The sequence below is a fragment of the Aeromonas sp. TS_SC_11 genome (assembly GCF_057318915.1).
Window position 1 is genome coordinate 827735 of record NZ_CM170470.1, and the last position, 55929, is coordinate 883663.

Sequence of the window (55929 nt, forward strand, 5' to 3'; positions counted from 1 at the left end):
TTCTTGCTGGATTGCTCTGCCTGCTGGCGGGAACCCGCCTTCAAGCCCTTACGCTTGGCAGCGCGTTTGCGCTCACGGCCGTCCAGGGCACTGGCATCTGATTCTTTGCGCTTACCGGTTGGCTTGCGATTGGGTTGTTTAGCCGACATGAATGACTGACTCCGACAAATAACTGGATTGAAGCCCGCACCCGGGATGAGAATCATCCGGGGAAGATACAGACACGGGAACAGTGGATTAGAAACAAGAGTGGGATCCCGCACCAATCCGGCCATTGCTGGCCTCTGAACACCGCAGGATCGGTATCCTCTGGGCATGTTGCTGGTATTTTGACACAGAATGGCTAATCGGGTTAATGACCCAAAAGAAAAAAGGCAGCCGAAGCTGCCTTGATATGTTTATGCGAGTCCCATCCCTGGCTGCAAATCACCCTGTCCGTGGTGATACCTCTGCGCATCATATCTTTGTATGTGGTCATCCTGACCTTAATTGGTCGATCCTGAATGTGCGTGTGCTTGCTTTGACCCATGGGGACGACATCCGGTCATCACTCTGGGGTGGTTGCATCCCGCAGCCCGGCTCTTCCTGAGCAGTCACCATCCTGGTATTTCAATCCTTTGCCTGTCATTTGCGTGGTTCTGTGGCATCCCGCCAAATCGACATCCTGTCTTCACAACATCCCGGTCGTGAATGGCCCTGTGGGCCGCTCCATATATCCACTGTATCAACTTAATAAAGCGGCTCAATCCACCGATAACGTTTTCAAACGGAGATAAACCTATCACTCTTATTTAACATATTGAAATTAATGAATTATTAAAAATAATTTTAAAAATGTTTAAGCCTTGACCAGGCCGATGAATGGGGAATCTCTTACAGCAATGCGAGAAAAACTGGCCAAATGGAGTTAAAGGTCAAAAAGAAACGAGGAGCCAGTGGCTCCTCGTTCATATCAATGGGGTACATCATCAGACATGATCAGTGCAAACCGGCCACATATTTGGAAAGCGCTTCGATGTCCTGATCAGTCAGCTTCTTGGCAACATCCTGCATCATGCCATTCGGATCATTATCACGGGCAGCCGCACGAAAGGCGGTGAGCTGAGCCTTGATATACGCAGGATGTTGGCCGGACAGACTTGGATATTTAGCCTGTTCTATACCTGATCCACGCGGACCATGACAGGCAGTGCAGGCAGCCAGACCACGGCTCATGTCTCCACCCATATAGAGCGCTTTACCCGCTGCTACAGCATCATCAGGCACCGCTATCGGTGTTACCTTCTGGCTGGAGAAGTAGGCAGCAAGGTCTTCCATGTCCTGTTCAGACAAGGGGAGAGCCATAGGCCCCATGATAGGTGCGACTCGACCAATTTGGCCAGAAGCTGCAGCCTTCAGTTCAACTAATTGCTTTTTGATATATGATGCGTGCTGACCAGCAATCTTGGGATACATATCAACAAGGCTGTTTCCGTCCGGTCCATGACAAGCCGCACACACGGCAGCCTTGGATTGTCCCGCAGCGGCATCGCCCTTGGCTTGTGCCATCCCCGTTACGCCAACCATCAGAGCAAGAGTAATGACTAGGTTCTTCATGGCGTTCCAACTTCTCGTTATTAGGCTTCCAGATCCCATGCCGCTGAAGGCATGTTAAAATAAACGCGTTTAAGCGACGTCATTTTACACGATTTCACAAAAAAGTAACTCTATAACCCTCTATCTCTATGGGGAATTTACGTTGGATACACAAACTCTGAATTTCAATAAGGTGCATTTTGTGACCAGCGCACCCGACATCCGCCACCTGCCAAATGATGGGGGTGTCGAGATTGCGTTTGCCGGCCGTTCCAATGCCGGTAAGTCATCTGCATTGAACACCTTAACGAAACACAAGAACCTGGCTCGCACCAGTAAAACACCGGGTCGCACCCAGTTGATCAACCTGTTTGAACTGGAGCCGGGCAAGCGTCTGGTCGATTTGCCGGGCTATGGTTATGCGCAAGTTCCGCTGGAAATGAAGCTCAAGTGGCAAAAGTCACTGGCAGAGTACCTGCAGCGCCGCGAGTCATTGAAAGGCCTGGTGATCCTGATGGACATCCGCCACCCGCTCAAAGATACCGACATGAACATGCTGGAGTGGAGCTCACACCGTGAATTGCCGGTCATGCTGCTGCTGACCAAGGCTGACAAGCTGAGCCCTGGTCCCCGCAACAATCAGGTCATCAAGGTACGTCAGGCCATTGCCGACCTGGGCCCACAGATCCAGGTGGAAGCCTTCTCCTCCCTTAACAACATAGGGGTGGAAAAATTGGCCCAGACTCTGTCTGGCTGGTACTTGGCGGGTGCTGATGAAATTGCCGATAACGATGAGCAAGAGCAGGTTGAGGAATAATACATTCCTCCATCTTCCTGCTGCTTCTCTCTTGCAATTAGCGGAGCTGACCCTCCGCTGATTGAAAGACTTTCAGTTCAACTGCTTCCTGCCAACGCTCAATCCCCACCGATATGTCCTTCTAGCAATCCAAGTAAAAACATTATTAATCAATAGGATGTGAGGTTAATTTCAATTAATAATTAACTTCACATCCACATGATAACGGTTTCATATTTTTGCTATCAAACGGCAAGCACATCACGCAAGAAGTACCAAAATGAAATTTAATTACACTTCGAGGTATGGAAGGGATAAAAATGAAGCCAGTACCACTGGTGCAGTACCGGCCTGAAACAATCAGTTCAAAAATTGGGAAGAAGCTAAATCTTGAGAACAAAGACGACTGGTTTTCCTCAAGAAGCCCTTTCATTCTAGCAAATACTTGCCAAAACTAAAGCATTTACTCTAAATTTGGTGCATAAAAAAACACCCCGACGAATACTCATCGGGGCAGCTATTCAGCCACATTCAATTACGTGAAATAAAAGGTCTGAAAGATAGAACATCTTACCTCTGTACCCTACGTCGCTAACTGTATAGCAAAGCAGCAAAAAGTGAAAGTAATTTATGTAATTAAGTTTCACGAAAGAAGAATTGGTAAAAACCACTTACTTTTCATGCAGATAAAAAAATCCCCAGTACGAATACCGGGGAGTTATAAAGGTGACTAGCTAGCACTTCCTCAACTATCTAGTTAGTCAGCGGTATTTCTCACAAGTTCCGCCGCTTTGAGAAAAAACTTGGAACACTCAGAGGTAGATGGATCCATCCTCTGCAAACTCTTGTTCTTCAATGAGTTTCTCAGCAATATCTTCAATGTCAAAACGAACGCTCTCGAAAGCACGCAGTATGTCCTCCTCCTTGACGAGGGAGAGTCCGGTCATTTTTTCCAGGCGCCGACGACTGATGTAGCAATTGATCAATGCCCCCATCTGCTGGGCTGGAAAATGTATCCTCTGTTCATCCGGCTGCCAGGCAGCCAGTTCGGGAAACAGGATGCCTTGATTCATAGAGTCCCCAGATTTCGTTTCAGCTCTCTCAATACCTGTTTAGTTCCTGGGCGGATTCCTCGCCACACGGTGAATGCTTCAGCCGCCTGTTCAACCAGCATACCCAGCCCATCCATGGCCTGACGGGCACCGTACTGTTTGGCCCAGCTGATGAAAGGGGTATCCATGGATCCATACATCATGTCGTAGATGGCAATATCCGCGTGGATCAGTGCAGGGGAGAGGGGCGGCAGCTCCCCTTGCAGGCTGGCGGAGGTGGAGTTGATGATGAGATCAAACGCCCCCCCCAGTTGCTCGTAGGTCAGAGCCGTCACCACCCCCAGATCATGAAACTCGGCCGCCAGTTGCTGCGCTTTTGCGTGCGTTCGGTTGGCAATCACCAGTTCTGTCGGATGCTCGGCCAGCAGCGGAGCCAAAGCACCACGGGCGGCTCCCCCGGCCCCCAGCAGCAAGATCCGGCTTCCGGCCAGAGTCACACCATGAGACTTCAGGTCCGCCACCAGACCAGCACCATCGGTATTGTCTCCCAGCAGTACGCCGTCATCGGTCAGCTTGATTGTGTTGACGGCGCCCGCCCGTTTGGCTCGGGGGCTCAAGCTGTCAACCAACGCAAACGCCTGCTCCTTGAACGGCACTGTGACATTGCACCCCTTGCCCCCTTGGGCAAAGAAGGCTAGCAGGGTCGTAGCAAACTCGTCGACGGCAGGTTCAGCCAGACCATACTCCAGCTCTTGCTGAGTTTGTCTGGCAAACAGGGTATGAATGAAGGGGGACTTGCTGTGGCGCACCGGGTGGCCAAAAACCAGATAACGATCCATCAAAGAGTTCCATCAGAAGGCAATATTCCGATTTAACGGGTTTTCGCACTCGGGAACAAGCCGAATATCGGTCAATAAAAAGGGGCCGTCATGGCCCCTCGGGTCACAGCCACTCTCGCGGCGTGAGGTAGTCTGTGTAGAGCAAGGCCTCCGGGCTGCCCGCTTCCGGCTGCCAGTCATACTCCCAACGTGCCAGTGGCGGCATCGACATCAGAATCGACTCGGTACGTCCACCGGTCTGCAACCCGAACAGGGTGCCCCGGTCGTACACCAGATTGAACTCGACATAACGACCGCGGCGATAGAGCTGGAACTCCCGCTCCCGCTCGCCATAGGGCTGCGCCTTGCGTCGCTCGATGATCGGCAGATAGGCATCGAGATAACCCCGGCCTACCGCCTGCATAAAGGCGAAGCAGTCAGCAAAGGGCCAACGATTCAGGTCGTCGAAGAAGAGGCCACCCACCCCCCGCGTCTCGTTGCGATGCTTGAGGAAGAAGTAGCGATCGCACCAGGATTTGAACTCGGGGTAAATATCTTCGCCAAAGGGTTGGCAGAGATCGCGTGACACTCGATGCCAGTGCTGCACATCCTCGGCAAAGGGATAAAACGGCGTCAAATCGAAACCACCACCAAACCACCAGATAGGCTCCTCGCCCTCTTTCTCGGCAATGAAAAAACGGACATTGGCATGGCTGGTCGGCACATAGGGATTGTGAGGATGGATCACCAGCGACACCCCCATGGCCTCAAACTTGCGACCGGCCAGCTCGGGCCTATGAGCCGTCGCCGAGGCTGGCATGGCATCACCATAGACATGGGAAAAGTTGACCCCACCCTGCTCAATCATGTCGCCGTGGCGCATTACGCGGGTTCGACCACCGCCACCGCCCTCACGGGCCCAGGCATCCTCAACAAAGCGCCCAACGCCGTCGGCCTGCTCCAGGCTTCGGCAGATCTCGTCCTGCAACTGCAACAGGAAGGCCTTGACCTGGGCCACATCCGGTTTGCTCATCTTGTCTCCAGTCAGGCAGGATCTTGAACGCCCTGTCCATTTTATTGTGATGTCACGCCATGAGCTCCACGCCCATCGGCATTACTGCAAAAAAGAGTCTGTCCGCTCAGGAGGGACGAATGACGGCGCCGGTACGGGCGTCCTTGATCTCGGATGGGTTAGCTTGCCCACCCACTTCACCGGGCAGGATATAGGCAAGCTTGCTTGCCAGCAGCTCACCGATATCGGCGACCCGACGGGCGGGCTCTTCACCGGTCAGGTTGGCGCTGGTAGAAACCAGGGGCTTGCCGAAGGCGCGGCACAAGGCCTGCACCTGTGGGTGTGCGGTGACTCGCACAGCCAGCGTATCAAACTGGCCGGTTAGCCAGGTGGGTGTCGTGGCGCGAGCGGGCATGATCCAGGTAAAAGGACCGGGCCAACTGGCTTCAACCCGAGCCAGTTGTTCACCGCTAAGTTGGCTCAGATCGATGTAATCCTGCAATTGCGCCACGTCGGCAGCAATCAGGATCAACCCCTTCTCTACCGGACGCTGTTTGATGGCCAACAATCGCTGCACCGCCACTTCGGAGTCGGGATCACAACCCAGACCAAACACGGCCTCGGTTGCATACGCGATCACCCCTTTGCCGTGAAGGGCGGCAACCGCTTGTTCAAATTCAGTAGACATAGGAAAAATGCGGCAGCCTGGCTGCCACCTCATTACTTGGTTGAGTTAAGCCTGCAAGGCGACAACCGCACCATATACAGCGGGCTGTCACCTCATCACTTACTTGAGTTGGGCCTGCAGGGCGGCATCCTTGGCCATCACCTCTTCGGCATTCTTCTGGCGTTCGGCACGTACTTTGGCTGCCAGTTCATCATCAGCCACCGCCAGCATCTGGGCTGCTAGGTAACCTGCGTTCTTGGCACCGGCCTTGCCGATCGCTACGGTTGCCACTGGCACGCCACCCGGCATCTGCACGGTGGAGAGCAGTGCATCCAGCCCCTTGAGCGGACCACCGTCGATGGGCACCCCGATCACGGGACGGGTGGTGATGCCGGCAACGGCACCCGCCAGGTGAGCCGCCAAACCGGCAGCACAGATAAAGACCTTGCAACCACGGGACTCGGCATCGGTCACATACTGATGGGTCGCAGCCGGAGTACGGTGCGCAGAGGTTACTTTCACTTCCACTGCGATATCAAACGACTTGAGGATCTCAAGGGTGGATTGCATCACGGGAAAATCAGAGTCAGAGCCCATCAATACGGCAACAAAAGGTTTATTCATGGTGGGAATTTCCTTACTCCAAGTGGGGGGTTGAAGTGCGCCGAAAACGTTTCAATTTGGTTACGGCGGCGGGATTATACCTGCTCACTTTGATGGCCGCATTTCTTTTGCGGACAGATCCACTTCAGATTTCCCCTCACTTTTTTCTCCACCATGATGCCCCAGCCACATTCGGGACAAGGCATAGGGATCGGCTTGTCATTCACCACATATTTACAATGGGGATACCCATCACAGGAGTAAAACTGCTTGCCGTAACGGGAGGTGCGGCTCACCAGATGACCCTTGCCACACTCGGGGCAGAGGATCTGGGTATCATCGCTCTCCTGCAGGGACTCGATATGCTGACAGGCCGGATACTGGGTACACCCCACAAACAAACCGTAACGACCCTTCTTGATTGCCAACGGCTGGCCACAATCCGGGCAAGCTGACCCCTCAAGCACTTTCTCGATGTCACGACCGGACGGTGTCAGAGAACGGATGTAATCACAGGAGGGGTAGGCGGAGCAGCCAAGAAAAGGGCCATGCTTGCCCTGGCGGATCACCAGCTCGGCACCACACTGCGGGCACGGCTCTCGCTCGAACCCATGCTCGTGAGCGGAAAAGAGATGATGATCGATTTTTGACATGTGCCGCGCCTTGAAATTCAGATGGCCTGAATTCTACCAGCGCGACACCAGACTGTCAGTGAATGACGCCGTCGGACTCATCAAACACCAGCTCTTCCATCTGCTGGTAGGCATTTTCACTGCCCGGCACATTGAACAGCACCATCATGACAACCCACTTCAGGTCATCCAGCTCGATATCCGGTTTATCCAGCTCGAGCAGTCGCTCGATACAGATTTCGCGGGTTTCGGCATTCAGCACCTGGGCTTGTTCCAGAAAGAGCAGGAAACCGCGGCACTCGGTACCAAGGCGGGCCAGCTCCTGCGGGGCATAGATACGCATCGAGCCTTGCGCGCTGGCGGCGACATACACCTCCCGCTCGCTATCATGCAGATTGGCCAGCCTTTCCAGCCAGTTGAGCGCCTTCTCGATCTCGTCCTTGTCGAAACCGGCCCGGCTCAGTTCGTCGGTGAGTTCATTTTGTTCGACCATCACATCTGCATCGCTGTGGATGTAGGTCTCGAAAAGGTACATCAGTACATCAAACATGATTCGCCCTCCTCGCTCTGACGTATCCACCGGCTACCGCTATCACTGCGCCTGCCAGTTCCAGCTCTACCAACCTGCCCAATACCACTTCGACAGGAAGCTGGGACCGTTCGGCGACGGTATCCACGCTCGTGGTCTCATAATCTACGTTATCCAACAAATCGGCATAAGGCAATTCGCTATTATGCTCTTGCTCAAGCAATCCAGCCTCTTTGCGCACCAGACTGACCAATCCGGGAAGCTCTTCCACTATATCGGCCGCACTCAACACAAGTTTGGCCCCCTGCTGGATTAATTTATTGCAACCCAGCGCCTGCCCATTTTGTGGCGCTCCCGGCACGGCAAACACTTCGCGCCCCTGTTCCAGTGCGTAACGCGCCGTGATGAGTGACCCGCTCTGCTCGGCAGCCTCCACCACCAGGGTACCCAGCGACAGGCCACTGATGATGCGGTTGCGACGGGGAAAATGTTCGGCCAGCGGCCCCTTGTCCGGCGCCAACTCTGAGATGAGCAAGCCGCCGCTCTCCAGGATCTGGCCAGCCAGCCCCTGATGACGCTTGGGATAGAGACAATCCAGGCCGGAGCCCAACACCGCAAGCGTGATACCGCCCGCCGCCAGCGCCTGCTGATGGCAGACACCATCTATGCCGAGCGCCAGCCCCGAGGTAATCGCCAGTCCACACCCTACCAGCTCGCTACACAAACGCGCGGCATTGTCCTTGCCGGCATAAGTGGGATGCCGCGTCCCTACCATAGCCAATTGCGGCAACGACAAGGCTGCGACATTTCCGCGACAATAGAGCAGCAAGGGGGCGGCAGGGATCTCTTTCAGCAGGTCGGGATAGGCGGGATCATCGGGACAAATCAGGTGATTGCCGGGCATGGCAGCCCAGTTCAGCCCCAGCTCTACCACCGGCAGCGGCCATCTGAGCTGCCGTATCTGGGACGAGTGCAGACCCAGCGCCCGCAAACTGCCATCATCGCACTCAAACAGGGCTTTTATGTCACCATCGAAGGAGGCAAGTAGGCGGGAGGCAGTGACCGGGCCTATACCAGTAACGGCATCCAGCATCAGCCACAGTGAAAGCCGCCAGGATGGAAATGGCACGTTAGAAGTTACTGACCTGATAGCCGGAGCTGACCATGCCCTGGCTCTGCATGATGAGGCCGTAGCTCAGCTTGTCGTACACCTTGAACAGCATGACGCGCGCCACCGCCTCCGACGGCAGGGAAGGCTTGCCGGCAGAATAGAACGCCTTGTCATAGACGGAAGAGTACTCTTTGTAAGAGACCTTGCCGTTCTTGCTCACCAACTGGGCGCCAGGTCGCCGCACCTCCAGCACATCCCCGGGGGAAACCTGATCGCGCAGCCCCTTATTGATGAGCACAACGTCAAACTTGCCGCCACCACGAGCCTTGCTCGGCAGATCTATGATGTAACCCGGCGAAATAACGGGCGCGGCTTTAGGAGTGAATACGGCAAAGAGACTCTCTTGCGGCGGGAAGGGCATCACCTTGTCTCCCTGATATACCTCCCGCTGGCTGTGGCTGAGCGTGACTCGGGTACGATCATCCGCCAGCCGCTCCTCGGCTCTGGCCGTGCCGACAAACACCGCTTCCTGCCCCAGCAACTCACCTGTCTCCTTGTCCTTGTACAAGCTCCCCGGGTGGTAGATGCCGTAGTCCTGACCCGGGGTCAGCGATCCCTGCACATACAGTGTGTCTCCCTCCAGCATGCCGATATGCGCCTCATCGTTGCCGAGCACATAAGGCAGCTGTTTCGCCTGCTGGCTATCGGCCAGGATATGGTCGGTACGCAGGAAGGGACCTATCTCGCTGAGCGGCAATGTCGGGATCGGATTGGCCTTGTTCTCGTAACGGCTCTTGGGAGAAAGGTGAACCACTGGCTTGCCCCCCTGCATCGCTTTGCCGAGGCGAGGCTCGCCATTGACCCAGCTCAGATGCAGCACGTCACCGGGATAGATCCAGTGCGGGTTGGCAATCTGGGGATTGATGTTCCAGAGACGGGGCCAGAGCCAGGGTTGTGCCAGATATCGGCCTGAAATATCCCAGAGGGTGTCACCCCTTTGCACGACATAGCGCTCGGGATAACCCGCTTTCAGTGTCAACTGGTCGGCCATGGCAGCCTGGCTCAGAGTGGCCAGCAGGCAAGCGAGGATGGTTTGCTTCAGATACATAACACTCCCTGTTACTTCTGCGCGCAAAGTGTTGCTGTTTTTTGTCGGCGTAAATGACTAGAATTACGCCAATATTGACTGCATTTATACGAAACTAAAGAAAAAACTATGGCCATTCTAGATGTATTGCGTTTTCCCGATGAACGTCTGCGCACAGTTGCAGCCCCTGTCGAGACCTTTACACCCGAGTTACAACACATTGTAGATGATATGTTCGAAACCATGTACGCGGAGGAAGGCATAGGCCTGGCCGCCACTCAGGTCGACATTCATCAGCGCATCATAGTGATCGATGTCTCCGAGAACCGTGAAGATCCTCTGGTATTGATCAACCCCGAGATCCTCGAGCAAGCGGGCAGCACAGGCATCGAAGAGGGCTGCCTCTCGGTGCCCGACCACAGAGCTCTGGTGCCACGCGCCGAGTGGGTCAAGGTACGTGCGCTGGATCGCAACGGCCAGCCGTTCGAGCTGGAAGCGGACGATCTGCTCGCTATCTGCATACAGCATGAGATGGATCATCTGATCGGCAAGCTGTTTGTGGATTACTTGTCCCCGCTCAAGCGCCAGCGCATTCGCCAAAAGCTGGAAAAGATGGCCCGTGAAGATCGCAAAGCCCTCTGAGGATCTGCCCCATTGAATAAGCTGAAACTGATTTTTGCCGGTACGCCCGACTTCGCCGCCCGTCACTTGGCGGCGTTGTTGTCTTCCGACCACGAGGTCGTTGCCGTTTATACCCAGCCGGACAAGCCTGCTGGCCGTGGTCAGAAGCTCACCGCCAGCCCGGTCAAGGAGCTGGCTCTGACCCACAATCTGCCGGTTTACCAACCAGCTTCCCTGCGCAAGGAAGAGGCGCAAGCCGAGCTGGCGTCTCTGGGCGCCGACTTGATGGTGGTAGTGGCCTACGGCTTGATCCTGCCCAAGGTGGTGCTCGATACCCCGCGTCTGGGCTGTATAAACGTGCATGGATCTTTGCTGCCGCGCTGGCGCGGTGCAGCCCCGATCCAGCGCTCCATCTGGGCGGGTGATACCGAAACCGGCGTGACCATAATGCAGATGGATGTAGGGCTGGATACTGGCGCCATGATCAGAAAAGTGACCTGCCCCATCGCCGCCGACGAAACCTCCACCAGCCTGTATGACAAGCTGGCCGAGCTGGGCCCGCAGGCACTGGTCGAGACTCTCAATGCCATGGCCGCCGGTGAAACCGCAGCCGAGGCGCAAGACGATGCGCTGGCCAACTATGCCGAGAAGCTCTCCAAAGAGGAGGCCCGCATCGACTGGTCGATGGAAGCCGTCGCCATAGAGCGCTGCATCCGCGCCTTCAATCCCTGGCCCATCAGCTGGTTTGAGGTGGCGGGACAGACTATCAAGGTGTGGCAGGCCGAGGTCATCAACAGCGACCATGGCCAACCTACCGGCACCCTGCTCAAGGCCGACAAGCAGGGGATCGATATCGCTACCGGCCTGGGTGTCCTGCGCCTGCTGACCCTGCAACCACCCGGCAAGAAGGCCATGTCCGTTTCGGATCTGCTCAACTCTCGCCGCGACTGGTTTGAACCCGGCACGCAATTGAATTGAAACAAGCGGGGCCCAGGCCCCGACTTGCGCATCTAAGGTAACACTATGAAAACACGTGCACAGGCCGCTCTCGTTATTCAACAGGTGCTGGATCAGGGTCAATCCCTCTCCGCTGTTCTGCCTGCTGCCCAGGAGAAGGTTGCGCCCCGCGATCGCGCCCTCCTGCAAGAACTCTGCTATGGCACCCTGCGCTGGCTGCCCCGCCTCGACGCGGCGGTGGGCGAGATGATGGACAAGCCGCTCAAGAACAAGAGCCGCATCTTCCACTATCTGATCCTGGTCGGTCTCTATCAGCTCATCTATACCCGCATTCCGGCTCACGCCGCTGTGGCCGAGACAGTCAACGCCGTCAAGCTGCTCAAGGGTACCTCCTTGCGCGGCCTCATCAACGGTGTGCTGCGCAACTTCCAGCGCAGCGCCGAAGTCATATTGCTGCGCATCGACCGAGTCCCCAGTATTCGCCTCGGTCACCCGGAGTGGCTAACCAAGCGCCTGCGTCAGGCCTATCCCGAAGATTGGGAATTCATCATGGAGGCCAACAATCAGCGCCCCCCCATGTGGATCCGCAACAATAGCCAGCGTCAGGGCCGCGAGCAGATGCTGGCTCGCATGGCCGAAGTTGGCATCAATGCGGTTGCCGGTCAGGAGGGCGAAGATTGCATTCTGCTGGAACGTCCCTGCGACGTGACCAAGCTGCCCGGTTTCGAGACAGGTGACTGCTCGGTGCAAGACGGTGCTGCCCAACAGGCCGCCCGACTGCTCGATCCGCAGCCGGGTGAGTGGGTGCTGGATGCCTGTGCCGCTCCCGGTGGCAAGACGGCCCACCTGCTTGAGCATCAACCCGCACTGGCTGGCGTAGTGGCCGTGGATGCCGACGAGAACCGCCTCAAGCGTGTGCAGGAGAACCTGGATCGTATCGGCCTCCAGGCCCGGGTGATCCATGGTGATGCCAGCACCCCTGAGCTGTGGTGGCCACAAGGCCAGTTCGATCGCATCCTGCTGGACGCCCCCTGCTCCGCCACCGGTGTCATCCGTCGTCACCCCGACATCAAGTGGTTGCGCCGGGATCAGGACATCCGCGAGCTGGCCGAGTTGCAGCGCCGTATTCTGATCGCCCTCTGGTCGAAACTGAAAAGCGGCGGTACTCTGCTCTACGCTACCTGCTCAGTGCTGCCGGAAGAGAACCGCGAACAGATCCGCGCCTTCCTGGCCGCTACGCCAGATGCAACCCTGGTGCCGCTGCACGCGCAGGACACACCAGATTGCCCGGGCCGCCAGTTCCTGCCAGGCGAAGCCGAGATGGATGGCTTCTACTACGCCAAGCTGATCAAGCGATAGGCAGAGCAGTGACCATGATCATGAGGGGTGCTGGCTGACAGCCCCCATTACTGCGCAACATCGAGCACGTTTTCCCTATGAAGATCACCATGTTGATGACTGATCCCTGCCATATTGTCAGCGGTAACAACCCATCCTCGTCCCATGAGGGGTCCCTATGAAGATCATCATTCTGGGCGCAGGTCAGGTCGGTGGCACCCTGGCCGAGAACCTGGCCGGAGAGAACAACGACATCACCATAGTCGATACCGACAGCGACCGTCTGCGGGAGCTGCAGGACAAGTTCGACCTGCGGGTGGTGAATGGTCACGGCGCCCACCCCAGGGTACTGCGCGAGGCGGGTGCACAGGATGCGGACATGCTGGTGGCGGTCACCAACAGCGACGAAACCAACATGATCGCCTGCCAGGTGGCCTACTCCCTGTTCAATACCCCGAACAAAGTGGCGCGCATTCGCTCCCCGGCTTATCTGACCGAGCGGGACCGGCTGTTTTTACCGGAATCCGTGCCGGTGGATCACCTGATAGCGCCAGAACAGCTGGTCACCGACTATGTTCGCCGACTGATCGAATATCCCGGCGCCTTGCAAGTTGTGGACTTTGCCGGTGGCAAGGTGGGTCTGGTGGCAGTCAAGGCCTACTATGGTGGCCCCCTGGTGGGCAATGCTCTCTCCACTCTGCGGGATCACATGCCCAACATAGAGACCCGGGTAGCGGCCATCTTCCGCCAGGGCCGCTCCATCCGTCCGCAAGGCACCACCATCATAGAAGCGGATGACGAAGTGTTCTTCGTCGCTGCCGCCGGTCATATTCGGGCCGTCATGTCGGAGCTCCAGCGGCTCGAGAGCCCTTATCGCCGCATCATGATAGTCGGGGGTGGCAACATAGGGGCCGGTCTCGCCCGTCAGCTGGAGAAGCGCTACAGCGTCAAGCTCATAGAGCGCAACCAGAAGCGGGCCGAGCAACTCTCGGAACAGTTGGAGAACACCATCGTCTTCTGTGGTGATGCAGCGGATCAGGAGTTGCTGGCCGAGGAGCACATCGATCAGATCGATGTCTTCATCGCGGTCACCAACGAGGATGAGGCCAACATAATGTCGGCCCTGCTTGCCAAGAAGATGGGTGCCAAGAAGACAATGGTGCTTATCCAGCGCAGCGCCTACGTGGACCTGGTGCAGGGCGGCTCCATCGACATCGCCATCTCGCCACAGCAGGCCACCATTTCGGCCCTGCTGACCCACGTGCGCCGGGCCGATATTGCCAACGTCTACAGCCTGCGACGCGGGGCGGCCGAAGCCATAGAGGCCATAGCCCACGGTGACGAGAACACCTCCAAGGTGGTGGGCAAGACGGTGGGCGAGCTCAAGCTGCCGCCCGGCACCACCATAGGCGCCGTTGTCCGTGGTGATGAGGTGCTGATCGCCCACGATCGCACCCAGATCCAGCAGGATGACCATGTGGTGATGTTCCTGGTGGACAAGAAGTACATACCGGAAGTGGAACGGCTGTTCCAGCCAAGTCCCTTCTTCCTGTAATCTGCCATGCATCCAGCCAGCACAACCCAGACCCGGCACTGCCTCCCAATCGAGGTATCCGGGTCTCTTGTCACTCAACGACCAGGTTATCCTGCATGATCAAGCTGCGTCCTATCATCTTCACTCTGGGGCTGGTGCTCTCCAAGCTGGCCCTGTTTATGTGGTTGCCCACCCTGCTTGCCCTGTTCACCGGCTCGGAGGGATTTGTCGAGTTCCTCAAATCCGTGCTGATCACCCATGGTGCTGCTTTGCTCTGCCTCCACTACGGCCGCAAGGCGGCGTTTCACCTCGGCGTGCGTGAGATGTTCCTGCTCACCACCTCTGTCTGGGTCGTTGCCTGCATCTTCGGGGCATTGCCCTTCGTCTTCATCACCCACATCGGCTTTGCCGATGCCTATTTCGAGACAATGTCAGGGGTCACCACCACGGGATCCACAGTGCTCTCGGGGCTGGACGGCATGGCACACAGCATACTGCTGTGGCGTTCTACCCTGCAGTGGCTGGGGGGCGTGGGCTTTATCGTGATGGCGGTGGCGGTACTACCCTACCTCAACGTGGGCGGCATGAAATTGTTCCAGACCGAGAGCTCGGATTGGTCTGACAAGAGTGCCCCCCGCGCCAAGACGGTGGCCAACAACATAGTGGTGGTCTATCTGGTGCTCTCCATGTGTTGCTTCCTCGCCTACTGGGTGAGCGGCATGACGCTGTTCGAGGCGGTCAACCACGCCATGACCACGCTCAGTACCGGGGGGTATTCCACCTCGGACCAATCCATGTCCCACTTTTCCCATTCGGCGCACTGGATAGGTACCCTCTTCATGTTTCTGGGCGGTCTGCCCTTCCTGCTCTATGTGCAGAGTTTGAGTCGCCGTGACAACAGCTTGCTCAAGGATGCTCAGGTGCAGGGCTTCTTCTGGCTGGTAGTCTGGGTCACAGTCGTCGTCACATTTTATCTGTGGGTCAGAGATATCTACGGCTTTATGGATGCCCTGCGCATCAGCAGCTTCAATATCGTCTCCGTGCTCACCACTACGGGGTATGGCCTCGGCGACTTCGGTACCTGGGGACCCCTCACCAGCATCATCTTCATCATCTTGCTGGCACTGGGCGCCTGTTCCGGCTCCACTGCCGGCGGTCTCAAGATTTTCCGGGTGCAGGTAGCATTCGCCCTGTTCAAAAAGCAGATGCGCCAGCTGATGCATCCCTCCGCTGTCTTCCCGCAGAAGTACAACGGCCGCCCAGTCAGCGATGCCATCATTCGATCCATGATCTCCTTCGTGCTGGCCTACTTCGCCATCATATTGCTGATCGCCGCCCTGCTCGCCGCCATCGGCCTGGACCCCCTGACCGCCATCTCGGGTTCCATCACTGCGGTTGCAAACGTGGGCCCCGGCATGGGCCCCGTCATAGGACCCAGCACCAACTTCGCCACCCTGCCGGACTCTGCCAAGTGGATATTGTCGTTCGGCATGCTGCTGGGGCGCCTCGAGATCCTGACCGTGGCCGTGATCTTCTTCCCCTCGTTCTGGAAGCAGTAATTCCTGCCAGGATAGCGAGAACACAGAAAACAGAAGGGCAGCCCTGCGGCTGCCCTTCTCCATCTCATGATGCTGACAAGACTCGGTGCTATTCGGCCGGGTCTTCCCGTTCCAGCGCGCGATTGACCAGCGTCTCTGGCAGGGGCTTGGCTACCTCCACCCCCAGCTCGCGGAAACGCTCGACCTGGGCGATCAGGTTGCCACGGCCGTTGACCAGCCGCCCCATCGCCTTGTCATAGCTCTCCTGCGCCTTGTGAAGGCTGCCCCCCATCTGCTGCATCTCTTCCACAAACAGCCGCAGCTTCTCGTAGAGGCGCCCGGCACGCTCGGCAATCTGGCGGGCATTCTGGTTCTGCCGCTCGTAGCGCCACAGGTTCTCTATGGTCCGCAGCGCCACCATCAGGTTGGTGGGACTTACCAGCAAGATGTTGTTGTCGAGGCCGTAGCGTACCAGGGAAGGGTCCGCCTCCAGTGCGGTAAGGAAGGCGGGCTCCACCGCCACAAACATCAACACGTAGTCGAGGGTACGCACCCCGGGCAGCTGCTGGTAATCCTTGCGGCCCAGCTCGCGGATATGGTTGCGCACCGAGGCGACGTGCTCCTTGAGCGCTACCGCTTTTTCCAGCGCGTCATCGGCGTTGTACCAGCGCTCGTAGGCGGTCAGCGACACCTTGGCGTCTATGATGATGTCTTTCTCTTGCGGCAGATGGACGATCACGTCGGGCTGATAGCGCTTGCCCTTGTCCAGCTCGATATTGACCTGGGTGTGGTACTCGTGGCCCTCACGCAGACCGCATTCACTGAGGATGCGGGCCAGCACCACCTCCCCCCAGTTACCCTGCTGCTTGCTGTCCCCCTTGAGGGCGCGGGTCAGGGCTGCCGCCTCTTCGGTCATGCGGGCGTTGAGCTCGGCCAGACGCTCCAGTTCGAACTTGAGGCTGTGGCGCTGGGCCGTCTCCTGAGCGTGGGTTTCTCCCACCTGGCGACGGAAGCCTTCCAGCTGCTCTTTCAGCGGTGTCAGCAGCAGATCCAGACTGTTCTGGTTCAGGTCGCGAAAGTTACCCGAGTTCTGCTCGAAAATACGATTGGCGAGGTTTTCAAACTGCTGGCTGAGACGCTGTTCCCCATCCCGCTGCAGTTGCAGCTTCTCGGCGGCAGCCAGTCGCTCGCTGCGCAGGGTAGCTTCGGCATCCTTGAGGCGGGCAGTGAGCTTGATGAGCAGGGTCTGCTGCTGATCCAGCTTCTGCTGACCCTGCATCCGCTCATCCTGCAATTCGTCGAAGCGATCCTGCAGCGCCTGATGGCGCTCCTGGGTCAGCAGCAACTCCTGCTCCTGGGCGCTTGCAAAGCGGCGCCCTGCCAACCAGCCGACACAGAGGGCGAGCAGGGCTGCCAGCAGCGCCGGCCCCCAGGTCGCCAGCTCGATCATTTGCGGCTCCGCTGACGCAGGAAGAGCTCAAGGTAACGGTTGAGCAGCAGCCAGAGCAGCACGTAGAAGAGGTAGGCGGCCAGCACCACCCACTTGTGACTGTTAACCCCGGTATCGAGCTCGGCGAATTCGATACCCTTGATGCGACAGTAAGCCCACATCAGCAGAGGGAAGATATACAACAGAGAAGCACGCCACAAAAATAACCACATGAGTTCATTCAATCCCGCAAAAAGACCCGCCTAGCTTACACAAGGGCAACCCGGCTTGCGATCCTGACCGCCGCTATTCTCTGGCTTGCCAGCAGAAACTTGGATAAAATTAACCCCTAATAGGTATCAGGGGTGAGCATGACTCATTTTTTCTGTCGATGGCTGACGCACGCACTGGGGGGCACCCGCAAACCGGACGTGGTCTGTCACGAGGCTCGCCCGCCATGGGCGATCGAAGAGTCCCAGTACCTCTCCCTCTGCACCCGTTGCGGTGAGTGCTTCAAGGCCTGCCCCAACGGCCTGCTCAAACCGGCCAGTCAACCCGAATACGAAGGTACCGCCATCGCCGGCACCCCTGTGCTGGATCTCGCCTGCGGCCAGTGCAGCTATTGTGGCAGCTGTGCCAGAGCCTGCCCGACCGGCGCTCTCGATCTGCAATGGGGGCGCCAGGTGCAGACCCGGGTTCAGATTGAAGCGAGCTGTCAGGCACGGCAGGGCTTCTACTGCCTGCTGTGTGAAGATGCCTGTCCCCAGCAGGCGATCAAGGCTACCAGCGATGGAGTGAGCGTCAACATGGCGGCGTGTGATGGCTGCGGTGCCTGCGGTCTCGCCTGCTTGCACGGCGCCATCACCCTGATCCCACAGCTTTGACCCCCCAGAACCCCGTCTTCAGCACTGAAGCCATATTCCACTGCTACCAGACGCCAGAAAACACAAAGGGGCCCGTGGGCCCCTCATGGTCTGACGCTGGCTCTATGCCATGGCCAGAATGGAGTCGTGCTCAATGCCGAGCAGGTGGCAGAGGCGAGTGGGATCCCGCACCGCATCGGCCAATGTGTATTCCCCCAGCACCTCGAGGAAGGCGTTCATGGCGCGGCGCAGAATACCCTGAATGCGACAGCCACCGGAGAGGCGGCAGTTCTCGCGCTTGCAATCCACAGGGCAGAGCACGTGTTCCATGTCCATCACCACATCACGCAGGTTGATGGAGACGGCGGAGCGACCGAGGCGGATGCCGCCATGCTTGCCGCGTACCGTCTCTATGTACCCCTTGATGCCAAGCTGATGCACTATCTTGACCACGTGGTTGCGGGAGATGGCAAAGGTATCGGCCACCTCAGTGATGGTCGACAGGCGATCTCCCGGCTGAACCGCCAAAAAAGTCAGGGTACGCAGGGCATAGTCGGTAAATCGTGTCAGTTGCATGGTCGCACTTGCCTCTTACTACAAGCTGGAAATCAGGACGACAACCTAAAGCTAAGAGGCGGGACAGCTCTTGCGCCCGCGCAGAGTCCGCATCTTAATCCGAGTCGTGGAGTGACAAGGTTAAGAGCAGCTCAGGCGGGTGTCGATGAAGATGCACATAAATCGACACTTTCTTTGATTGATCGCAAACTTGCAGGCTGGCTCCCGGGTTTGAGGGGTTTTGGGCGGCTAACTTCGCCACGCCATCCCCAAGGCCGGCGCGGATCGGCGTGCACCACACGACTCCTGCTGTGTGGATTCAATGGGGCTGCTTGAGCCAGTTTTTCAGAGCTGTGGAGGGAATTGAGCTCTCGGAGGCAACCGCGAAGGCGCCCCAGTCCACCGCGCACTGCAAGGCATCCTGGATCGCCATGCCTCGCGCCAGTCCGTGGATCAGGCCACCGGCGAACGCATCCCCCGCTCCCGTGGTATCCACAACTGACACGGGCCGCGCCGCGACCCGGATCTGCTCCTCACCATGGATGGCCACGGCCCCCGCCTTGCCTTCGGTCAGCACCAGCCACTCCAGCTGATCCCCGGCCAGTTGACGAGCATGCAGCCAGGGGTCGCTCACCTCGCCGAGATCGGAGCGGGAGGCCACCAGCACGTGACAGGGACGGCGAGCCTGCCCGCCCTTGGGATACTGGGCAACCACGAAACTCTTGCCGAGCATCTGGCGCATATAGCCTGTGATGGCGGTGCCGGGATAGTTCACGTAGAGACAGTCCACCCCCTCCACCGGCAAGTCGCCAGGCAGGTCGGGGCGACGCGGCCGCCTGAGGATGGTGCGCTCGCCGGTGGAGTCCACCAGGATCAGCAGTTCCCCTGTTTCGCCCCCGAAGCGCTCCACATGAGAGCAGTCCAGCCCGTATCCCGCCGCCTGCTCCAGCAGCCAGTCGCCGGCCTCATCCAGCCCGATGCGGGAGGCGATGGTCACCTCGTGGCCCGCCCATACCAGCCCTATGCCGGTGTTGGCGGCACCGCCCCCCAGCCTGCGGCCCTGATCCACGTATTGCAGACGGGCACCGGCCACCAGGGGTTCGGAGAGGGAGAGCACATGATCACAGTTGAGATTGGCAAGCAGCAGAATGCGGGACATGGAGAAGCCTCACTGACAAGGGACCCCAGTATATGAGAAAGGGCCCTGACGGCCCTCCCTGAAATCACGGGGTTTGTGAACCAGCTCGACGTTTGCCAGCCGGATCCACACCGACTGCGTCACGCCAGCACGGATTCGGCGCTGACGTACTCGTAGCCAAGCGCCTGGGCCACTGCCGCCTGGGTGACCTTGCCCTTGAACACGTTCAGGCCGGCCCGCAGATGTTTGTCATCCTTGAGCGCCTGGGCGTAGCCCTTGTCTGCCAGCGCCAGCACGAACGGCAAGGTGGCATTGGTCAGCGCGAAGGTGGAGGTGCGTGCGACACCGCCCGGCATGTTGGCCACGCAGTAGTGAATGATGCCATCCACCACATAGGTGGGCTCCTCGTGGGTGGTGGGGTGGGAGGTTTCAAAGCAGCCGCCCTGATCAATGGCCACGTCCACCAGCACTGAGCCCTTGCGCATCAGCTTGAGCATGTCGCGGGTCAGTAGCCTGGGCGCCGCCGCTCCCGGGATCAGCACGGCGCCGATCACCAGATCCGCCTGGGCGATGCAGGCTTCGATATTGGTGCGGGTGGAGTAAAGCGTCTTGAGGGCCGGGCCATAGAGGCTGTCCAGCTCCCGTAGGCGCGGCAGGGAACGGTCCAGAATGGTGACATCAGCCCCCAATCCCAGCGCCATGCGCGCCGAGTTGACGCCCACCACGCCGCCCCCTAGCACCACTACCTTGGCAGGGGCCACTGCAGGCACGCCACCGAGCAGGGTGCCATTGCCCCCCTGCGCCTTCTCCAGACTGTGTGCGCCGGCCTGGATCGCCATCCGTCCCGCCACCTCGGACATGGGTGCCAGCAGCGGCAGACCGCCACGCTCGTCGGTCACCGTCTCGTAGGCGATGGCCACCGCCCCCGAGTGGACCAGCAGCTGGGTCTGCACCGGATCCGGCGCCAGGTGCAGATAGGTAAAGAGCAGCTGACCGGGGCGCAGCAGTTCACACTCCTCCGGCTGGGGCTCCTTCACCTTCACTATCATCTCGGCCCGGGCGAATATCTCAGCCGCACTCGCCACCAGCTCAGCACCGGCAGCCTGGTACTCGGCATCGGACAGCCCGATCGCCTCGCCTCCCTGCTGTTGCACCAGTACCTTGTGTCCCCGGGCCGCCAGCTCCTGCACTCCGGCGGGAGTCATGCCGACCCGGTATTCATGGTTTTTGATTTCCTTGGGTACGCCAATAATCATGCTCGCTCTCCTGCTGTGATCCCGCCGGTCGCCCTTTCGCTACCGGGCAGGATGCCCAAAAATTGTAACAACCACTGCATCATGGTGGCCGAATCCACCTCCCCCTCCAGCGAGGAGAGGCTGCTCTGATAACGATCATCGGACAAGAAGTCCCGCCGCCGCTCGATCAGCGCCCGGTTGTACTCCACCGAAAACTCCGGATGCCCCTGAATGGCGACTATGTGGTCCCCCTGCAAGAACATGAAGTTGGGGCAAAAATCGTTGCCCGCCAGACGAGTCGCACCGGGTGGCAACAGGGCCACCTGATCCTGATGGCTGGCCAGGATCCGGATCTGATCCAGCCCGGGCTGCATCCAGGATCCAGTCGCCAGCATGGGGTGAACCGAGACCCCCAGCCCCCACCCCTTGGTGGATTTCACCACCTCGCCCCCCAACGCCTGCGCAATCACCTGATGGCCGAAGCAGACCCCGGCCAGCTTGACGTCGGCATCGTGGGCCAGCCGGATCCAGGCGCGCAGTGCCTGGATCCAGGGCAGATCGCTGTAGGCATCGTGCCGCGAACCCGTGATGAGCCAGGCATCACACTCTTGCAGATCGTCCGGCAGCTCGCCATCGAGCGCCGACCAGATCCTGAACTCCAGCTCGGGGGCCAACGCCCGAAAGCCCTTGATAAACATCTCGGAGTAAACGGGGCCAAAATGATCCGCCAAATCGGGATCCAGCCGGTCACAATCGAGAATTCCCAGTCGCATCTGTTACTCCTTCAACAGGGATAGCGGGGCACTCCGGCAGCGTTTCACCACCGGGCCATGCCTGGACTAGCTGCTGCATGGTTGCTTACTTCATGGTCGGCATGGAGAACTCGGCACCGGCCCGCAGGCTCTGTGGCCAGCGCGCCGTTACCGTCTTCATCCGGGTATAGAAGCGCACCCCATCCGGCCCGTGCATGTTGAGCGGCCCGAAGATGGACCGTTTCCAACCCCCAAAGCTGTGAAACGCCATGGGCACGGGAATGGGGACGTTCACCCCTACCATACCGACCTGAACCCTGGCAGTGAAGTCCCGCGCAGTATCGCCGTCGCAAGTAAAGATGGCAGTGCCATTGCCATACTCGTGCTGGTTGATGAGCCCGAGCGCCGTCTCGTAATCCGGGGCCCGCACTATGACGAGCACGGGGCCGAAAATCTCCTCCCGATAGATACGCATCTCGGGGGTTACCTCGTCAAACAAGCTGCCACCGATAAAGTAGCCTTCCCCGTGACTCACGCCGCGACCATCCACTCGCAGCAGGGCGCCCTCGGCCACCCCCTGAACCACATAACTCCGCACCTTGGCCAGATGCTCACGGCTGATGAGAGGCCCCATCTCGTTCTCCGGTACCTGACCCAGGCCAGGCCCGATCCGTAGCGCTTCCACCAGCGGCGCCAGCTTGGCAACCAGTGCATCGGCGGTCTCATCCCCCACCACCACAGCGACCGAAATGGCCATACAGCGCTCGCCCGCCGCCCCATAAGCCGCCCCCATCAGGGCGGAGACCGCCTGATCGAGATCCGCATCCGGCATCACCAGCATGTGGTTCTTGGCGCCGCCCAACGCCTGCACCCGCTTGCCGTGGGCCGAGGCGGTGGCATAGATATATTCGGCGATGGGAGTGGAGCCCACGAAAGAGACGGCGCCGACCCGCGGGTCGGTCAGCAGCACATCCACCACCTCCTTGTCGCCGTTGACCACGTTGAGCACACCATCTGGCAAACCGGCCTGCTTGAGCAGCTCGGCCATGCGCAGGGAGAGGGAGGGATCCTTCTCGGAGGGCTTGAGAATAAAGGTATTGCCGCAGGCAATGGCCACCGGGAACATCCAGAGCGGCACCATGGCCGGAAAGTTGAACGGCGTGATACCGGCGCACACCCCCACCGGCTGCATCATGGAATGGCTGTCTACCCCCCGGCCCACATTGAGGGAGTGCTCCCCCTTGAGCAGATGGGGAATGCCGCAGGCAAACTCCACCACTTCCAGCCCCCGGGTCAGCTCACCCTGGGCATCGGAGAAGACCTTGCCATGCTCGCGGCTGATGAGCTCCGCCAGCTCATCCCTGTGCCGCTCCATCAGCTCTTTGAAGCGAAACAGCACTCGCGCACGCACCAGCGGCGGTGTCTGGGACCAGTCGGTGAAAGCACGCTCCGCCACGGCGATGGCCTCGCCACATTCGGCGGCGGTGGCGAGTGCCACACTCCCCTGCTGCTGGCCGGTGGCCGGGTTGAAGATTGCACCAAACCGCTCGCTGTGACTCTGTTGCAGCTGGCCGTCGATAAAGTTGCTGACCCTGTATGTCATATATCCTCCATGATGAGTAATCCGCATTCCCCTGCGGGCCTACGGGCCGGGCACAGGGAGATGGCGCCCGACAAGCCGCGGGCGCCATGAAACAAGGTGAAAAAGGTCAGTCCTGGGTCTGCAACACATCCTGCAACAGGGTGAAGAGGTCGTCGATCTGGCTGCGCTCGATAATGAGCGGCGGCGACAGGGCTATGATGTCCCCTGTCACGCGAACCAGGGCCCCCTTTTCGAAACAGCGCACGAACACCTCATAGGCACGCTTGCCAGGGGCATCGGGCATGGATTCCAGCTCGATACCCGCCACCAGACCGTAGTTGCGCACATCCTTCACATGCTTGCAGCCCTTGAGGGAGTGGGCCGCCTCCTCCCAGTAGCCCGCCAGATCGGCGGCGCGGGTGAGCAGGTTCTCGTTGCGATAGATGTCGAGGGTCGCCAGCGCGGCGGCGGCGGCCACCGGATGACCTGAGTAGGTGTAGCCGTGGAACAGCTCGATGGCGCCCTTGCCGGCGGCCATCATGTCGTCATAGATGCCATTGCGCACCAGCACGGCGCCCATGGGGATGGCGCCATTGGTGAGCCCCTTGGCACAGGTGATCATGTCGGGGATGACATCGAACTCCTGTGCCGCGAAGGGGGAACCGAGGCGACCGAAGCCAGTGATCACCTCGTCGAAGATCAGCAGAATGCCGTGTTTGGTGCAGATCTCCCGCAACCGCTTGAGGTAACCCTTGGGTGGCATGATGACACCGGTGCTGCCGGCTATGGGTTCGACGATGACAGCCGCTATGTTGCTGGCATCGTGCAGGAAGACGATCTTCTCCAGCTCGTCGGCCAGGGTCAGGTCTTCGTCGGGCAATCCCCTGGTGAAGGCATGCTTGGCAATATTGAGGGTGTGGGGCAGATGATCCACTCCGGTCAGCAGGGAGCCGAACCACTTGCGGTTGCCGGGGATCCCCCCCACAGAGATGCCGCCAAAGCCGACTCCATGATAGCCACGCTCGCGGCCAATCAGCCGGGTACGGGTGCCCTGCCCCCGCGCCCGCTGCCAAGCCAGCGCTATTTTCAGCGCCGTATCCACAGATTCAGAACCCGAGTTGGTATAGAAGACGTGACCGAACCCTTTGGGGGCTATCTCCACCAGCTGGTTGGCCAGCTCGAACGGCAAGGGGTGCCCCATCTGGAAGGTAGGAGCAAAATCGAGGTGGGAAATCTGCTGGGAAACCGCCTCGGCGATCTCGCGGCGACCATGGCCCGCGTTGCAACACCAGAGCCCGGCAGTGCCATCCAGTATCTTGCGGCCATCCTCTGAGTGATAATACATCCCCTCTGCCGACTTCAGGATGCGCGGCGCCGCCTTGAATTGCTGATTGGCGGTGAACGGCATCCAGAAGGCGGACATGTCGGAGGGCGTATTGATGTCGCTGATCGGTTTCATGGTCACCTCATCCTTAAGGTGTTTAGTAACTATCGGCTTATGCCTATTAAATTAAACACCTGAATCCATAAAAAAGGGCTCAATGTTGCCCTGCTTGGTGTCACCCCGACCGGGGTGGTATAAGATATTTAACACAATTTTAATAATAGTAAACAGTCAAGGAGTGTCTATTGATGGATATCGGTCACCGCCTCAAGGCGGTTCGCACCAAGGCGGCCCTCTCCCAGCGCGAGCTGGCCAAACGCTCCGGTGTGACCAACGGTTTTATCTCCCAGATCGAGAAAAATCAGGTGAGCCCCTCAGTGTCCTCACTGCGCAAGGTACTCGAAGGCATTCCCATGTCCCTGGCCAGCTTCTTCACCGAAGAGACAGAGATGGGGACAGAGGTGATCTTCCGCGCCAGCGACATGCCGGATCTTGGCACCCATCCCATCAGCTACCGACTGGTGGGCCACAGCCGCGCCAACCGTGCCATCGGCATGATGCAGGAGATACTCCCGCCAGGCGCAGACACGGGTGACGACATGCTGAGCCACGAAGGGGAAGAGTGCGGCATTGTCATTCAGGGGACGGTCGAGGTGACCATTGGCGAGCAGATCCACCAGCTGGCACCGGGTGATGGCTACTACTTCGACAGCCGCACGCCGCACCGTTTTCGCAACGTGGGCGAGCAGGAGTGCGTGCTGATCTCTGCCAACACGCCGGCCAGTTTCTAAGTCGCCATTTGACAGGGTTCGGGCTGATCTCGAAGGCCACACAGAGTCGCAAGGCAGCATCATTGAACAGTGTTCGAGCTGCTCTCAGGCAAAGCATCCCGGCCAGTTTCTGACGGGAGCAGCCTCAACTGTTTAACAAAATGTTACAGGATGGATTTACAAGCGGCAGTATGTTTAGCATATTGATACGCGGATACCAATTCTTTGCCGGTTCAAGGAGTGAACATGAGTGACCTGACCCTGGCCCAGTGGCAACACAAGGCCGCCCATCTGACCCTGCCCTCCCAAGCCTTCATCGACGGCAGCTACCGGGATGCCATCAATGGCGCCACCTTCGACTGCATCAACCCGGCCAACGGCAAGCTGCTGACCAAGGTCGCCGCCTGCGATGCCGCCGATGCCGAGCTGGCGGTGCAGGCCGCCCGCGCCGCCTTCAATGACAAACGCTGGAGCGGGTTGGCCCCGAAACAGCGCAAGCTGATCATGCAGCGCTTCGCCGACCTGATGCGTCTCAACAAGGTGGAGCTGGCACTGCTTGAGTCGCTGGACATGGGCAAGCCCATCGGTGATGCCATGGGGTATGACGCCCCCGCCGCTGCCAACTGCATCGCCTGGAACGCCGAGGCCATCGACAAGATCTACGATCAGGTCGCGCCGGTGGAAGAGTCCGCTCTGGCGCTGGTGACCCGAGAGGCCCTCGGCGTGGTCGCCGCCATAGTCCCCTGGAACTTCCCGCTGGTGATGGCCTGCTGGAAGCTGGGCCCGGCGCTGGCCACCGGCAACTCCGTCATCCTCAAGCCCTCCGAGAAATCTCCCCTCACCGCCCTGCGCATCGCCGGGATCGCGAAAGAGGCGGGCATTCCTGACGGTGTTTTCAACGTGTTGCCGGGCTTTGGCCATACGGTGGGCGAGGCGCTGGCCATGCACATGGATGTGGACTGCATCACCTTCACCGGCTCCACCAAGATCGGCAAACATCTGGTGGAGTGCTCCGGCAAGTCCAACCTCAAGCGCGCCTTTATGGAGTGTGGTGGCAAGAGCCCCAACATCATACTGGCGGATGCGCCGGATCTGGACGCCGCCGCCAAGAGTGCCGCCGGCGCCATCTTCTACAACCAGGGTGAGGTGTGTACCGCCGCCTCCCGCCTGCTGGTGCAAAACAGCATCAAGCCGCAATTTATGGAACGGCTGCTGGCCCATGCGCGTGAGTGGATTGCGGCCAACCCCCTCGATCCCGCCACCCGCATCGGCGCCATGGTCGATGGCATCCAGATGGAGCAGGTGCTGCGCTACATCGATATCGGTCAGCAGGAAGGAGCCAAGCTGTTGCTGGGGGGCAAACGCACCAATATGGAGAGCGGTGGCTTCTACATCGAGCCCACCATCTTCGACGAGGTGACGCCCGAGATGCGTATCTTCCGCGAGGAGATCTTCGGCCCTGTGCTGGCGGTAACCGGCTTCGATACCTTGGAAGAGGCGATAGCACTCGGCAACGACACCGACTACGGCCTGGCGGCGGCTATCTGGACGGCGGATCTCAACAAGGCGATCAAGGGCTCCCGCGCCCTGCGTGCCGGCACCGTCTTCGTCAACAACTGGGATGGCGGCGACATGACGATGCCGTTTGGCGGCTTCAAGCAATCCGGCAACGGCCGCGACAAGTCACTGCACGCCCTGGAGAAGTACACCGAGCTGAAAAGCACCTGGATCCAGCTCGAATAGCATCAGAAATGACGCTCATTCGTGAAATAGGGGGAGAAATCCTCCTTTTTCATTTTTGCCCTTTCATCGCCCGCCTCAATCGATATAATCGTCAACTAGACAAGCCCTTAAATATAAAGATAAAAATGCTATTTTTTCTGGGAAGTGTACTGTTTCTGGTGATAGGACTGCCCCTGCTGTTCTACCTCTTGGGGCAGGGTGAGGCCTATGTGACCTGGGGTCCGTGGATCTCCGCCATCGCACTCATGCTGTGGTTGCTGCTGGACGTCGAGAAGATCCGTCGTGGCGGGGGCCGCTGAGCAGAGAAATGTACCGCTAAAATCCGCCGATCACCATTTATTCACTTCTTTCCCTCCAAAAGGATCGCTACACTGATTTTTTGCGATGTTTTCCAACGTCCGACTCTCCAGTGAAGGTTATCCGCATGCAGCAACAAGCTCAGCGTCAGGGCATCATCTATGCCTTGTGCGCCTATACCCTTTGGGGTCTCGCCCCCATCTATTTCAAAACCCTCTCCGCCGTACCGGCTGCCGAAATCCTGACCCACCGCATGATCTGGTCCTGCGTTCTGCTGATGGTGCTGACCCTGCTCGGGCGCCAGTGGCACAAGGTGCAGGCCGTGCTGCGCCAGCCAAAAGTGCTGCTGACCCTGGCCTTCACTTCGGTCACCGTCGGCGGCAACTGGCTGCTCTTTATCTGGGCCATCAACAACGGCCACATGCTGGATGCGAGCCTCGGCTACTACATCAATCCGCTGTTCAACGTGCTGCTCGGCATGCTGTTCCTGAGCGAACAGCTGCGTCGCCTGCAGTGGTGGGCCGTGGGACTGGCGGTGATCGGTGTCGCCGTCCAGCTCATCGCCTTCGGCTCCCTGCCCTGGATAGCCCTGGTACTGGCCTCGAGCTTTGCCATCTACGGCCTCATTCGCAAGAAGCTGGCCCTCGATGCCCTCACCGGCCTGCTGATCGAAACCATGATCATGCTGCCGCCGGCCGCCATCTATCTGTGGGGATTTGCCGACAGCCCCACCAGCCATATGACAGAGAACGACTGGCACCTCAATCTGTTGCTGATCGCCGCCGGTGCGGTCACCACGGCGCCCCTGCTCTGCTTCACCGCAGCCGCCACCCGTCTCAAGCTCTCCACCCTGGGTTTCTTCCAGTACATAGGCCCCAGCCTGATGTTCATACTGGCGGTGACCTTGTACGGGGAAGCGCTGACACCGGACAAGCTGATCACCTTCGGCTGCATCTGGAGTGCGCTTGTGCTGTTCAGCCTGGACGGACTGCGCAGCGGCAAGCGGCGCCGGGCTGCCCGTCAGGGTTGACGGCATGGCCGCGTCGACACTGCAATAATCTACAAGCCAATATTCGGGTTTCAGGTTATCAATAGCCGATGAGCGCTCCCCAATCCCGCATCCACTACTGGCAATCCCGGCTGCTGCCGGGGGTTGAACTCTCCCACTCCCACCACAGGGAGTTCAGCTATGGCCGCCACGTTCACCTGGACTATCACATAGGTCTGGTGCAGCAGGGCGGCCAGAAATTCATCCACAAGGGCAGCAGCCACAATCTGGTGCGCGGCGAGCTCTCCACCGTCAACCCGGACGAGATGCACGACGGCCTCAGCCTGCTGCCGGAAGGGTACGAGGTGCGGGTGTTTGCCATTGCCCCCGAACAGCTGGCGCGCTGGCTGCCGGACAGCCCCGAACCTTTCTTCGACAAGGGCTTGCAGAGCCGTCCCGACCTCTATCAGGGCTTCGCCCGGCTGCACATGTACCTGGACACGCCCCAGGCGGACGGCCTGCTGGCGGAAAGCCAGCTGCTGGGCCTGCTCGGCGAGCTGCTGCACATAGCGCCGGAGCGCCACGCCCTGGCGGATCCCCAGCTCAGATACCTGCGCGACTATCTGCTGGCCCGACTGGATGAGCGCCACAGCCTGGAGGATCTGGCCGCCCTGTTCGGGCTGGATCGCTTCGCCTTCCTGCGTCAGTTCAAGAAAAAGACTGGCATGACCCCCTATGCCTGGCTCAAGCGACTGAGACTGGAGCAGGGCAAACGCCTGCTCGGCAGCGGCCTGCCGGTGAGCGAGGTGGCGCTGGCGGTCGGCTTCTTCGATCAGAGCCACTTCCACCACGGTTTCCGGCAGGCATTCGGGCTGACCCCCGCCGATTACCGCCAGCAGATGCAGTCTTTTACGGGCCAGCCCGGCTAGCCAGGGCCATGACAGCCCAGCCCGGTCGATGACCGGCAGCAGATGCAATCTTTTACAATCGCCTCCCCGCCCTGATCCTCCATGCTGTCACCTCATACCGTCATCGAGGTTTCACCATGTTCACCAGCCTGTTTCTGACCATAGGTCTCATCCATCTGATCGCCCTAGCGAGCCCTGGGCCGGACTTCGCGCTGATCTTGCGTACCAGCCTGCACAGGCCAACGGCACTGGGGGCGGCGCTCGGCATAGCACTCGCCATCTTGCTGCACGCCACCCTCAGCCTGACCGGCATCAGCCTGCTGATCGCCGAACATCCCTGGCTCTTCATGGCGGTGAAGGTGGTCGGCGCCCTCTATCTGGGCTGGCTCGGCTGGGGGGCGCTCAAGGCCGCCTGGCACAGCTCGGCAACACTGGCCCTAAAGGCTGGCGGAGAGCAGCAGGGCTGGCGCAAGGGGATAGGGAGCGGGCTTGCCACCAATCTGCTCAATCCCAAGGCACTGCTGTTCTTCATGGGACTGCTGGCGGCCATGGTGACGCCGCAGGTGGACGGCCTGACGCGCGGCCTGCTGGTGCTGGAGCTGTTCCTGCTCTCTCTGGTCTGGTTCGGCGTGCTGGCCTGGAGCCTCTCCACCCCGCGGGCCCAACGCCTGCTTGGCCGGATCCAGCGCCCGCTCAATCTGGTCACGGGCCTGCTGTTCGGCGCCGTCAGCCTCTCCATCCTGACCGGCATGGCTGGCGAGGCCTATGCCCTGGTCCCGCACTGATCTCCTCCCGCCCCCCATGAAAAAGAGGGATGGCCTGAGCCATCCCTCTTTGCATTCACTCGGATAAAGACCCGCGTGGCAATCTGTTTCACACCGGGCACCACCGACTGTGGTGCTCGATGACCAGGCTTATCCCGTCAGAACCACTGACCGTGGCGCTTGATGTAGATGGTCTTGATCGCCTGGGTCAGCCCCATGTAGGCCAGCATGGTGATCACCAGCCACATGAAGTACCTGGGCGCTTCCAGGGTAATGAAGCCGAAGTGCTCCGCCACTGGCGAGAACGGCAGGTAGCAGCCGATGGCGATGGCGATGGAGGTCGACAACAGCACCGGCAAAGTGGCCGTGCTCTGCAGGAAGGGGATCTTGCGGGTCCGCAGCATGTGGACCACCAGGGTCTGGGAGACCAGCCCCTCGATGAACCAGCCCGAGTTCATGATAGCCTGACCGTTGACCAGGGGATCCATGCTGCCGTTGGCGGTGGCATACATGGCGCCGGCACCGAACACGAACCACATCAGGCAGAAGGTGCTGATGTCGAACACCGAGGAGGTCGGGCCGAGCCACAGCATGAAGCGCTTGATGTTGCTCGCCTCCCACTTGCGCGGTCGCTTGAGGAACTCGGGATCCATCTTGTCCCAGGGCAGCAGCATCTGGGAGACGTCATACACCAGGTTCTGGATCAGCATCTGCATCGCCAGCATGGGCGCCCAGGGCAGCCAGGCGGAGGCGACCAGCACAGAGAAGACATTGCCGAAGTTGGAACTGGCAGTCATGTTGAGGTACTTGAGGATGTTGCCGAAGGTCTCGCGTCCCTTTATCACCCCCTCTTCCAGCACCATCAGGCTTTTCTCCAGCAAGATGATGTCGGCCGTCTCCTTGGCGATGTCGGCGCCGCTGTCCACCGAGATCCCCACGTCCGCATCCCGCAGCGCCGGGGCGTCGTTGATGCCGTCACCGAGGAAACCGACCGTGTTGCCGTTGGCCTGCAACGCCTTCACCACCCGCGACTTCTGCAGCGGGGTGAGCTTGGCGAAGATGGTGGTGTGCTTGACGACTGTGCACAGGGCCACGTCGTCCATCACCTCTATGTCCTTGCCGAGCAGCGGCACCCCCGGGTTCAGCCCCACATCGCGACACACCTTGCTGGTGATGATGGGGTTGTCGCCGGTCAGCACCTTGACCGCCACACCGTAGTCATTCAGCGCACGGATGGCCGGGGCGGCCGAATCCTTGGGCGGATCGAAGAAAGTGAGGAAGCCGCGCACCACCAGTCCGGCCTCGTCACTGTTCCGGTAGCTCTGCTTGCACTCGGCAGCCGGGATATCGCGGGTCGCCACTATCAACACCCGATAACCGTCGGCGTTGTACTCCTCACTGCGGCGCAGCAGGGCACGGCGCTCAATCTCATCCAGCTCGCGGATCTGCTTGCCGTCGTCGATGTGGCTGGAGACGGAGAGCATCTCCTCGACCGCCCCCTTGGAAACCATCAGCTGCTGGCCCAGATCGTCCTGCACTATTACCGACAGGCGACGACGCACGAAGTCGAACGGCAGCTCATCCACCTTGCTGTAGTTGCCCGGCTTGCAGCTGTCACCCAGCACATCGGCGTGCTCGATCACGGCTATGTCCATCAGGTTCTTCATGCCGCTCTGATGATGACTGTTGAGCCAGGCCAGCTGCAGGATCCGGTCGTCACGGCTGCCGCACACGTCGTAGTGGTGCTCCAGGATGATCTTGTCCTGAGTCAGGGTGCCTGTCTTGTCGGTGCAGAGCACGTCCATGGCACCAAAGTTCTGCACCGAGTTGAGCCGCTTGACCACCACTTTGCGTTTGGCCATGGCCACGGCGCCCCGCGCCAGGTTGGCGGAGACTATCATGGGCAGCATCTCCGGGGTCAGCCCCACCGCCACCGCCAGCGCGAAGGTCAGCGCCGACATCCAGTCACCGCTGCTGACGCCGCTCAGCATGAAGACCACGGGCACCATCACCAGCATGAAGCGGATCAGCAGCCGGGTGACACTGTTCACACCCCGATCGAAGCTGGTTTCGATGCGCTTGTGGCTCACCACGTTGCGGGCCAGCGAACCGAAGTAGGTGTCGCAGCCGGTCGCCACCACCACCGCCTTGGCGGTGCCGCTCACCACGTTGGTGCCCATGAAGCAGATGTTGGGCAGGTCGAGCAGACCCACCTCCCCCGTGCTGCTGCCGTCCGCCGACTTCTCGGCCACGGCTCCCAGGGTGTCGTACTTCTCCACCGGCAGGGCCTCGCCGGTCAGCACCGCCTGGCTGATGAAGAGATCACGGGATTCGATCAGCTTGATGTCGGCCGGGATCATGTCCCCCGCCTGCAGGTGCACTATGTCACCGGCCACCAGCTCGACCATCGCCACCTCCTTGCGCAGGGAGGGGGCTCCCGGCGAAGGGCGACGCTGCACGGTGGCGGTGTTGCGCACCAGCGACTTGAGGGTTTCGGCCGCCTTGGCCGAGCGGTACTCCTGCCAGAAGCGGAGCAGGCCGCTCAGGCTGACCATGACGCCGAGGATGATCACCTTGACCCAATCCTCGTCACCCGGCTCGGCCATCAGCACGTCCATCACGTAGCTGACCAGCCCGAGCACGATCAGCACCATCACGAAGGGGTTTTTGAACGCCTGCATCAGCTGGATCAGCGGATGGGGCGGCTTGTCGTGGGTCACCTCGTTGGGGCCGAACTGGACCAGACGGTTGGCCGCCTCGGTCGAGGTCAGGCCGTCGATATTGCCGCGCACGGCGGTGAGGGTGTATTCGAGGGACTTGTCGGCTTCGTCGAGCACCCGTGAGGAGAGCTTCTCATTGGCACGGCCCGGGGAGACGAATCCCTTTTGCTTGTGCCGGCTGGCGGTATGTTGTTGCTTCATAACTCTTTATCCTGATTTTCGCTTGCAGCAAGGCCCTGTCGCGGGCCAGGCCAGGCGTCAGTTCTAATGTGAGACAGGCAATGGGCCCCCGGTTGGCGCAGGCGCAGCATGGCGCCGCCAGACGGTATGTCTGTCGGGCAAGCTTGCCAGCAGGTAGGGGGCTATCAGGGATCAGGACTCCGCATCCTGTTACCCGCAGGGGATCAGGCGTGGGGAGGCGTGGACCCCGAGGGTCGAGGCTTGGGCTCTTCGGTCATACGATATCCTCCGAGTGGGGTGGAGAGAGGGCCGGGCGCGGCCACTGACAGCCAGATACACTGTCGTTGGCGAGCATGACCCACGGGTCTGTATTATCGGCGGACGAGTCCGGTGATCCCGCCACCAGAGCGGCATACACCCATAAAGGAAATAAGGATAACGACAGTTTGAAATAACTGGATGCCGGGCAGGTAATAATGTCAGCGATGCCGGGCGGGTGAAGATAACGGAGAAAACCACACCCCATGGAAATATTACGGCGCAACCTTTGCCACGACCGAAATATATTGAGCAATCACGTCAATTATTTTATTTCGCAACCTGTCCTATCGAAAACGAATCTGTTTTCAATATGGTATTGTCCATCTTGTTATTTTACGCTCGATCACTTCACGGCCACGGAACGGATGCACGGTTCCGACGCTGTGGCGGCCCTGACGGGCAGCACCCGGGGCGCATGATGAAGCGTTCAATTGCAGGGTCGCGAGGCGGCATGGCTCGCAGGTGAGCGGAACAATCCAGATTTACAACGACAATCCCTGATGAAGGCCGGGATGAAGCGGTTGTGAGAGTCGAAGGTGACTCATATAGATGCTGCACTCTATGCTGCACTCTGAGCAATCAGAGTGAGGGGGAAGAAAGGATATCAACCTCAGCTCTGGCAAGCCCACATCGCGATTTGCAATCGGCTACAACTGTCGCTTTCCATAATATCCTTCCATCTGTTGATAACACGCCGAGATTCTACCCAAAAGCATTCGAGGGCGCAAAATTTAAATTCATCTTTTTCCATTTAATTAGTTTCACACTCGTCACACCATTATTTCCCGCCCCTGAAATAGATTCATACTCATTTCGCCATGTGCCCTTGCCAGGAATTGATCTGGATGGGGTTTTGCTTTCATTTTCCGCCACAGGCACGGATCCGCGCTGGAATCGGACTCAATGTGGGAATAGGATGCACGGCTTCCACTCACACATGACGCACAGGAAACAACAAGATGAATCGAAAATGGTCGCTCCCCATCGTGGTACTCGCGGGGGGAGCGTTACTCTGGCTCGGCAACACCTTTGGTATGAAATGGGCCCTGATGGCCCTGTTAGGATTCGGCTTCGGCTTCACCCTCTCCTTCAGCCGCTTCGGCATCGTCTTCGGTTGGCGCGAAATGCTGACCAAGCGCAACAGCTACTATGTGCGGGTTCACCTGCTCACCATCGCCATCGAAATTCTGCTGTTCACCTGCTTCCTCTCCTTTAGCCACGCCCTGTTTGGCGACGCCATGGTGGGCAACGTGATGGCCATCGGCATTCCCTTCATCGTCGGCGCCTTCCTGTTCGGCATCGGCATGCAGCTGGCGGGCGTCTGCGCCACCGGCACCCTCTACTGCTGCGGCGAGGGGCAACCCCGCTTCTGGCTGGTGTTGATTTGCTACGGCATCGGCACCCTGATCAGCAACCAGTTCCGCCCCGAGCTGGAGGCTACCTTCTCCAGTCATGTGGTGCTGGCCAAGGATCTGACCGGCAATCTCTGGAGCGGCATGCTGCTCAACCTGGCGCTGGTCGCCGTGCTCTTCCTGCTGTTTCGCAACAGCGAACTCAAACGCACCGGCGAGCTCAAGCCCCTCTTCAGCGGTGGCAACCTGTTCTGGCGCGACGGCCGCTTCACCGTGCTGACCGGCGGCATCCTCATCGCCCTGCTCAACTCCTCCGTGGTCGCCCTGCACGGCTCGGCCTGGACCATCACGGGCGCCGTCTATGACATGGCGCTGCGCGGCGCCTCCCTGTTCGGCCTGTTCGAGGGGAACCCGAAACTGGCCCAGCCGCTCTTTATCAACCCCATGGTCGGCATGTTCTGGCTGGGGATCCTGGGGGCCATGCTGGCGCGCTGCATCAGCGGTGGCGGCAACTTCGCCCCGATGCGGCTCGGCAACAGCCTGGCATCCATCTTGGGCGGCCTGCTGATGGGAATGGGCGCTATGTACAGCGCCTGCAACCTGGGTGGCTTCTTCGACGGTACGGCGTCGGGCAGCCTGCACGGCTGGGTCTGGATGCTGATGGCCCTGGCCGGCAGCCTGATCGGCATTCGCCTGCGGCCGCTGTTCAAGCTCTGATCTACTTTCCATCCATATCAACAACAACGGGGGCCAAGCCCCCGTTGTTGTTTTGGCAAACGCCCCATTCAAGGCAACTCTGGCATGGGGCGTCAGGCCGGCGCCATGCTCTCGATACGGTGGCAATGCAATCGCACCGAGGGATCACCAAAGTCCAGGTGATAGACAGAGTGACCAGCGTGCAAGGTTACCTCGGTTGCCCGAGTGGCGTGAAAGTACGGCGAGCGTTCGGCGAGCAGGGCCAGCCCCTGCTCGAAAAATTGCAGCATGGAGAGCCCCATGCCGTGATCCATGTTGCGAATGAAGTTGCCATCAATGCTGGACTCATCGAACAGGACCAACTCGGCGTTGAAGCCCCGAGCCAGCATGGCTCGCGCCATGGCCAGTTTGGCCTCGGTGGGGGCGATGGGATCATGGATGGCGTGCACCATAAGACAGAAGGTGGCCGTCCCTCCTTGCGCCGCCATCTGATCGAGCTGGGAGGCACTGAAGGAGCGGATGATGAAGGCATCCACGTCAAACTCATGAGGGTGCCCGGCCACCATCCGCCAGGGAGAACACACGCACAACGCCAGCTCCACACCTCCTTGCAAAGTACACTGGTACTCCACCGCCCCTATATCCCGCCCTACCACATACGCCAGATTGGGCTCGGCCCAGGAGGAGTTGTCGAACAGGGCACGGGCATAGCCGGGGCGAAACTTGTTGACCATTTGCGCCAGATAGCCGCCATAGGAGGATCCCACCAATATCAGGTTGTCGCGATTGCCATTGTAACGGCACATGGCATCTTCAATGGCGTTGAGGATATCGAGCGCCGCCATCACACCGAAGTTCTGGTAGGCACCGTCGGGGGGCGTGAGCAAACCATGAAAACGCAGCGACTCGCGCGGCCGGAAACAGTCCAGCGCCCGCAGCAGGTCACTGTCTACCGTCTCTGGTGACAATCCCAGCAAGGTGAGGGCTCGTGCCCGCTCGTCCGGCAGCAACGAGATACTTGCTCCTACTGACGGTCGCGACCGCATGCAAAAATAGTCGACGCAGATGGCAGCCATGCCGTGGTGTCCGGCCACCTTCTCGCAAAATACCTCGCTATAAGCACCCAAATCACCGCCAAATCCCGGTATATAGACCACGATCCCCGCGCTGGCCATATCGGAGCCATGGATCCGGTAGCGCACCTTGCGCTCGCCGCAGAGCCCCAGCTCGGCATCGGGGTGACCAGCCACGCTGTGTTCGTAATAGGACACTATGTCTACCTCATAGACGGCGATGCAACCCGCATCGCCTCGACCATTCCAGACTGGGTCTTGGCTATCGCCATGCAATTCCCCTAAAAGAACGGAGCATGCTGCATTACAAGCGTCAATGGAATCTGATTTTCACTATTCCTACGTCTGGGAGGATAGAAGGGAACCCAGGCTAGCCCAGCCGTTCTTTATCAACTCCATGTCGGCATATTCTGGCTGGGGAGCCTGTGGGCTAGGCTGGCATCGGCAGCCGCCTGCGGCCGCTGTTCAAGCTCTAATGAAGTAACGGGATGGCGCACAAGTGCGCCATCCCGTTGAAATACCTTTACTTCAGCCCAGCGCCCTCATCAGTAGCAGGATTGCGAAGCCGGTGAACATCACGGCCGACAACCGGTTGATACCTCTGGCGAAACGCTCGCCATACCCCTGCATGCCTACCCAGCGAAACACCAGACAGTAGCCGCCGTGTACCACCAGCACAACGGCGCTGAAGGTCAGCGCCAGCAGCATGCACTGGCCCAGCGCCCCCTGACGAAAATCGATGAACTGGGGAAACAGGCTGGTGAAGAAGATGATCGCCTTGGGATTGAGCAGGCTGATGAGCGCTCCCTTGGCGAAACTGTGGCCGCAATCCCGATCGGTCGAGGCCCCGACGACCGGGCCGACCGCGCGCTGACGCCAGGAGTTCACTCCCAGATAGAGCAGATAGAGGGCGCCCCCCAGGGTCAGGATCTGCTGTCCCTCGGCCAGCCAGCCGGTAAACCAGAGCACCGCCAGCGAGGCCAGGGTCGCCACCAGCAGGATCCCCACTGCCACCCCGACAAAACCGGCGATGGCGTGGCGGGTCCCCCGGGTCAGGGTGTTGCCGATGGTGTAGATCACCGCAGGCCCGGGGCTGAGCACAGTCCCCACGGCGAGCAGCAGGTAGAGGGCGTAATATTCGAGACTCATCACAGGGCATTCCATGGTCGGTGTGGTGCCGCCCAGTATATTGACAGCCGCTTCGCCAGCCAGACATAGTGGCGCTCGGCTTTATAAACCAGGAGTTTAGAGTGGACCGTCTGACCGCCATCGAGATCTTCGTCGAGGTCGCCCGCGCGGGCAGCTTCAGTGCCGTCGCGGAGAGATTCGAGATGACGCCGGCCATGATAGGCAAGTACATCAAGTGGCTGGAGGCCAGGGTCGGATCCCGTCTGCTCAATCGCAACACCCGCCGCCAGAGCCTGACCGAGGCGGGCAGAGAGTACCTCGGCGGTTGCCAGAACCTGTTGCAGCACTATCGGGAACTGGAGCAGAACACCCGGGCCCACACAGGTCAGGCTGCGGGCAAGATCCGCATCAATGCCCCCATCACCTTCGGCAGCTATCGGCTGACCCCCTTGCTGTGCCGCTTCATGGCGCAGTATCCACAGATCCGCATCGAGCTGGATCTCTGCGATCGGCTGGTCGATGTGATTGGCGACGGTTTTGACCTCATCTTTCGGGTCGGCACCCCCAAGGATGCCGCCTATATCGCTCGCCCACTGACCAGCTCAACCTCTGTGTTCTGCGCCTCGCCGCGCTATTTGCAACGCCACGGCACCCCCATGGCACTGGCTGACCTGGCCCGCCATCAGTGCCTGGGTTTCACCCCCTGGCTGACACAATCGAGCCTGGCCGAGGAGTTTCCCCTCGAACACCTGCACCTGTGGGACAGCCAGTTCATCAGCAACCATGGCAGCGCCCTCAAGGTAGCCGCGATCAACCATGCGGGCATAGTGCTGCAACCCAGGGCCCTGCTGACTCAGGAGCTGGAAAGCGGCGTCCTGCTGGAAATACTGCCGGATGCTCTGCCTGCCCCTCGCCCTGTCAACATGCTCTATCCCGCCCGAGAACCCATGCCGCTGCGGCTTCGGCTGCTGATCGACTACCTCAGCGAACAGCGTCATGAACTGGATCAACCCGCTCAAGAGGGAGACCAGGCCGGCTACTCCCCGCGCTGCTTCACCTTGCGCAGATAGACATAACCCTCCCCCGGGCTGCCCCAGCGCTGATGGGCCTCGTTGTCGTAGGCGCGATCCAGCAATCTGACGCTGTCGGGACCGACCCAGAGATATTGCACCAGTGTGCTGGCCCCGCCGAAGTTGGTGGCGCAGCTGCCGACCTTGCTGTGGCCTGCATACTCCCCCGAGGGTTGACGGCTCAGCCAGACCTCGCAGCCCTGGCGCAGGGAGAGCTGTTGCGGGGTAAGGGAGTCAAGCAGTCCGGGGTCGCGCCAGGCACCGGCAAAGTCGACGGCTCTGGGCATGGTCAGTTCGGCCATCAGGATGCGGCCGTCGGGCACGGGAGAAAAACGGTAGATACGCTGACGGAACGGGCGCACCGAGCGCTCGGTCAGGAACTGCTCGGCATAGACCCAGCGAAAGCCTTGATAACCGGGCCAAATCTCCACCAGCCGCAGCTCGGCGCTGGTGAAACGAGTGTCATAGCCGGCCTGCTCGCGACTGGAAAACTCACCGGTAAACCAGGAGAGCAGCGGCTCCATGCCGGCCCGGGTCGTTGTCGCACTGGCCGCTGACGGGCCGGTCGGAATGGCGACAAAAGGTGTGGGTGCCGCCCATACCAGACTGGTGCAGAGCAGCCCGCACAGGGCCGCCATCAGCGTGACCATCGAATCCATCCGAATCATTTTCATGGCGGCGATTATATGAGCGAATGGCCGCAATAACCTCAACCTTGATCAAATCCTTACTAATCCACTGAAAAATCACAGTGTTAGCGAAAGAAGCTGACGGCGGATACGCAACAAGGATGAGAGCGGCAACCAGTGAGCAGGATCGAGGAATAGACGATCTCCTGCATCTGCCGGGTCGAGGTAGTCGCCGCCAGAAAAGCAGAGTCACAGGTTTGCCATAACCAGAGCGCAGCAAAGCTGCGACAGCAGCAGGCGAGGCGTCAGCAGAAACAGTGGCCAGAGGACGCAAACAAGTCAGATACCCCCCGGCATGGGCAGGGCCAGCTCGGCAAAGGTGTGTCCCTGAAGCAAACCTCCCCAGACCAGGAGATCATTCTCTGTGAGCATTGACCACCAGGAGGCGTACGGGAACAGAGGAAAGGAGATCGTAAACAACAGGCCGCTGAGCAACGCCAGTAATATCCGCAACCATAGCCATCGCAGTATGAACGTCCATCACGACATCAGTTACTCCCCTCAAGTGATGGAGCAGCATGCGAAGAGAGTGGCCACTTTTGAAACCCTTTGGCCCCACCTGATTTGAACGATTTCCAGCAAAATGCTTATACGAGGCCACTCATTTGGTTTATCCAAGAAAAACAAACGCCACGCTCAGGAAGTATCTTGCCACTCCCCTACGGCCTGACGTCGGTGACGGAAGCAGGAAAGGCGTACTGGATCGCGGGTCAAACAAGGGGGAGCTCTTTTCCACAGACCCGGACTGATTTACTGCTGTGTATTGGTGTGGTGTGTATCTATTCGGCCTGTCGCTGAACCGCGCCGGCCTTGATGGGATATGTCAGTGAAGCGCGCAGTCACCGGGGGGTGCGGCCAGATGAGAGAATCATCATCCCAGCTTTCGCGGGAATGATGATTTTATGCCTGATTTTCGCAACTGGACCAGATCGGCCCAAAGGCCTAAAACGCAGTGCTTACTTGAATTTCGACTGGGCTTCGGCCAGACCAGTCTTCAGGTCGCTCCACATCTTGTCAGCGGTCAACTTGACCTGCTCCCAGGATTCACCGCTTGCCTTGCCGAGCTCATCCATCTTGTCGGAGGCAGCGTGCTGTTTGGCACGCAAAGCCTGGATCTCTTTCGCCCGTTTGACTTTCAGGTCGGCCGAGATGTTTTCCATTTTGGCTTCCAGCAGATTGATCTGACTGCTCCACTCATTGAGCTGAGCATTCAACTTTTCCTTGTATGCCTTTTGCACTTCCATGGTGTTCTCCTTGGGTGCTGATGAGCGATGGCGTTATTGGACAGCCGTGACAACGAGCTGGTTAACGACACCCTTGACGCCGCTGATGGCCATCGCACGGGCACTGGCCTTGTCGCTGTTGATTCGCGAATCGACGGTACCGGTCAGAGTGACCATACCCTGGACAGTGTTGACACTGATGTCCATTGACTTCAAACCTGGCTCGCTGAGGAACTCGGCTTTGACCTTGGCCGTCACTTCGGTGTCATTCCAGGACTGGGCACTTTTGGCAGTTTGCTCAGTCATCTTGTCTTCATACTTGTCGACGGTTGCATCGACTTTCTCGCCAGTCTCGCTGGCAGCGTCATCAATTTTCTTGCCGGCCTGTTCGGCCGACCCTGGCTGGTCGCATCCGCTCACCCCGAGTGTGAGGAGCAGCGAGAAGGCGATGAGGATAGCTTTGCTTTGTATCATGTGGTGGTTTCTCCGGTGCTAGGTTGCCTAGATCTTGCCGAGCAAGACCAGGATGAGCAGTATGGTCAGCACCAGTCCAATGGCGCCGCTTGGGCCGTAACCCCAGCCTCGGCTGTGCGGCCAGCTTGGAATGACGCCGATCAACAACAAGACAAGAACGATCAGCAGAATGGTTCCCATGGTCATTTCTTTCTCCTAAATGTTGCATATTGGATGACATAAACGACCCATGCCGTGGTGATGGTGCTCCGGATACGGGGTCTGGTCTGTTCTCCAACGCACAGACAACCCCTTCGATATGGCGGAGCGAGAGCGGTTCGCTGATGAAATCGGCCGCCTGGATGCTGCAAAGCCAGCCCGACATCTGACGTTCGTCGGCCACGATCCTGCGGGCTCAGCTGACAATCCGTCTTCTTGGTCAGTGCATTGGCACCCCTGCAGCCCGCGTCGCGGCTGCATCAGCAAGGTTATTGACCCGGTGCAACACCAAGCGACCGGAGGCGACGGGCTCATTCTGCAAGGGGGTCTGCAAACGCATTTCCTTGATGGACCATCCCGCTTCTGTCACCCACAACATCTTCTGCATCCGCCCACACTCACAGCGTCAAACCATGACACTGCACCGGACAGGGATCCGGGCTGGGTGATGGATGCCCGCGAAAGCCCTGACAGCACCCACAAGGATGAGCCCATCACCGCCGAGGAGATGGAGAAGATGATCGACCAGTGGGCTCCCAGCCGCGCCAAACAGCTGGCGGACAATATCGGAAAATAACAGCGGCAAATAAGCATCCGCACCGCTGCCTTTGACATGGCTGCACAGCCCTTGCTGGACGGGCGCGCGACACGTAGCCGAGTCCGCCGTCTCGCCATCGGTAGTGAAACCGGCTGCCGATTTCTGCTTTTCTCCCCCGCATTCTGGCAGTTAGGATGACCCTCCCGTGACTGCATCCTCATAGAAAAGGAACCACTATGAATCGCCACCCCTGCATCAAACACTGGCGCGAGCTGCAAGAGCAGACCCCGCGCTACTACTCCGGCAGCCAGGAGCCCCTTTCTCGCGGCTGCGCCCTCGGCAAACACTTCGGCTTTAGCCGGATTGGCATTCACCACGAGATCGTCGAGCCCGGCCATCGCACCAGCTGGCCCCATGCCGAAAAGACCGAGGACGAGTTTGTTCACGTGCTGGAAGGGACGCCGGATGTCTGGCTCGACGGCGTACTCTATCGGCTGCAACCGGGCGACTCGGTTGGCTTCAAGGCCGGTGACGGGCTGTCCCACGCCTTTATCAACAACACCGGAGAGACTGTTCGGCTGCTCTGTATCGGTGACACGGATCGGGAGGACAACCGTATCCACTACGCCGTGCATCCCGAGCGCAATATCACCCTCGGCAAGCTGCACTGGGACGATGTCCCCGAGCGCGAGCTGGGTGATCATGACGGCCTGCCCGACAAGCTGCGCGAAAGTAACGGTCCTTTCTGATCCGGCGCTCATACCGGAATGACCCAGTGCTGGCGACTATCCTTGATGCGGATCTCAATCAGGAGGAGTTGATCATGACGACGGGAACAGTACGACTGCACAGGGTGCTCAAGGCTCCGCCGATGCGGGTCTATCGGGCCTTTATCGAGGCAGATGCGCTGGCCAAGTGGCTGCCGCCCCACGGCTTTACCTGCCAGGTAGCGCAGCTGGAGGCCAGGGTTGGCGGCTCGTTTCGGATGTCATTCTGCAATTTTGCCAGCGGGCATGCCCACGCCTTTGGCGGCGAGTACCTCGAACTGGAGCCGGGCAAGCGCATCCGCTACACCGACAGCTTCGACGACCCCAACCTGCCAGGGGTGATGCACGTGACCATCAGCCTGACCGGAGTGCTTTGCGGTACCGAACTTGCCATCGAGCAGGCCGGGATCCCCGAGGTCATACCGGTGGAGATGTGCTATCTCGGCTGGCAGGAGTCCCTGACCCAGCTGGCCGCCCTGGTCGAACCCGAGATCTCGGGGGAGTAACCGGGCACAGGCCCGAGCGGGTTGCGCGCGTCAGCCCGCCCAAAAAAGAGAGCCTGCCACATGGCAGGCTCTCTGCATTCCGGCAACCCTGAGACTTATTGCAGGTTCAACCCACCTAGGTAGTCCCGCTTGCCGAGATCGACCCCGGCCCGGCGCAACAGGGCATAGGTCATGGTGAGGTGGAAATAGAAGTTGGGGATGGCGTACTCGTGCACGCAGGTATGGCCATCCATCCCCTTGCCGCCCGCCCAGTGGGGGACGTAGCGACCGCTCTCGAACTGGCTGAAATCGGCATCCAGCTTGCTCTGCAAAAAGGCGATGGTCTTGGCGATATGGGCGCGCAGATCCGCCATCGTCTTCGGCTCATCCCCCATCACGGGCTGCTCGCCATGGCTGGCGGTGGCGACACAGGTACGGGCCGAATCGCAGCAGATCAGCACCTGTTTGCTGAGGGGCAGCATGTCGACGATCAGCCGATCGCCGAAGAAGTTCTCCACATTGAACTGCTTCGCCTCGGCATGGGCGGCGGCCTTGGCCAGGCACAGGTCGAGGTTGGTCAGCATCTTGATAAACTGGGCAGTAATATCACGGTTCATGGTGCGTTCTCGGTTGGTTGAAGGCAGTTAAACGAGCGGCACCACTATAGCGCATCCCCCTGCAGTATCACCCCCACCCCACGACCGCCGCGACAAGGTATGCCTATCGACAGGAAGCTGCATATTGGGACACCCATCTTTTACCTCTCACCAACCTGGCTACGGCTTGCTTAGAAAGATGGGTGTCCCAGATTTAGCCCTCGAGGTTGCCGACACCCTGAGTCCTTCTTTGGCTCTTTTTTGATCTGTAACATGCATCACGCTTTTTCAGGGGCGTAGGCTGATCCCGCAGCCTGGGCATCCAACCGGGTACAACACAAGAAAAGGAGAGTGCCATGAAAATCTATGACCGAAACCGCAATGCGCTGAAGCTGGGTCAGCGCGTCATGATTGCCGCCACCGGCGCAGTCGACGTTCTGAAAGAGGCCCACACCGACCACATGACCCCTTACCAAGCGGAGCATGAGAAGTGCGTGCTGCTGGCAAACACTCAAGAGCGTTACGCGCCCATCGAGTTGATTAGACTAGGCTGATCCCTTTCCCTGTCACCCTACTCTTTACAATTCACCCGGCTGCCGCCCCCCATCTGGCGGCCGGGTTTCTGATTTCCCCTCACTGTTTTACCCACCTCTTTTGCGTTGAGTCGTCGAGTCGGTTCGATTGGCGAAGCGTCATCAAGTGATCCTGTTGGTCACGGCTTGTCTGCAAGAAGGCGTATCTCCGAGTGTGCTGTTGGTGTCGTGGCAAATAGCCGTTTACCGAGATGGCGAATCAGCAGCAGAGACGGCAGCAGCGTGAGCAGCAACCAGTGGGTATAGGGCAGGATAAATGACCAGATGATTTCGTGAGGCAGCCAGGTCGAAGCGGTCGCCGTCATAAAGGCGAGGTCATAGGTTTGCCACAACCAGAGACCGACAAAGAGCGGTGGCAGCAGCAGGCGCGGGGTCAGCAGAAACAGCGGCCAGAAGGCAGCCCCCAGCAAGGCACCGAACTCCAGCATGGGCAGAGCCAGCCTGGCAAAGGTGTGCCCCTGAAAGATGCCACCCCATACCAGAGAGGGATCCTCGGTCAGTGCAGGCCACCAGGATGCGTATTGAAACAGGGTGAACGAGATCATAAACAGCAGGCTGGTCAGCAGCGCCAGCGCCGTTTTTCGCAAAAACCACCGCCCCGACCTACGCAGTATCGGCATCCACTTAGACATTAATGACTCCCATCAAGCGACGGGACAGTATGCCGGTGCCTGGGCCGCCTTGAAAGCATGCGGCCCGGGGTGGGGCCTCCTTTCTCTCATGCCCCCTCCCGCTGTCTGCCTAAGCCGTGGGCACAGTGCCCCCGTCAATCACATATTCAGCACCGCTGATCGAGGCGGCCAGAGGCGACGCCAGAAACGCGATGAGATTCGCGACTTCCTGCGGCCTGGCGGGGCGGCCGAGGGGGATCCCCCCCAGGGAATCCATGATGATCTGCTTGCCTCCCTCGTAATCCGTGCCGGCCTGGGTCGCAAGCCGCTCAGCCAGCGCAACGGATGCCTCTGTCTCTATCCAGCCGGGAGAGACCCGCACCACCCGCACGCCTTTTGGCGTCACCTCTTTCGACAGACTCTTGCTGTAGGTTGACAGCGCGGCCTTGGCGGCGGCATAGGCCGTGGTCGACTCCGGCAAAGGCAGCTCACGCTGGATGGAGGTGACATGGATGATCACCCCCTCCCCCTGTGCCAGCATGGCGGGCAACAGCGCCCTGTCCAGACGCACCGCAGGCATCAGGTTCAGGTTCAGCTCCCGCTGCCACTCATCCTCCCCCAGTGCCGCGAAGCCGCCACCCGGCGCCGATGAGCCGCCCAGCACGTGGACTATGATGTCCACGCCGCCCAGCCTGGCGTTGACGGCATCCACCACCGTATTGCAGCCTTGCACAGTGGTCAGATCGGCGGCGACAAACAGCGCCTCGGGCAAGTCCGCCGGGCGGCTGCGCGCCGTGGTCAGCACCCGGGCGCCATTGTCACGAAACAGGGCGAGCACGGCTTTCCCCACCCCCTTGGTGCCTGCGGTGATCAGTACACGCCGGCCTTGCAGTGCCAAATCCATCGCCATCACAGTATCTCCAGAGATTGAATATCATTGCCCGACATCAGAAACCGGTGTTCAAGCATCACCGGGCTGCCGGGGAAGTTGCCCGCCACCTCGGCAACCACTGTCACCCGCGCCCCTGCCTGCGTCACCGTCACCGGCTCCACCCTGTACTCGACGGCTTTTCGGGTCCCTGCCATCCAGGCCTGGATGGCGCTATGCCCCTGATGGGTATGGCTTTCGTCCCGCACGAGCGCATCTGCGGTGAAGCACCCGGCAAGGCGGGCTGGATCCGCCCCATTGCTGACCTCGAAATAGGTGGCAATGGATGGAAAGTGTAGAGAGGTCATCGTCATCCTCGCTGAGAGACAGTTGCTGTACATCCACTTTCCACATAGGCTTACGTTTAATCAAGAACGCACAAAAAAGTAAGTGACTCACCCATGACCAGGATCTATACCCCTTCGACTGCGGCGATCGGTGTCGAAGACGTGCTCAAATTGCTGGAAGGCCGCTGGAAACTGGTCATCCTGTTTCACCTGTTCGATGGCAAAGTGCAGCGTTATTCGGACTTTGAACGGCTGATCCCGGCCATTTCCCAGAAGATGCTGGCCCAGCAGCTGCGACAGCTGGAAGCGGACGGCATAGTAGTGCGCAAGGTCTACCCGCAGGTGCCGCCCAAGGTGGAATATCGCCTGACCGACTGGGGACAGGCCCTGTGCCCGGCATTGGATGCCTTGTTGAAATGGGCGGAGCAGAAAGAGGCGCTCCAGCCCCAGAACCCAGCCGAGCAGGAAACCTCCGACTGACCCTCAGTCAATACAGGAGCCGCAGGCCCGCTCCGTCACGGGGCCCATGACCGGTCGGGGGCTCCCGGCTCAGACATCGGCTCCCGGATGCCCCTCTTCCTCGTGATTCATTACCATGAGTGAATTTTGATATCAGTCGAGTGCCATTTCAGTGAACACTTCACCGCCCTAGACTGCTTCTCGAACCTTAACGAGGAGTCTCACATGAAATTCACCAACGTCGCTCTCCTAGCCGGCGCCATCGCCTCTGCCATGTCTTTCAACACCTTCGCCGGTGACCTTGTCTCGGTGCAGTTCAGCGATGGCCGCCCCGCCGTGACCGGAGTCGAGGCGGTCAACAAAGCGCTCAACCCCATCGGCGTCAACGTGGTCACTGTCGACATCCCCGAGGCCGCCAGACCCCTGCTCGAAGCCTCCCACCGCCGCGCGTTGACCAAAGCTGAGCACGGCGCCCTGATTGCGGCCTTCAACCTGAGTCAGGGGGAGCTGCTGGAGCAGGCCAGGCTCGCAGGACGCGAGCCTGCGGTGAAAGGGGGCGGCGTGGCGACCGAAGAGACCGGCGTCGGCCCCTACCCCAAGGTCTATGACCTGATGGCGCTGGACGATCGCACCCGCAGCGCCGTGCTGGGCAAATATGGCCGCATGCACGTCAACTCAGCAGAAGATGGCACCGACATCGACGAGGTGATGACGGTGGTCAGCGGCGGCCCCTTCCGCTGGGGCTTTACCCTGAAAGACGGCAGCATCGCCCGCTTCCAGATCGACAAGGTGGGCCTTGAAGACAAGGCCGTGCGAATCAGCTATCACGGGCTCGGCATGCACGCCGGGCTGATGGACGCCAGACAGGGGCTGCTGGTGGCCTTCGCCCATGGCCCCGAGGCATTCACCATGCGCTACCAGGCCGAGGTGCCCCACGCGCAGTTGCTCGGCACCAACCCCTGGGCGGATGTCGGCATCAGCCTGCCCCCCGCGCCAGGCAAGACGCAATAAGCATCCTCCATGCTCCGGACGGTCGGGCTGCAGCCCGGCCGCCCTTGTCATGCCTCTCTTTTCCATCACGGCTGGCCGGGGATGGGGGATGGACAGCCCCGGGATCCGCACTATTGTGATAAAAGTGCGCAATGATGGCGCCATCATTTACCAGTAGTGAATTAACGGGGGCAGGATGAACAAGATCACGGCGCTGAACGTCTTTCGCCGGGTGGTGGAGATGGGTACCTTCAGGGCGGCGGCGGACGACCTGCACCTCTCTCAGGCGGCGGTCAGCAAGAACATCAACGAGCTGGAAGCCTTTCTCGGCATCGCCCTCATCAACCGCACCACCAGGCGGCTGAGCGTCACCGAATCCGGCATGGCCTATTACGGCCAGATATGCGCCGTGCTGGACAGCCTGGAGGCCGCCGACCAGTCCATCATGGCCGCCTCCTTCACCCCCAGGGGCAGGCTGAGGATCGGCATGCCCATGTCCTACGGGCTGATCCGCCTCAACCCCCTCGTCTGCGAGTTCCAGCGCCGCTACCCGGAGATCGGCATCGAGGTGATCCTGAGCGACGCCTACATGGATCTGGTGGATCAGGGGCTGGATCTGGTGATCCGGGGGGCAGGCACCCTGGAGGATTCCACCCTGCGCGCCAAACCCCTGTGCGAGGTGCAGCGGGTGCTCTGCGCCGCCCCCGACTACCTTGAGGAGGCGGGCCAGCCCGCCCACCCGGCGGATCTCAAGGCCCACAACTGCCTGCGCTACAGCTTCTCCTCCTCCCCCAACAAGTGGTTCTTTAGCCGGGACGCGGAGAGCCTGGCGGTGGAGCTGCCCCCCGCCAGCTTCTGCGCCAACAACGGCATCGCCCTGAAACAGGCTGCGGTGCAGGGGCTTGGGGTGATCCTGGTACCGGATGAGTTCGTGTCGAACGAACTGGCGGACGGCACCCTGGTGACCCTGCTCCCCGACTGGCAACCCGACCCCCACGCCCTGTTCGCCGTCTACCCCTTCCACAAGGAGCAGTCCCGCAACGTGCGGCTCTTTATCGAATTTATCGTCAAGGCGTTTCAGCTGCGGTGAGCCAGACAGGCGGGATCTTGGAGTTTGTGCCTCTCGGGCGAAACGCCGATAACCCACCTCTATGCGACGTGTAGGTTCGATTAGCGAAGCGTAATCGGACGATCGCGTCATCGATCGATCCCTCTGGCTACCGCCCATCGTCCAGGATGACGGCACCCGCCGGTGTTGCCGATGTATCAGCAAATAGTTGCCTGCCGAGCTGGCGGATCAGCAGCAACGCCGCCAGCAGGGTGAGCAGCAGCCAGTGGGTGTGAGGCAGGATAAAGGTCAGGATGATTTCGTGGGGCAGCCAGGTAGAGGCAGTTGCCGTCATAAAGGCAAGGTCATAGATCTGCCACAACCAGAGCCCGGCAAAGAGCGGCAGCAACAGCGGCCGGGGCGTCAGCAAAAACAGGGGCCAGAAGAGTGTGCCCAGAAGGGTACCCAGCTTCAGCATGGGCAGAGCCAGCTCGGCAAAGGTATTTCCTTGATAGGAGCCGCCCCACACAAGGAATGCATTGTCTGTTAGCGTTGGCCACCAGGAAGCGTACTGGAACAGAGTGAACGAGAGGGCAAACAGCAGGCTGGTCAGCAGCGCCAGCGCCGCTTTTCGCAACAACCACAACCCCAGCCGTCGCAGTGTCGGCATCCACTTAGACATCAATGACTCCCATCTTGTGACGGGGCGGTATGCCGTGGCATGGGCCGCCTTTAAAGTGTGCAGCCCAGAAAGGTGGGTGCCTCAGTATTCATACTCTAACGCTCTATTCCAAATTGCCGAATCATCCGCTCAAAAAAAAGGTAGTCAGTCGACACCACTAAATGACATAATCATCCACTATATAGAGGGTGATTTATGAAATTTGTTATCAAGTTAACAGCCATAGCACTACTACTTTATCTCCCCAACACGTCATTTGCCGAGGACAGCCTGCAGCAAGCCAGGCAATTGGCTAATGCAGGTATAGATAAACAAGATACCGAGCTAATAATAAGAGCCATAGATATATATAAGCATTATGCTGATGGCGGCAATGTAAAAGCAAAGCACCTACTTGGCTTATTGTATCTAAACTGGTTTAACCCACTACAGGATAAGAATAAAGGAGTCTCATACCTTGTAGATGCAGGTAATCAAGGAAGTATAGATGCACAGTATACATTGGGCATAGTTTATTCCGGATCAGAAGAAGGGTCCAAATTCATATCTATCCAGAGTAATAACAGCGAAGCCGAAAAATGGTTTCTACTCGCAGCCAAACAAGGACACTCTTCTGCTCAATATTATCTTGGAACAAGATATGAAAATGGCTATTCGAATGATAAAGATACCGTAAAAGCCTTAATGTGGTACCGCCACTCAGCAGAAGGTGGCAACGTATACTCGCAAGAGAGAATCGGTGCAGCCTATCTTGACGCAACATTGGACTTACAACGTAGCTTACCAGAATCGAAAAAATGGTTCCTGCAAGCACAAGAAAAAGGTTCAATGGTAGCGCCAAAAGCATTGAAAACCATCTCCTGCATGGAGCAACTCTCTGTAAGTAAAGAGCTTGAACCAGACGCATATTTTCTCTGTAAACGGGCGAGTGAAAAAGAAGATTTATTTGAGTTATGGTTTGGTATGCGCTGCCCAGGGATGCCATATCAAACTAAAAAAGAGCAGGACATCTGCTTTGACAAACACACAGCTCCTGAGCCAGAAATGCTATTCATCAAGGGACTTACTTATGCATTTGGCTATGGTAGGGGGCGTGATTTGCATCAAGCCTATAGCCTACTATCACTTGCCGAAAGATACGGTAGAGAGAGTGACATGATCAATGATTACAAAAAAATAATTCAGCCATTAATCTCTACCAACAAGTCAGATGAAATAACAAAATGAACACTATAAAAAACCATTATTCCAATACTAGGAGAATGGAATGATATCAACAAAAAACGTCCTATTTGTCACCACATTGTTTATCCCATTTACTACGGTGAGTGATGAGTATCATGGATCACTAGGTAATCTTAATATATCCATGTCGTTCACCAACGTAGAGGAGCCTGCTATTTATATGTATGATAAACACAGGACTCCTATTCCATTGCATTTCGCATCAAAAGATGACAATGGCGTTATTAAGTACATTGAGAAAAACAATGACATATCTGTAGCTGAACTTCGTTTAACACAAAAAAATAACACTTTCTATGGTTACTGGAAAAATATAAAAACAGGCCAGCGCCACCCTATATCATTAACCTTGAGTGATGATTTGAGAGGTAATATACAATCAGCCTCATTTGACGATACCTATGTCAGAATACGCTGTGATGATACAGGGAAAAAGACTCATATTATCAACAAGCAGACAGATAAAACAGTGTTTACTCTAACATCAGAGGGCACGTGCAACAATGATGAATTAGAGATAGATGACTATAACTTCGATGACTATCCAGACTTTTCAGTCTTCGAAAGCTATTATGCTGGACCAAACACATCTCGAACATATTATTTATATGACTCAACGACTCGGCGCTATAATGAAACAGATCAACTATCACTAACCTCTCTCTATTTTGATAAAAAAACGAAAACTGTTACATCAACTAACCAATGCTGTGCAGGGGCTCAAATTATTATTGAGAACTACAAGTGGATTGGTAAGAAATTGAAAATGATTGATGGTGTGTGCTTGGTACGTGATGACAGCGGTGAGCAAATAGAAAAACCCAGAAAATATTGTAACTGACCTAGTACTGATACATTCACAACGATCACCATTAAGTTGCTAACGTCCCACTACCACTTTAACAGCCCGGAACAATGATGATCCGGGCTGGTTGATGAAGGGAAGTTACAGCGCTTCCAATCTGGCATACGCCGTCACCAGCCACTTGGCGCCGACGTCGTCGAACTGGATCTGTACCCGGCTCTGCTGGCCGACCCCTTCGAAGTTGAGCACTATACCCTCCCCGAATTTCGGATGGAGCACCCGCTGGCCGAGCTTGATGCCGCTGGCATCGAAGCTCTGCTGCACCTCGTTCTGGCTGAAGCGGCCGTACTGGGTGGGGCGGCTCACCTGGGTGCGCAGCCGGATCTCTTCCAGACACTCGGCGGGCATTTCGCGGATAAAGCGGCTCGGTTTGTGGAACATCTCGCGGCCATAGATACGGCGGCTCTCGGCATAACAGATGTAGAGCTTTTCCATGGCGCGGGTCATGCCGACATAACAGAGGCGGCGCTCCTCCTCCAGGCGGCCCGACTCCTCGGTCGATTGCTGGCTGGGGAACATGCCCTCTTCCACGCCCACCAGCAGCACCAGCGGGAATTCCAGCCCCTTGGCGCTGTGCAGTGTCATCAGCTGCACAGCGTCGGCGTATTCGTCCGCCTGATTTTCGCCGGATTCCAGCGCCGCGTGGGCGAGGAAAGCGGAGAGATCGCTCATCTCTTCCAGCTCGTCCGGGCGCTGGTATTGACGGCAGGCAGTGACCAGTTCCTCCAGGTTCTCTACCCGTGCCTGGGATTTCTCGCCCTTTTCCGCCAGATACATGGCCTTGAGGCCGGAATTCTGGATGGCGATATCCGCCTGCTGGTGCAGCGGCAGCATGCCGACCTGTTCCTCCAGCGCATCGATCAGATCGACAAAGCCGCGCACAGCATTGCCGGCGCGACCGGTCAGCACCTTGTCGTTGAGCAGTCCCTTGGCCGATTGCCAGAGGTTCTGCCCCTGATCCCGGGCGTTGGTGCGCAGTATCTCGAGAGTGCGATCACCGATGCCACGGGTCGGGGTGTTGACCACCCGCTCGAAGCTGGCGTCGTCGCCGCGGTTGTTGAGCAGCCGCAGGTAGGCCATGGCGTCCTTGATCTCTTGCCGTTCGAAGAAGCGCAGGCCACCGTAGATGCGGTAGGGCATGGCGTCCTGCATCAGCGCCTCTTCCAGCACCCGCGACTGGGCGTTGGAGCGATACAGAATGGCGCAGTCGGCCAAGAGGCCGCCCTTCTCTTTCCAATCCTTGAGGCGGCCGACCACGAAGCGGGCTTCGTCCACCTCGTTGAAGGCGGCATAGAGGGAAATAGGGTCGCCCTCGGCCCCCTCGGTCCACAGCTCCTTGCCAAGCCGCTCAGAGTTGTTGGCAATGACGCAGTTGGCGGCTTTGAGGATATTGGCGGTGGAGCGGTAGTTCTGCTCGAGGCGAATGGTTTCGGCCCCCTGATAGTCGGTCAGGAAGCGCTGGATGTTCTCTATCTTGGCGCCGCGCCAGCCGTAGATGGACTGGTCATCGTCGCCGACGATCATCACCTTGCCGGTGTCCCCTGCCAGCATCCGCAGCCAGGCGTACTGGATGCCGTTGGTATCCTGAAACTCGTCCACCAGTATGTTCTGGAAGCGATCCCGGTAGTGCTCGAGGATGTGGGGCTTGTTGAGCCATAGCTCGTGGGCGCGCAGCAAGAGTTCTGCGAAATCCACCAGCCCGGAACGATCACAGGTCTCCTGATAGGTCTTGTAGATCTGCTGATAGGTGCGGGTGACGGGGTCGCCGTAGAGGTCGATGTCGCCGGGGCGCAAGCCCTCGTCCTTCTTGCCGTTGATGTAGCTCATCACGGCGCGGGGGGCCCAGTGCTTCTCGTCTAGGTTGAGCGCCTTGATGACGCGGCGGATCAACCGGTACTGGTCGTCGGAGTCGAGGATCTGGAAATCCTGCGGCAGGCCCGCGTCCAGATGATGGGCCCGCAGCAAGCGGTGAGCGATGCCGTGGAAGGTGCCGATCCACATGCCACGCTGCATGCTGCCCAACACCTTCTCGACCCGGCCGCGCATTTCGGCCGCTGCCTTGTTGGTAAAGGTCACGGCTATGATGGAGAAGGGTGAGCAACGCTCCACCTGCATCAGCCAGGCAATACGGTGCACCAGCACCCGGGTCTTGCCCGAGCCGGCGCCCGCCAGCACCAGCAGATTGCTGCGAGTGGCCGCCACCGCGTCTCTTTGCTTGTCGTTGAGCCCGTCGAGCAGGGTTGAAACGTCCATCACCACTCCTGTTTATTTATACAGGCGGGGATTATACGACCTGTGGCGCCACAGACCAAATCCGAGTGAATGACGAGCCGCTGCGCTTGTATAAGGGCGGCTTGGTGGCGGGCCGGGACCGGGAAAATCATGAACCGGCACCAATAGAAACCGCTTCTCCGCCGTCCAGACGAAAACGCTTGCTTATAACCATATGAATGTAAACGCAAATGTCGTTTGAAGCCTGTATTTCACAGAATTTAAATCTAAAAAAAGACATTAAAACAAACACTTATAAATTGATCTGCTTATATTTCAAACCGTTACCGCAAACGTTTTTCCTTTATGATCTGCTTGACCCGCTCCATGGCTCACTTACAGTTAGCCAGCGTGCTTTATGCCTGCTCCGGCAGGCTGTGGACCCTCACATAACAATCAAGGATACGATCGTGACTAAAGTGCTCAAGCTGGCCACCGTGGCCGCCCTCACTCTCGCTGCCCTCTCTGCCCAGGCAGCCACCCAACCTGCCGTCATCTATGACACTGCCGGCAAATTCGACAAGTCGTTCAACGAAGCCGTGTTCCGCAACGGCGTCGAAGTCTACAACAAGGACAAGGGGGTCAAGGTCAAGGAGTTCGAACCCCAGAACGAAGCCCAGCGCGAGCAGGGTCTGCGTCGTCTGGCCAGCCGTGGCAACGGCCCCATCGTGGCCGTCGGCTTCAACATGGGCTCGGCCGTCGAGAAAGTGGCGACCGAATTCCCGAAAACCCAGTTCACCATCATCGACATGGTGGTCGACAAGCCGAACGTGCAATCCATCATCTTCAAGGAGCATGAAGGCTCCTTCCTGGTGGGTGCGCTGGCTGCCATCGCCTCCAAGAGCGGCAAGGTCGGCTTCGTGGGCGGCATGGACATACCGCTGATCCGCAAGTTCCAGTGCGGCTACGAGCAGGGTGCCAAGTACGTCAATCCGAAGATCGAAGTGTTCCAGAACATGACAGGCTCCACACCGGCGGCGTTTGCTGACCCGGCCAAGGGGGCCGAGCTGGCCAAGTCCCAGTTCGCCAAGGGTGCTGATGTGGTCTATGCCGCCGCTGGCGGTACCGGCATCGGTGTTTATCAGGCCGCCAAGGACGAAGGCAAGTTTGCCATCGGCGTTGACTCCAACCAGAACCACCTGCAACCGGGCACCATGCTGACCTCCATGGTCAAGTCGGTCGGTCTGGCCGCCTACCAGACCTGGGATGATGCCGCCAAAGGCACCTGGAAACCGGGTATCAAGAACCTGGGCCTGGCAGAGGGCGGTGTGGATTGGGCACTCGACAAGGACAACGAGAAGCTGATCACCCCCGAGATGAAAGCCAAGGTGGAAGCCATCAAGGCCGACATCATTGCCGGCAAGGTCAAGGTGCATGACTACATGAGCGACAGCACCTGCAAATACTGAGTTACCGCTACGACTCTCAACCCGATGACCGGCCCGCACGGGCCGGTTTTTAGTCTCTTTTCATGACTCGCAAGGACTGCATCATGGACCAGACAGATCGCTATGCCATCGAATTAAGGGGTATCGATAAGCGGTTCGGCGACGTTTACGCCAACAAGCAGATCGACCTCAAGGTTCAAAAAGGCAGTATTCACGGCATCGTCGGCGAAAATGGCGCCGGCAAGTCGACCCTGATGAGCATCATCTACGGTTTCTACCACGCCGACAGAGGCGAGATGTTCATCGACGGCAACCCCTTCAACCCCCATGGCTCACAAGATGCGATCACCGCAGGCGTGGGCATGGTGCACCAGCACTTCATGCTGGTGAACAATTTTTCCGTGCTGGAGAACGTCATCCTGGGCGCGGAGAACGGCTGGCACCTGGGCCAGAGTCTGGCGGCGGCCGAGAAGCTGCTCGGCGAGCTGGCGCGGGACTATGGTCTCGACGTGCCGCTGCACGAGAAAATCGAAGATCTGCCGGTGGGCCTGCAACAGCGGGTCGAGATCCTCAAGGCGCTCTATCGCGGCGCCCGCATCCTGATCCTCGACGAGCCGACCGGCGTGCTGACCCCGCAAGAGGCCGACCACCTGTTCGAGGTGCTGAAAAAGCTGCGGGATCAGGGCGCAACCATCATCCTCATCACCCACAAGTTGCGGGAGATCCTGGCCATCACGGATCAGGTCTCCATCATGCGCCGGGGCGAGATGGTGG

The 55929-nt window shown here is 58.9% G+C and carries 58 protein-coding genes and 1 pseudogene (2 of these 59 only partly in view); 26 read left to right on the forward strand and 33 right to left on the reverse strand.

What is annotated here, in order from left to right; all coding sequences use genetic code 11:
* Both yihI and AC1P02_RS03920 read right to left on the reverse strand, forming a co-directional pair.
* Positions 1-149, reverse strand: the start of a protein-coding gene (gene yihI, locus AC1P02_RS03915) for a Der GTPase-activating protein YihI (protein ID WP_005319890.1). The gene continues 433 nt to the left of window position 1, outside the view; the window shows 149 of its 582 coding nt (coding positions 1-149); the start codon lies at positions 147-149; the stop codon falls past the left edge of the window.
* Positions 150-978: 829 nt separating this feature from the next.
* Positions 979-1596: a c-type cytochrome gene (locus tag AC1P02_RS03920; protein WP_021138654.1), complete on the reverse strand. Its 618-nt coding sequence runs from the start codon at positions 1594-1596 to the stop codon at positions 979-981.
* Positions 1597-1738: 142 nt separating this feature from the next.
* Here AC1P02_RS03920 and yihA point away from each other — a divergent pair, with 142 nt between their 5' ends.
* Positions 1739-2392 carry a ribosome biogenesis GTP-binding protein YihA/YsxC gene (yihA, locus tag AC1P02_RS03925; RefSeq protein WP_005319896.1) on the forward strand — a complete coding sequence of 218 codons (654 nt, stop codon included), beginning with the start codon at positions 1739-1741 and terminating at the stop codon, positions 2390-2392.
* A gap of 500 nt (positions 2393-2892) precedes the next feature.
* On the opposite strand, the gene spfP is transcribed toward yihA, so the two are convergent.
* From spfP to AC1P02_RS03975, 10 genes are all read right to left on the reverse strand, one after another.
* Positions 2893-2940 carry a small protein SpfP gene (gene spfP / locus AC1P02_RS03930; RefSeq protein ID WP_462101308.1) on the reverse strand — a complete coding sequence of 16 codons (48 nt, stop codon included), beginning with the start codon at positions 2938-2940 and terminating at the stop codon, positions 2893-2895.
* Positions 2941-3183: 243 nt separating this feature from the next.
* Positions 3184-3444, reverse strand: coding sequence for a DUF1488 family protein (locus AC1P02_RS03935; RefSeq protein WP_017412967.1), 261 nt, complete (start codon positions 3442-3444; stop codon positions 3184-3186).
* Positions 3441-4262 carry a shikimate dehydrogenase gene (aroE, locus tag AC1P02_RS03940; RefSeq protein WP_485184178.1) on the reverse strand — a complete coding sequence of 274 codons (822 nt, stop codon included), beginning with the start codon at positions 4260-4262 and terminating at the stop codon, positions 3441-3443. The genes AC1P02_RS03935 and aroE overlap by 4 nt, the downstream gene beginning before the upstream one ends.
* 103 nt (positions 4263-4365) lie before the next feature.
* Positions 4366-5274 carry an oxygen-dependent coproporphyrinogen oxidase gene (hemF, locus tag AC1P02_RS03945; protein WP_021138656.1) on the reverse strand — a complete coding sequence of 303 codons (909 nt, stop codon included), beginning with the start codon at positions 5272-5274 and terminating at the stop codon, positions 4366-4368.
* Between the two features lie 106 nt (positions 5275-5380).
* On the reverse strand, positions 5381-5941 hold the full coding sequence (tsaC, locus tag AC1P02_RS03950; RefSeq protein WP_485184180.1) for an L-threonylcarbamoyladenylate synthase type 1 TsaC: 561 nt from the start codon (positions 5939-5941) through the stop codon (positions 5381-5383).
* A 99-nt stretch (positions 5942-6040) separates the two neighbouring features.
* Positions 6041-6544 carry a 5-(carboxyamino)imidazole ribonucleotide mutase gene (gene purE / locus AC1P02_RS03955; protein ID WP_005319907.1) on the reverse strand — a complete coding sequence of 168 codons (504 nt, stop codon included), beginning with the start codon at positions 6542-6544 and terminating at the stop codon, positions 6041-6043.
* 74 nt (positions 6545-6618) lie between these two features.
* Entirely contained in the window at positions 6619-7176 is a 558-nt protein-coding gene (locus AC1P02_RS03960; RefSeq protein WP_005319910.1) for a DNA topoisomerase family protein, read from the reverse strand.
* Positions 7177-7231: 55 nt separating this feature from the next.
* Positions 7232-7705: a DUF494 family protein gene (locus AC1P02_RS03965; RefSeq protein WP_005319913.1), complete on the reverse strand. Its 474-nt coding sequence runs from the start codon at positions 7703-7705 to the stop codon at positions 7232-7234.
* Positions 7698-8813: a DNA-processing protein DprA gene (gene dprA / locus AC1P02_RS03970; RefSeq protein WP_485184184.1), complete on the reverse strand. Its 1116-nt coding sequence runs from the start codon at positions 8811-8813 to the stop codon at positions 7698-7700. Before dprA ends, AC1P02_RS03965 begins: the two co-directional genes overlap by 8 nt.
* A 1-nt stretch (position 8814) precedes the next feature.
* A complete protein-coding gene (locus AC1P02_RS03975; protein WP_485184186.1) occupies positions 8815-9903 on the reverse strand; it encodes a LysM peptidoglycan-binding domain-containing protein in 1089 nt (362 codons plus the stop codon).
* A gap of 108 nt (positions 9904-10011) precedes the next feature.
* Here AC1P02_RS03975 and def point away from each other — a divergent pair, with 108 nt between their 5' ends.
* The 5 genes from def (at position 10012) to AC1P02_RS04000 (ending at position 15891) form a co-directional block, all read left to right on the forward strand.
* On the forward strand, positions 10012-10524 hold the full coding sequence (gene def / locus AC1P02_RS03980; protein WP_005319924.1) for a peptide deformylase: 513 nt from the start codon (positions 10012-10014) through the stop codon (positions 10522-10524).
* Between the two features lie 12 nt (positions 10525-10536).
* Positions 10537-11481: a methionyl-tRNA formyltransferase gene (gene fmt / locus AC1P02_RS03985; RefSeq protein ID WP_021138662.1), complete on the forward strand. Its 945-nt coding sequence runs from the start codon at positions 10537-10539 to the stop codon at positions 11479-11481.
* Between the two features lie 45 nt (positions 11482-11526).
* The gene (rsmB, locus tag AC1P02_RS03990) at positions 11527-12819 is read left to right on the forward strand and encodes a 16S rRNA (cytosine(967)-C(5))-methyltransferase RsmB (RefSeq protein WP_408136348.1); all 1293 of its coding nucleotides are present in this window, start codon (positions 11527-11529) and stop codon (positions 12817-12819) included.
* A 157-nt stretch (positions 12820-12976) separates the two neighbouring features.
* Positions 12977-14353: a Trk system potassium transporter TrkA gene (gene trkA, locus AC1P02_RS03995; RefSeq protein WP_005319933.1), complete on the forward strand. Its 1377-nt coding sequence runs from the start codon at positions 12977-12979 to the stop codon at positions 14351-14353.
* 95 nt (positions 14354-14448) lie between these two features.
* Positions 14449-15891 (forward strand): TrkH family potassium uptake protein, encoded by a 1443-nt coding sequence (locus tag AC1P02_RS04000; protein ID WP_005319936.1) that lies wholly within the window; start codon positions 14449-14451, stop codon positions 15889-15891.
* 88 nt (positions 15892-15979) lie between these two features.
* Here AC1P02_RS04000 and rmuC read toward each other — a convergent pair whose 3' ends face one another.
* Together rmuC and AC1P02_RS04010 are read right to left on the reverse strand one after the other, a co-directional pair.
* Entirely contained in the window at positions 15980-17320 is a 1341-nt protein-coding gene (gene rmuC / locus AC1P02_RS04005; protein WP_058395605.1) for a DNA recombination protein RmuC, read from the reverse strand.
* On the reverse strand, positions 17317-17532 hold the full coding sequence (locus tag AC1P02_RS04010) for a hypothetical protein (protein WP_485184190.1): 216 nt from the start codon (positions 17530-17532) through the stop codon (positions 17317-17319). Before AC1P02_RS04010 ends, rmuC begins: the two co-directional genes overlap by 4 nt.
* A gap of 138 nt (positions 17533-17670) precedes the next feature.
* On the opposite strand from AC1P02_RS04010, the gene AC1P02_RS04015 reads away from it, so the two are divergent.
* Positions 17671-18183 (forward strand): ferredoxin-type protein NapF, encoded by a 513-nt coding sequence (locus tag AC1P02_RS04015; RefSeq protein ID WP_005319946.1) that lies wholly within the window; start codon positions 17671-17673, stop codon positions 18181-18183.
* Positions 18184-18285: 102 nt separating this feature from the next.
* Here the strand turns inward: AC1P02_RS04015 and AC1P02_RS04020 are convergent, their stop codons facing one another.
* The 6 genes from AC1P02_RS04020 to aptA all read right to left on the reverse strand — a co-directional run bounded on the left by AC1P02_RS04020 (position 18286) and on the right by aptA (position 24883).
* Entirely contained in the window at positions 18286-18738 is a 453-nt protein-coding gene (locus tag AC1P02_RS04020) for an Rrf2 family transcriptional regulator (protein ID WP_005319948.1), read from the reverse strand.
* A 298-nt stretch (positions 18739-19036) separates the two neighbouring features.
* Positions 19037-19876 (reverse strand): PfkB family carbohydrate kinase, encoded by an 840-nt coding sequence (locus AC1P02_RS04025; RefSeq protein WP_021138667.1) that lies wholly within the window; start codon positions 19874-19876, stop codon positions 19037-19039.
* A 119-nt stretch (positions 19877-19995) separates the two neighbouring features.
* The gene (ald, locus tag AC1P02_RS04030) at positions 19996-21111 is read right to left on the reverse strand and encodes an alanine dehydrogenase (RefSeq protein WP_058395608.1); all 1116 of its coding nucleotides are present in this window, start codon (positions 21109-21111) and stop codon (positions 19996-19998) included.
* Positions 21108-21863, reverse strand: coding sequence for a glutamine amidotransferase-related protein (locus AC1P02_RS04035; protein WP_096119968.1), 756 nt, complete (start codon positions 21861-21863; stop codon positions 21108-21110). The genes ald and AC1P02_RS04035 overlap by 4 nt, the downstream gene beginning before the upstream one ends.
* Before the next feature lie 85 nt (positions 21864-21948).
* Positions 21949-23445 (reverse strand): CoA-acylating methylmalonate-semialdehyde dehydrogenase, encoded by a 1497-nt coding sequence (locus AC1P02_RS04040; protein ID WP_485184194.1) that lies wholly within the window; start codon positions 23443-23445, stop codon positions 21949-21951.
* Between the two features lie 106 nt (positions 23446-23551).
* Positions 23552-24883, reverse strand: coding sequence for an omega-aminotransferase AptA (gene aptA, locus AC1P02_RS04045; protein WP_427241844.1), 1332 nt, complete (start codon positions 24881-24883; stop codon positions 23552-23554).
* Positions 24884-25056: 173 nt separating this feature from the next.
* On the opposite strand from aptA, the gene AC1P02_RS04050 reads away from it, so the two are divergent.
* The 6 genes from AC1P02_RS04050 (at position 25057) to AC1P02_RS04075 (ending at position 30299) form a co-directional block, all read left to right on the forward strand.
* On the forward strand, positions 25057-25599 hold the full coding sequence (locus AC1P02_RS04050; RefSeq protein ID WP_005319966.1) for a cupin domain-containing protein: 543 nt from the start codon (positions 25057-25059) through the stop codon (positions 25597-25599).
* Positions 25600-25824: 225 nt separating this feature from the next.
* Complete coding sequence (locus tag AC1P02_RS04055; protein ID WP_485184197.1) at positions 25825-27321, forward strand: aldehyde dehydrogenase; 1497 nt, start codon at positions 25825-25827, stop codon at positions 27319-27321.
* A gap of 125 nt (positions 27322-27446) precedes the next feature.
* Complete coding sequence (locus AC1P02_RS04060) at positions 27447-27620, forward strand: hypothetical protein (protein ID WP_165484205.1); 174 nt, start codon at positions 27447-27449, stop codon at positions 27618-27620.
* Positions 27621-27745: 125 nt separating this feature from the next.
* Complete coding sequence (rarD, locus tag AC1P02_RS04065; protein WP_058395614.1) at positions 27746-28648, forward strand: EamA family transporter RarD; 903 nt, start codon at positions 27746-27748, stop codon at positions 28646-28648.
* Between the two features lie 68 nt (positions 28649-28716).
* A complete protein-coding gene (locus AC1P02_RS04070) occupies positions 28717-29535 on the forward strand; it encodes an AraC family transcriptional regulator (RefSeq protein WP_485184200.1) in 819 nt (272 codons plus the stop codon).
* Positions 29536-29651: 116 nt separating this feature from the next.
* Entirely contained in the window at positions 29652-30299 is a 648-nt protein-coding gene (locus tag AC1P02_RS04075; RefSeq protein WP_005319980.1) for a LysE family translocator, read from the forward strand.
* 137 nt (positions 30300-30436) lie between these two features.
* On the opposite strand, the gene mgtA is transcribed toward AC1P02_RS04075, so the two are convergent.
* On the reverse strand, positions 30437-33199 hold the full coding sequence (gene mgtA / locus AC1P02_RS04080) for a magnesium-translocating P-type ATPase (RefSeq protein WP_485184202.1): 2763 nt from the start codon (positions 33197-33199) through the stop codon (positions 30437-30439).
* Between the two features lie 1334 nt (positions 33200-34533).
* Here mgtA and AC1P02_RS04085 point away from each other — a divergent pair.
* Complete coding sequence (locus AC1P02_RS04085; protein ID WP_265422413.1) at positions 34534-35568, forward strand: YeeE/YedE thiosulfate transporter family protein; 1035 nt, start codon at positions 34534-34536, stop codon at positions 35566-35568.
* Between the two features lie 92 nt (positions 35569-35660).
* On the opposite strand, the gene AC1P02_RS04090 is transcribed toward AC1P02_RS04085, so the two are convergent.
* Together AC1P02_RS04090 and AC1P02_RS04095 are read right to left on the reverse strand one after the other, a co-directional pair.
* Positions 35661-36818, reverse strand: a complete 1158-nt coding sequence (locus AC1P02_RS04090) for a DUF2920 family protein (protein WP_485184204.1) — start codon at positions 36816-36818, stop codon at positions 35661-35663.
* 330 nt (positions 36819-37148) lie between these two features.
* Positions 37149-37769, reverse strand: a complete 621-nt coding sequence (locus tag AC1P02_RS04095) for a LysE family translocator (RefSeq protein WP_408136354.1) — start codon at positions 37767-37769, stop codon at positions 37149-37151.
* A 101-nt stretch (positions 37770-37870) separates the two neighbouring features.
* Between AC1P02_RS04095 and AC1P02_RS04100 the strand changes: the two genes are divergently transcribed.
* A complete protein-coding gene (locus tag AC1P02_RS04100; RefSeq protein ID WP_277735474.1) occupies positions 37871-38818 on the forward strand; it encodes a LysR family transcriptional regulator in 948 nt (315 codons plus the stop codon).
* On the opposite strand, the gene AC1P02_RS04105 is transcribed toward AC1P02_RS04100, so the two are convergent.
* The 4 genes from AC1P02_RS04105 to AC1P02_RS04120 all read right to left on the reverse strand — a co-directional run bounded on the left by AC1P02_RS04105 (position 38785) and on the right by AC1P02_RS04120 (position 41390).
* Positions 38785-39468 (reverse strand): chromophore lyase CpcT/CpeT, encoded by a 684-nt coding sequence (locus AC1P02_RS04105; RefSeq protein WP_207386668.1) that lies wholly within the window; start codon positions 39466-39468, stop codon positions 38785-38787. The two genes, AC1P02_RS04100 and AC1P02_RS04105, sit on opposite strands and share 34 nt — an antisense overlap.
* Positions 39469-40463: 995 nt before the next feature.
* Positions 40464-40751, reverse strand: coding sequence for a sll1863 family stress response protein (locus AC1P02_RS04110; protein ID WP_005320000.1), 288 nt, complete (start codon positions 40749-40751; stop codon positions 40464-40466).
* A gap of 33 nt (positions 40752-40784) precedes the next feature.
* Positions 40785-41204 (reverse strand): BON domain-containing protein, encoded by a 420-nt coding sequence (locus AC1P02_RS04115; protein ID WP_021138682.1) that lies wholly within the window; start codon positions 41202-41204, stop codon positions 40785-40787.
* Between the two features lie 27 nt (positions 41205-41231).
* Positions 41232-41390, reverse strand: coding sequence for a DUF3309 family protein (locus AC1P02_RS04120; RefSeq protein ID WP_005320005.1), 159 nt, complete (start codon positions 41388-41390; stop codon positions 41232-41234).
* Positions 41391-41847: 457 nt separating this feature from the next.
* On the opposite strand from AC1P02_RS04120, the pseudogene AC1P02_RS04125 reads away from it, so the two are divergent.
* The 3 genes and pseudogenes from AC1P02_RS04125 to AC1P02_RS04135 form a co-directional block, all read left to right on the forward strand.
* Positions 41848-41979: pseudogene (locus AC1P02_RS04125) on the forward strand (DUF3313 domain-containing protein); the annotation flags it as partial.
* Positions 41980-42176: 197 nt separating this feature from the next.
* Positions 42177-42689, forward strand: a complete 513-nt coding sequence (locus AC1P02_RS04130; RefSeq protein ID WP_339022217.1) for a cupin domain-containing protein — start codon at positions 42177-42179, stop codon at positions 42687-42689.
* A gap of 74 nt (positions 42690-42763) precedes the next feature.
* A complete protein-coding gene (locus AC1P02_RS04135; protein WP_339022216.1) occupies positions 42764-43213 on the forward strand; it encodes an SRPBCC family protein in 450 nt (149 codons plus the stop codon).
* 95 nt (positions 43214-43308) lie between these two features.
* Here AC1P02_RS04135 and AC1P02_RS04140 read toward each other — a convergent pair whose 3' ends face one another.
* The gene (locus AC1P02_RS04140) at positions 43309-43809 is read right to left on the reverse strand and encodes a DUF1993 domain-containing protein (protein ID WP_485184209.1); all 501 of its coding nucleotides are present in this window, start codon (positions 43807-43809) and stop codon (positions 43309-43311) included.
* A gap of 335 nt (positions 43810-44144) precedes the next feature.
* On the opposite strand from AC1P02_RS04140, the gene ydfZ reads away from it, so the two are divergent.
* Positions 44145-44342 carry a putative selenium delivery protein YdfZ gene (gene ydfZ, locus AC1P02_RS04145; RefSeq protein WP_125600799.1) on the forward strand — a complete coding sequence of 66 codons (198 nt, stop codon included), beginning with the start codon at positions 44145-44147 and terminating at the stop codon, positions 44340-44342.
* 158 nt (positions 44343-44500) lie between these two features.
* Here the strand turns inward: ydfZ and AC1P02_RS04150 are convergent, their stop codons facing one another.
* The 3 genes from AC1P02_RS04150 to AC1P02_RS04160 all read right to left on the reverse strand — a co-directional run bounded on the left by AC1P02_RS04150 (position 44501) and on the right by AC1P02_RS04160 (position 46228).
* Complete coding sequence (locus AC1P02_RS04150; protein WP_485184212.1) at positions 44501-45013, reverse strand: hypothetical protein; 513 nt, start codon at positions 45011-45013, stop codon at positions 44501-44503.
* Between the two features lie 109 nt (positions 45014-45122).
* Positions 45123-45902: an SDR family oxidoreductase gene (locus tag AC1P02_RS04155; RefSeq protein WP_429180703.1), complete on the reverse strand. Its 780-nt coding sequence runs from the start codon at positions 45900-45902 to the stop codon at positions 45123-45125.
* Entirely contained in the window at positions 45902-46228 is a 327-nt protein-coding gene (locus AC1P02_RS04160) for a nuclear transport factor 2 family protein (protein WP_059114014.1), read from the reverse strand. The genes AC1P02_RS04155 and AC1P02_RS04160 overlap by 1 nt, the downstream gene beginning before the upstream one ends.
* A gap of 93 nt (positions 46229-46321) precedes the next feature.
* Here AC1P02_RS04160 and AC1P02_RS04165 point away from each other — a divergent pair, with 93 nt between their 5' ends.
* From AC1P02_RS04165 to AC1P02_RS04175, 3 genes are all read left to right on the forward strand, one after another.
* Positions 46322-46687, forward strand: coding sequence for a winged helix-turn-helix transcriptional regulator (locus AC1P02_RS04165; RefSeq protein ID WP_025325304.1), 366 nt, complete (start codon positions 46322-46324; stop codon positions 46685-46687).
* Between the two features lie 204 nt (positions 46688-46891).
* The gene (locus AC1P02_RS04170) at positions 46892-47677 is read left to right on the forward strand and encodes a hypothetical protein (protein WP_485184214.1); all 786 of its coding nucleotides are present in this window, start codon (positions 46892-46894) and stop codon (positions 47675-47677) included.
* Positions 47678-47852: 175 nt separating this feature from the next.
* Complete coding sequence (locus AC1P02_RS04175; protein WP_485184216.1) at positions 47853-48746, forward strand: LysR family transcriptional regulator; 894 nt, start codon at positions 47853-47855, stop codon at positions 48744-48746.
* Between the two features lie 127 nt (positions 48747-48873).
* On the opposite strand, the gene AC1P02_RS04180 is transcribed toward AC1P02_RS04175, so the two are convergent.
* On the reverse strand, positions 48874-49386 hold the full coding sequence (locus AC1P02_RS04180; RefSeq protein WP_139039759.1) for a hypothetical protein: 513 nt from the start codon (positions 49384-49386) through the stop codon (positions 48874-48876).
* 195 nt (positions 49387-49581) lie between these two features.
* On the opposite strand from AC1P02_RS04180, the gene AC1P02_RS04185 reads away from it, so the two are divergent.
* Both AC1P02_RS04185 and AC1P02_RS04190 read left to right on the forward strand, forming a co-directional pair.
* A complete protein-coding gene (locus AC1P02_RS04185; protein ID WP_485184218.1) occupies positions 49582-50613 on the forward strand; it encodes a tetratricopeptide repeat protein in 1032 nt (343 codons plus the stop codon).
* A 40-nt stretch (positions 50614-50653) separates the two neighbouring features.
* Complete coding sequence (locus AC1P02_RS04190; RefSeq protein WP_485184220.1) at positions 50654-51472, forward strand: XAC2610-related protein; 819 nt, start codon at positions 50654-50656, stop codon at positions 51470-51472.
* Between the two features lie 105 nt (positions 51473-51577).
* Here AC1P02_RS04190 and uvrD read toward each other — a convergent pair whose 3' ends face one another.
* Complete coding sequence (uvrD, locus tag AC1P02_RS04195; RefSeq protein ID WP_485184222.1) at positions 51578-53749, reverse strand: DNA helicase II; 2172 nt, start codon at positions 53747-53749, stop codon at positions 51578-51580.
* Between the two features lie 428 nt (positions 53750-54177).
* On the opposite strand from uvrD, the gene AC1P02_RS04200 reads away from it, so the two are divergent.
* Entirely contained in the window at positions 54178-55176 is a 999-nt protein-coding gene (locus AC1P02_RS04200) for a BMP family lipoprotein (protein ID WP_017412538.1), read from the forward strand.
* Positions 55177-55259: 83 nt separating this feature from the next.
* A protein-coding gene (locus AC1P02_RS04205; RefSeq protein WP_058395632.1) for an ABC transporter ATP-binding protein crosses the window boundary here: on the forward strand, positions 55260-55929 show its 5' portion. The gene runs 911 nt beyond the window's last position; the window shows 670 of its 1581 coding nt (coding positions 1-670); its start codon is at positions 55260-55262; its stop codon lies beyond the right edge, outside the window.

Bases quoted from the DNA above. Each gene is read 5' to 3' on its own strand.
- AC1P02_RS03920 (WP_021138654.1), bottom strand. From the start codon at position 1,596: ATGAAGAACCTAGTCATTACTCTTGCTCTGATGGTTGGCGTAACGGGG.
- AC1P02_RS03935 (WP_017412967.1), bottom strand. From the start codon at position 3,444: ATGAATCAAGGCATCCTGTTTCCCGAACTGGCTGCCTGGCAGCCGGAT.
- aroE (WP_485184178.1), bottom strand. From the start codon at position 4,262: ATGGATCGTTATCTGGTTTTTGGCCACCCGGTGCGCCACAGCAAGTCC.
- hemF (WP_021138656.1), bottom strand. From the start codon at position 5,274: ATGAGCAAACCGGATGTGGCCCAGGTCAAGGCCTTCCTGTTGCAGTTG.
- tsaC (WP_485184180.1), bottom strand. From the start codon at position 5,941: ATGTCTACTGAATTTGAACAAGCGGTTGCCGCCCTTCACGGCAAAGGG.
- purE (WP_005319907.1), bottom strand. From the start codon at position 6,544: ATGAATAAACCTTTTGTTGCCGTATTGATGGGCTCTGACTCTGATTTT.
- AC1P02_RS03960 (WP_005319910.1), bottom strand. From the start codon at position 7,176: ATGTCAAAAATCGATCATCATCTCTTTTCCGCTCACGAGCATGGGTTC.
- AC1P02_RS03965 (WP_005319913.1), bottom strand. From the start codon at position 7,705: ATGTTTGATGTACTGATGTACCTTTTCGAGACCTACATCCACAGCGAT.
- AC1P02_RS03975 (WP_485184186.1), bottom strand. From the start codon at position 9,903: ATGTATCTGAAGCAAACCATCCTCGCTTGCCTGCTGGCCACTCTGAGC.
- def (WP_005319924.1), top strand. From the start codon at position 10,012: ATGGCCATTCTAGATGTATTGCGTTTTCCCGATGAACGTCTGCGCACA.
- rsmB (WP_408136348.1), top strand. From the start codon at position 11,527: ATGAAAACACGTGCACAGGCCGCTCTCGTTATTCAACAGGTGCTGGAT.
- trkA (WP_005319933.1), top strand. From the start codon at position 12,977: ATGAAGATCATCATTCTGGGCGCAGGTCAGGTCGGTGGCACCCTGGCC.
- AC1P02_RS04000 (WP_005319936.1), top strand. From the start codon at position 14,449: ATGATCAAGCTGCGTCCTATCATCTTCACTCTGGGGCTGGTGCTCTCC.
- rmuC (WP_058395605.1), bottom strand. From the start codon at position 17,320: ATGATCGAGCTGGCGACCTGGGGGCCGGCGCTGCTGGCAGCCCTGCTC.
- AC1P02_RS04010 (WP_485184190.1), bottom strand. From the start codon at position 17,532: ATGTGGTTATTTTTGTGGCGTGCTTCTCTGTTGTATATCTTCCCTCTG.
- AC1P02_RS04015 (WP_005319946.1), top strand. From the start codon at position 17,671: ATGACTCATTTTTTCTGTCGATGGCTGACGCACGCACTGGGGGGCACC.
- AC1P02_RS04020 (WP_005319948.1), bottom strand. From the start codon at position 18,738: ATGCAACTGACACGATTTACCGACTATGCCCTGCGTACCCTGACTTTT.
- AC1P02_RS04025 (WP_021138667.1), bottom strand. From the start codon at position 19,876: ATGTCCCGCATTCTGCTGCTTGCCAATCTCAACTGTGATCATGTGCTC.
- ald (WP_058395608.1), bottom strand. From the start codon at position 21,111: ATGATTATTGGCGTACCCAAGGAAATCAAAAACCATGAATACCGGGTC.
- AC1P02_RS04035 (WP_096119968.1), bottom strand. From the start codon at position 21,863: ATGCGACTGGGAATTCTCGATTGTGACCGGCTGGATCCCGATTTGGCG.
- AC1P02_RS04040 (WP_485184194.1), bottom strand. From the start codon at position 23,445: ATGACATACAGGGTCAGCAACTTTATCGACGGCCAGCTGCAACAGAGT.
- aptA (WP_427241844.1), bottom strand. From the start codon at position 24,883: ATGAAACCGATCAGCGACATCAATACGCCCTCCGACATGTCCGCCTTC.
- AC1P02_RS04050 (WP_005319966.1), top strand. From the start codon at position 25,057: ATGGATATCGGTCACCGCCTCAAGGCGGTTCGCACCAAGGCGGCCCTC.
- AC1P02_RS04055 (WP_485184197.1), top strand. From the start codon at position 25,825: ATGAGTGACCTGACCCTGGCCCAGTGGCAACACAAGGCCGCCCATCTG.
- AC1P02_RS04060 (WP_165484205.1), top strand. From the start codon at position 27,447: ATGCTATTTTTTCTGGGAAGTGTACTGTTTCTGGTGATAGGACTGCCC.
- rarD (WP_058395614.1), top strand. From the start codon at position 27,746: ATGCAGCAACAAGCTCAGCGTCAGGGCATCATCTATGCCTTGTGCGCC.
- AC1P02_RS04070 (WP_485184200.1), top strand. From the start codon at position 28,717: ATGAGCGCTCCCCAATCCCGCATCCACTACTGGCAATCCCGGCTGCTG.
- AC1P02_RS04075 (WP_005319980.1), top strand. From the start codon at position 29,652: ATGTTCACCAGCCTGTTTCTGACCATAGGTCTCATCCATCTGATCGCC.
- mgtA (WP_485184202.1), bottom strand. From the start codon at position 33,199: ATGAAGCAACAACATACCGCCAGCCGGCACAAGCAAAAGGGATTCGTC.
- AC1P02_RS04085 (WP_265422413.1), top strand. From the start codon at position 34,534: ATGAAATGGGCCCTGATGGCCCTGTTAGGATTCGGCTTCGGCTTCACC.
- AC1P02_RS04095 (WP_408136354.1), bottom strand. From the start codon at position 37,769: ATGAGTCTCGAATATTACGCCCTCTACCTGCTGCTCGCCGTGGGGACT.
- AC1P02_RS04105 (WP_207386668.1), bottom strand. From the start codon at position 39,468: ATGGTCACGCTGATGGCGGCCCTGTGCGGGCTGCTCTGCACCAGTCTG.
- AC1P02_RS04110 (WP_005320000.1), bottom strand. From the start codon at position 40,751: ATGGAAGTGCAAAAGGCATACAAGGAAAAGTTGAATGCTCAGCTCAAT.
- AC1P02_RS04115 (WP_021138682.1), bottom strand. From the start codon at position 41,204: ATGATACAAAGCAAAGCTATCCTCATCGCCTTCTCGCTGCTCCTCACA.
- AC1P02_RS04120 (WP_005320005.1), bottom strand. From the start codon at position 41,390: ATGACCATGGGAACCATTCTGCTGATCGTTCTTGTCTTGTTGTTGATC.
- AC1P02_RS04130 (WP_339022217.1), top strand. From the start codon at position 42,177: ATGAATCGCCACCCCTGCATCAAACACTGGCGCGAGCTGCAAGAGCAG.
- AC1P02_RS04135 (WP_339022216.1), top strand. From the start codon at position 42,764: ATGACGACGGGAACAGTACGACTGCACAGGGTGCTCAAGGCTCCGCCG.
- AC1P02_RS04140 (WP_485184209.1), bottom strand. From the start codon at position 43,809: ATGAACCGTGATATTACTGCCCAGTTTATCAAGATGCTGACCAACCTC.
- ydfZ (WP_125600799.1), top strand. From the start codon at position 44,145: ATGAAAATCTATGACCGAAACCGCAATGCGCTGAAGCTGGGTCAGCGC.
- AC1P02_RS04150 (WP_485184212.1), bottom strand. From the start codon at position 45,013: ATGTCTAAGTGGATGCCGATACTGCGTAGGTCGGGGCGGTGGTTTTTG.
- AC1P02_RS04155 (WP_429180703.1), bottom strand. From the start codon at position 45,902: ATGGCGATGGATTTGGCACTGCAAGGCCGGCGTGTACTGATCACCGCA.
- AC1P02_RS04160 (WP_059114014.1), bottom strand. From the start codon at position 46,228: ATGACCTCTCTACACTTTCCATCCATTGCCACCTATTTCGAGGTCAGC.
- AC1P02_RS04165 (WP_025325304.1), top strand. From the start codon at position 46,322: ATGACCAGGATCTATACCCCTTCGACTGCGGCGATCGGTGTCGAAGAC.
- AC1P02_RS04170 (WP_485184214.1), top strand. From the start codon at position 46,892: ATGAAATTCACCAACGTCGCTCTCCTAGCCGGCGCCATCGCCTCTGCC.
- AC1P02_RS04175 (WP_485184216.1), top strand. From the start codon at position 47,853: ATGAACAAGATCACGGCGCTGAACGTCTTTCGCCGGGTGGTGGAGATG.
- AC1P02_RS04180 (WP_139039759.1), bottom strand. From the start codon at position 49,386: ATGTCTAAGTGGATGCCGACACTGCGACGGCTGGGGTTGTGGTTGTTG.
- AC1P02_RS04185 (WP_485184218.1), top strand. From the start codon at position 49,582: ATGAAATTTGTTATCAAGTTAACAGCCATAGCACTACTACTTTATCTC.
- AC1P02_RS04190 (WP_485184220.1), top strand. From the start codon at position 50,654: ATGATATCAACAAAAAACGTCCTATTTGTCACCACATTGTTTATCCCA.
- uvrD (WP_485184222.1), bottom strand. From the start codon at position 53,749: ATGGACGTTTCAACCCTGCTCGACGGGCTCAACGACAAGCAAAGAGAC.